Raw genomic sequence first — 57,671 nt, 5'->3', positions numbered from 1 at the left:
TCACGATAAACCCTAGCATTATTTTCAAAAAGTTCAGATATATTATTTTCTAATACCTGATACTGTATGTTTTTACTATTAAAACCTTCAACAATTTCTTGCTTCTCTTCAGTAGACACTAATTCAATATTAGAACACGTACAATTCATATTATTTAAAACTTGTTCTAATATATTTTGATAAAATTCCAACATTCTGCAAATTGTTCTTTTATTATATGACATTTTATTATAAAATAATTCAACCCAAAAACTATCCTTGTCTTTTATACAAATAAAGTTTAATGTACTCGGCTGATTAGAAAGATACTCACCCACATAAGATATAGAATGTATTGTTTCAAAAAGTAAATTAACATTAAACTTTTCATTAGAATCTAATGACTTGCTAATATCTCCTAAAGGATAGTATTGCTTATTATATACATCCAATGTAGTATTCTTCACATTTAAAAGTAAATCTTTAAACTTAAGATTTTTGTCTACAATATTGTAAAGCGGCAATAGTTTATTTACTTTTTGTGAACTTTCATCAACACTTTGATACATAGGTGTTCCTATTGTAATTTTACTTTGCCCACTTATTTTATACATTAAAACTTTTAATACAGTTTGCATAAATACATATATTGATAAGTTTTGGCTTTGGCACATCTCAAAAAGCAGGTTAGCTACATTGCTTTTAATATGAATTTTTTCAATGCCTAAATCTAATTTTTCCGAATGATTCTCAGCTGGAATTTTACATTGTTGTATTTCATTTAACGTAGTAATCCAATACTCTTCAACTTCTTTTAATTCGTCTATATCTATATTCTTGTTTGCGGTTTCAAGGCTCATGTTTACATTCTCCTATTCCCTAAATTCTATTGCTCTAATTTTAATCCACCTTCAATAACATGTAGTAACACTTGATTCCTTTGTAACTTAAAATATTTTTTAACCTTATCAAAGTGTAAATCTCCTATTGAACATAAACCTATACCTTGATGCTCAGCCACAGATGTTAGTGTTGCCGTAATAATTCCTGCTTCAATTAAAGCATATGAATAAGCGTTCCCACCGTACTTAGCCATAGAAGATTCAGAATTATATATCATAAAAATAGAAAATGCTGAAGACTCAAATATATTTTTATTATTATAGAAATGTACATCTTTAGTAATTAAAGCCATATCATCAACAAGATATATACTATGACTGACAGGATGGTAATAATACAATCCTCTTCTAACCCCGTCAACTCTATTTTTCTTAATATAGATAAATATATCAATTGGGTATAATCCTCCCGCACTACCATATGCATACTTAACTTCCTTTTTGTTTTTAATTTGCTGAAGAACTCCGAATAAGTTTGAAAAAACATCTTGAGATATCTTGGTAGTCTCATCAAAAACGCGCTGTGATCTCCTTTCAAACATGGATAGAACTGTGTCATCTGGCTTAATTAGTTCTATTTTCGTTTTTTTACAACCTTTAAACATACGATTTAACTGTACGTTTGTATAAACATCCAGTTTTTCTTTATCAAACATAAGATTCTCATCGTATTTTTGAAATAATTTAGTCTGAGATTCAAACAAATCTTTTGGATTTAAAATAGATTTAATTAAAACTTTTTTTTCAATTAAAAACATAATCAATTCTTGTATTTCTTTTTCATCTATATTAGAAAATCTATCAATTAGTTCGTCGATTTCAATTCCATTCTGAGTACAAAAATAAAATTCAGGAAAAACCTCAACTGCAACTGTAGGTGCATTATATTCATTTATGATAATACGACCTTCACTCTTTTCCCAATGCATTATAGGAGACCAAAAATAAATATTGTTTTCTTGCATATTAATTCTCCTTTTATTAAAAATTAAACTCTGCCACGATATGTCTTTTTGATTTATTAAAGTTTTCTACTATTCTCATTCTCTCTAATTTAGTTAAAAGTTCAATTTCTTCAAGCTTTAACTTCGGATTTCCTATAATTTGTTCTATAATATTAACTAATCTTTCTAGCATAAGTTTTACTGTTTCTTTTTTATACAAATCCGTACTATATTCCATAGTAAGCCTGTATTCTTTTCTTTTTTCATTAATTATTAGATTTAAATCAAACATAGAAATATTATTGTTTATATCATATAAATTACAACTAACATCTAGGTTATCCATCAATTCATTTTCTAGAGTTAAATAATTTATCATCACATCAAACAGAGGCATTCTTGATGGATCTCTATTTATATCGAGCTGTTCCACTAACTTCTCAAATGGATAATCTGAATTCCCATACATTTTTATATTTTTTTCTTTAACTTCATTTAAAAACTCATCAAATTGCTTATTTCCTTTAGGATAATTCCTTAATGGAAGACTATTTACAAACATCCCTACTACTGAAAATAAATCTGGTTGTTTCCTACCATCTACGGGCACGCCAATAACAATATCTTCTTGATGTGAGTATTTCGACAGTAATACATTATACGCTGCAAGAAAAAACATAAATGGTGTTACTTGTTGTGCTCTTGAAAACATTCTTATCTGCTGTGTCATCTCCTCAGTGAGAAATAAGTCAACTTTTTCACCTGTTATTTTTTTTACAGGACTCCGATTAAAATCAGTAGGTAAATTCAATACGGGAACTGAATTTAAAAACTCTTCTTTCCAAAAGTTTAATTGTGAAGACGTTTTCTTTTTCTGATCAGGTGAGTTTCTCCATTCTAAATAATCATAGTATTGCAGCATATCTTGCTTTAATTTATTTCCTTTATATAGCTGTATTCCTTCTGTAATTAGATTTTTTATTGCTGTTCCGTCAGCAATCATATGATGAATATCAAAAAGTATTAAATACTTATTCGTATTAATTTTAATCAATTTTATACGCATTAATGGCGCGCATTTTAAATCGAACTCTTGAACAAAGTCTGCAATTAAATTATCTACTTCAGCCTCTTTGATTTCACAATATTCCACATATAAATCTAACTTGTCATTAATTATTTGAAACAGATTTTGATTTTCCCATAAAAATGATGTTCTTAATGAAACATGTCTTGCTATTAATTTTTCGCACACTTGTTGAAACTTATCATAATTTATCTTTCCTTCTATAAAGATTCCATGCGGTAAATTATATAAAAGTTTGTTGTCATACAACTGACTATGCATGTAAATCTGCTTTTGAGCAAATGAAGCTTCATATTTTTTTGCTCCCTTGTTAACTGTTATTCCCTTTGGAGAAATCACATCGCCCATACTTAACTTTATTACCTTCGACATCCCAATAATTGTAGGAGCCTCAAATAGTTTATTTATAGGGATATAGAGATTAAACGATTCCTCTATCATACTATTTAATAAATTTGCCTTTAAAGAATCTCCACCTATTTCAAAAAAATTATCTGTAGGTCTTAAAATAGTTTTATCGAAAACCTTTTCCCACAATGATTGCATTTTTCTTTCAACATAATCAATAGAATCAACTTGTATATTATCTATCAATTCTAACCCATTTTGCTCTTTTTTAATTTCTTCCAATAATAAAGTGTACATACCTTCACGATAACATTGTGCCAAAAAGAGTCTTCTTACTTTCCCACTAGTCGTCTTAGGTATTTTTTTTATGGGAATAATATTTTTTACAGGTATCGCAAACGTTTCTTGTATAATTTGTTTTACTTGGTGAAGTAATGGAATAAAACTTCTTATCTTTCCTTTATACAAAATAAATAGAATTAATTCATCTGTATGTTTTTGTTCATTAAACACTCCACAAGCTACAACTTTTCCCAATTCCATAGAAGGTAGTGATTCAATCATTCTTTCAATATCATGTGGATATATGTTCTGTCCATTTATAATTATTATTTCCTTAGCTCTACCAGTAATGACGATTTCACCATTCATCATAAAACCCAAATCCCCTGTTTTTAACCAACCATCACTAGTTATTGTTTCATTTGTTGCTTCTATATTGTTATAATATCCCTGCGTTACATTATCCCCTCTAATTTGAATATTACCAATATACATATCTTCCATAACATTATTTTTATTATCACAAATTCTAACCTGACAAGAATCTACAGGAAATCCTACTGCAACAAATGGAGCCGCATCTTCACTTTCACTACCCACTTCTTTTACTTTTTTACCAAAATTCAAATTTTGACGTTGTAAATAGATTGGATTGATTTCTTTATCTATTTTTGGGCCAGAAATACCGACAGTAGCTTCCGCCATTCCATATACTGGATACATAGATGTAGTTTTTAAATCATATGGTATCATACGTTTCAAAAATTCATTAACTGTATTAATAGCGATAGGCTCAGCGCCATTTAAAATTAATCGTATACATGAAAGATTCCAATTCTCTGCATATTTTTCTTTAAAATATTTTAAGAAATAATGATACCCAAAGTTTGGTGAGCTTAATATTGTAGTTCTATATTCATTTGCCTTCTTTAACCATAAAATCGGGTTGCGAATAAACAGCCATGGATTCATATTCACTTGGTTAATCCCCTTAAATATAGGCATAAGATGGCAACAAATTAATCCCATATCATGGGTCAAAGGCATCCAACTTAACATTGAATAATTCACCAACTTCTATTCTTTTAACAATATCTCTAATGTTTGTAAGTAAGTTATGGTGAGTAAGAATAACTCCTTTAGGTGCCCCTGTAGAACCCGAAGAAAACTGTATAAAAGCAATATCTTGTTGCTTAGAAGAATAAATTACCCCCTCCTTTACTACATTTATTAATTCTTCTATAAAGATAACCTTTTCACCAATCATCTTTTCTTCATTTTTTATATCGGAATTTCGTAAAAATAAACTTAACTTTTGGTGTGTTTTTTTATCGGTTACAATATAAGGATTCGAAAGGTTCCCCCATACATTTACTACCTTCATTTTATGCAAATCATTGTTCCCTACGGTAATAGGTACAGGAATCATCCCTCCTAAAATACATGCCCAAAACAAGTACATAAATTGTTCATTATCATCTATTTGAAAAATCACTTCATCCTGGGGCTTTAAACCTTTTTTTTGTAAATTATATAAAACGCCTTTTGACTTTTTGTATAAATTTTCAAACGATATAAATTTTTCTGTATTACTATTCATTATTATGGTAATACCTTTATTCTTAATCTCTCTCTTAGATTCTAGCATCTCTATTAATGTTTTCATTCGATTACCCCTAGATTATTTTTAATTGATGATAATTTTTTTCATCAATTAATGTGTTATTTATAATTTTGGTAATGTCCCCAACATGCTTATTTATAAAAAAGTGGTCATCATTAAACAAATGAAAAGAACATTGTTCAGTAGAAAATTCTCTCCATTCCTCTAATTCTTTAATATCAATTAACTGGTCTTGAATACCATTAAGAATAGTCATAGGAACTCTGACTTTTTCATTTCCATATATAAATCTATGTTCATAATTTTCAACAATTTTGAAATCTGATTTCAAAATCGGCATAAAAATCTCCATTAATTCTTCACAAGCCAACACTTCTTTAGGTGTTCCTCCCAAAAGAAGAACCTCATTTTTAAATTCCTCATCGGGTAATTTGTGCATAGAAGTTATAGATTTTTTATTAGGTGAATTTCTTCCTGAACAAAAGAGATGTACAGGAAGATTATTATCTTTCTGCTGTATAACTCTTGTTAACTCATATGTAATTAAACTTCCCATACTATGCCCAAATAAGGCATATGGTTTTTCTAGTAGCTGATTTCTAATTTTCATATATACATCATCAATTAACTCTTCAAATTCTTCATATAACGGTTCAGTGATTCTATTTCCTCTACCAGATAACTCTATTATTTTCAAATCAATCCCAGGATGCAAATACTTCTGCCATCGCATATAATAAGTTGATGATCCTCCCGCAAATGGGAAACAAAATAAATTTATTCCTCCCATCTCAACCCTCCTTTACACTTTACTTTGACTCTTTAAGATAGTTATTGTACATTGATGCGCAGGTAGCAACAAAATGCTCACTTGTAACATTGTTCATCTCATCATTTCCAATTGCCACCATATTGATTAAGTAGGTAAATAATTGACCATAAAACATAGCAGAAATCAATTTAAAATCCTTCAATGGGATTTCACCTTTACCATGTAATTTATTTAAATAGGTAACTAAGTGATCTATCAAGCGCATATTAATTTCATTAAATAACCCTTTCATTTCTTCATTTTGTCTAGCTTCAATAAGAACAGCCCAAATTTGACTAACCTTTGGTATATTAATTTCCATATAAATATTCCCTAATAAATTTAGGTCATGTTCTACATCTCCAGTTAGTTTGGTTGTTAAATCAGCTAGTATTGCAACAGGTGTAGTTTTCAAAATAATACCCTCTTTAAATAACTTCTCCTTGTTACCAAAATGTCTAAAAATAGTTACTTCACTTACTTTTGCTTTTTCTGCAATTTCACGGGTTGTCGTCGAACTATACCCTTTCTCACCAAACAAGGAAATTGCTGCTTCTAATATTCTTTCTTTTGCTGATATTTTTGTCATTTTAGTTTTTTATCCCTCCTTATTAGTATTATAAAACAATTATGTTAGTTAGTGTTTACTTACTTTCATTTTAGCACATTTTTTTCCAAAAACAAGATAAAAATGTAAAATAACTTTAGATCAATTTAATAATTACAAAAGCATAAATTTCATTTTTTGTATAATTCTTTTTAAAAAGGACCCCCCAACAAAATCAAACTTCTCTTTGCTTACATCTATGAAATTGTGCAGATAATATGCAGATATAAATTATCATAAGTACACATATGATGAAATGAACGATAGGACAAGGAGGTATCATAATGTTTGCTTATACGTTAACTACCTTAACACTTTGCTGTACCTCAATTCTTATTGCATCCAATATTTCCAAACGTAAGGGTACCCTAATGGAGTATATGGTATTTATTATGTCTTTTAGTATGAGTATCGGTTTAAGTATTGGTTTTTATTTAGGCATTCTCTTTAAGGGGGAATTACTATATTCTACTTTACTTGCTATTTTAATTAGTGGTTTTATCGGTTTTTTAGTGGGTCTACGTTTTCACCTATATACTGCTTTAGAAGGAATGTTCTCTGGATTAATGGCAAGTATGATGGGAGCAATGATTACAGAAATGTTAAACGCTCAACAAGCTCATAGTATATTGTTCATTAGCCTTTTACTTACTATAACGATTACTATGTCCTGTGTGATTCAATTGTTATCGGAGAACTTTTCTACTTTTATCCAACAGCGTTTTTTGTTATTACTTTCAATTAGTGTAGTAATTATCGTTGCCGTATTCGCGACATTCCCAGATCATACTCCTGCACCTGGGCATAATCAACATATACATTAGTACTTGCAACAAAAATGAATAAGCAGCTATCCATAGGATAACTGCTTCCTATTATTCTGGCTTATTAGGAATGTTTTGGTTTGGAACATAGTCAGATTTATAATCTGTATAGTTCACTTCCGTTACCATCCCTGCTGAAGCATGATGTAGGTCGTGACAGTGGAACATCCACTCACCGGGATTGTCTGCTACAAAGGCTACTTCATATTCTTCTCCTGGTTTTAAGTTCAATGTATCTTTTACAATTGGAGAACCTTTTATCGGTTTTCCATCTTTACTCAACACCTGAAAGAAGTGCCCGTGTAAATGCATTGGGTGATCATCCATTTTAGAACGATTTACCAACTTCACTTTTACTAAATCACCCTTTTTTACTTGAATTGGGTCAATATCCGGAAATACCTTTCCGTTAATTGTATATACCATTTCATTTCCATTCATTTGCGTATTTAAGTCCATATTATATGTGGCAGTATACTCTTGATTTAACGTGAAACTACCTAATTTTTTAGTACCATATTTCATTATATCTACTTTCGGTAATTTTTCTTTTTCGTCTGCTTTATCTTTCATCTCTTTGCTGCCATCATATTCAATAACAGCTTTCATTCCTTTTGCACCTTTATTTTTCGAATGGTCTTCAACATACCATTTCCCAGTTTTATTAGCAGTAAATTCAATATCATAACGTTCGCCCGGTGCGATTGAAATTACTTTATCCTTTATAACTTTTGGATCGTTTATTGGTTGACCATCTGTCGCAATTACTTTTATATCATGACCGTGAACATGTATATCATGTGATAGATAACCAGCATTAACGAGTCGAAAACGAACTTTATCTCCCTTATTCACTCTCAATGGCACTACTAAATCACCGCTTTTTCCATTGATTGTGAATAAATCATACATACTCATATCATGACCTTCCATCTTCATATTTCCATGGTCCATTCCTTCCATATTACTAGAGTCTTTTTGATCACTGCCCACGTCCATACCAGAATGATCCATGCCGTTCTTATCATCATTCTTTTCCTCATTTTCATTACCTTTAGATTTATTACCTATTTGCCCTTTTGTCATTTCTTTTAACTGCTTATTCATTTCTTCTTTATCTGTAACCCATTCATCCAACATTAATGTGTAATCTTTATCATATTTTTCCTTTGTATCTTCTACAATGAGCGCTCCATACAAACCTCTATCTAATTGATTTACAGAATCTTGATGCGAGTGATACCAGTACGTTCCTGGTACGTTCGCTTCAAATTCGTAAGTGAAACTTTTTCCTGGTTCAACTGCATCTTGTGTCACGCCTGGAATTCCATCCATGTTATTTGGGACAGGATATCCATGCCAATGAATAGATACTGGTGCAGATAATTCATTTTTTAATGTCACTTTCACCTTTTCACCTTTTTTCACCCGAATTTCTGGACCAGGAGATGATCCATTAAATGTCCAGACTGGAACAATAACACCGTTACTTAACTTTTGCTTTTCTTCTTTCGCTATTAAAGTAACTTCTGGTCCTTTTTCAACCTTCAATGGTTTTGTAGCTGTTTCAGTCTGTATTGTTTTTTTATCTTTCATATTTTTATGATCATTTGTTGTATTTGTGGCCAAAGAACATGCAGCAATTAAAAATATTACAGAGACCGTAACAGCTTTTAATACAAATCGCTTCATGGAAAATCCCTCCTTTTTCAAAATCATTATAGAAGTTGATTTTCAAGAAAATAAGGAGATGTAATTAGATTTTACGTAAGCTAATTGGAAGATTACTAAAAGTGGAGACATTACAAGAGGCGAATATTTTAGAAATACAAAATGCTTTCCTTGTAGCGACTATATTAGCCGTTCTCGTATTTGTTTTGACGTTATTTCTTAAGAAACAATAACACTTCTATTATTAAATAAGAAAAATGTAGCTAAAATGCTCTTCACAAAAGAACTTAGATTTTTGTATAATAAGAACTAATGTTCTTCACAGACAATAGACTCAAATTACACAAATATATCAAATAGAAGAGGATTGATATACGATGAAAATTGATAGACCAAAAATTTCACCAGAGTTATCTTCAAAGAATTTTCAAGATATTTTTTATGAAGAAGATCCAACATTGGAAGTGTGTGAAATTATAGACTCCACTTTCGAAAATGAATCTGTAGATAGAGTACGATTATATGATGCGGTGATAAAAAACTGTAAGTTTACTAATACAGACTTTAGCAATATTGATATTACAGATGTTTGTTTTGAAAACTGTGATTTATCAAATGTTAATTTAAGCAATTCTTCTGTTCACAGAGTCGAATTTAAAAACAGTAAATTAATCGGAGTAAATTTCACAGAATCTAGCTTAGGAAATGTTAAATTTGAGAATTCAATTTTGAATTTAGCGGCATTTGGAAATTCCAAACTAGAAAAAATCATCTTCAATGAAACTTCATTAAATATTGCAGATTTTTTTGACTGTAAACTTAAAAAAGTTGAATTCCAATTATGTAGTCTTGATGAAGCTAATTTTGATCAGACATCACTGAAGGGGATAGATATTAGTTCTTCTAGCTTTGATACGCTTACAGTTTCAGTGAACGATTTAAGAGGATGTAAAGTATCAACATATCAAGCTGTTCAGTTTGCAACTTTATTAGGATTAATAATTAAAGATTAGTATTTCGAAGATAAAAGAACCCTATCCCGAATCATGGATTTTTTAATTGTCCGCGATTCGAGATAAAGTTCAAATAAATTAGTGATGACTTTTTATTATTTAACTACAGCTTGGTTTCCTTTTACATGTTCATTATTTATACTCATAAATTCTTCAATTTCTTCAACTTCTCTAATGATATCTTTTGACAAGTTTTCATACCCGTCTTTCGTTACAAGAATATCATCTTCTATTCGAATACCAATTGACTCTTCCTCAATATAAAGACCTGGTTCTATCGTAATAACCATACCTTCTTCTAACACTCTATCTTTATATGTTCCTACATCATGTGTATCTAAACCAAGGAAATGGCTGACACCATGATAATAGTATTTTGATAACTCTTCATCTTCTTGAATTAAACCAATTGCTTTACACTCTTCTGCCAGTACCTTTTTTGTATGCTCATTTAATGCAGCGAACTTTAATCCTGGCTTAATAATCTCTGTTGTTTCTTTTAATGCTTTTAATACAATATTATAAATTTGTTTTTGGCGACTAGAGAATGTTCCATTTGCCGGGAATGTATAACTAATATCAGCGTTATAGTAGTCTTTTTGAGCGCCTAAATCTAGCAATACTAAATCACCATTTTGAATTTGTGCATCATTATCTTCATAATGAAGAACTGTAGCATTTTTCCCACTCGCCAAAATTGTATTGAATGCATGGTGCTTAATGCCAGATGATTTCAGTGTAAAATCAAATTGTGCTTCTAATTCATACTCCATCATGTCTGCTTTTGCATGCTTAAGTACGTTGTAAATACCGTCTTTCGTTATAGCAATCGCTTCTTTAATAATTTCAATTTCTTCTTCTGTTTTAAATACTCGTAATTCACAAATGTTCGGATATACATTACCAATTGTTACGTGTGGGTATTTTTCTCTTACATGTTTAGCAAATGCTAATGTTTTTGTCTCCATACCATTCCACTCACGACTTTCTATATCTAAATATAGATGCTTCGCATTTTCTGTAAAAAGTATATTTGACATTGTCTTTTCAAAGCTATCTAAATATACAACTTTCTTTATACCTGAAATTCCCTCTGCTTCTTCGCTAGAAACTGTTTTCCCAACCCATTTTTCCATTACTGGATCTGATTTTTCAATGAAAAGTGTCTCTTCTACACTATTCCCAAACTTTTTCAGCATAAAAATAACATTTGGTTCACCGATTCCCGTTAAGTAGTAAAAATTACGATTCGGTACAAATTTATAATGTGCATCGGCTGACATATGAGGTGCTTGTCCAGCAAATAAAATCGTAATGGATTCCTCTGGTAATGTGTTTGCTAATCGTTCTCTATTTTGAGCAAAAAATGTTGATTTCATAATAATCCCCCTAGCGTTTTATGTATAATTGTGAAACTAATTATTCAATACACTTCATTCTATTATTGTTATAATTTTTCGTCAATTTTTAACTAAATTTTAGATAGTATTGACACAGACAACTAAACAAGTTACAATAACTATAAATTAGTAAGTTACTAATTTAAATTTAAATAAGAGGTGAACAAAATGCAAAACATTTTATTCCGTATTAATGAATTATCAAAAAAAGAAAGAACATCTGGATTAACAGTTGATGAAAAACAAGAACAACAAATGTTGCGTCAAAACTATACAGAAACATTTCGTGGAAGCCTAGATTCCATTTTATTAAATACAAAAATTGTTGATCCTAATGGTCTTAACGTTACACCAGTTGCATTACAAGATGCTCAAATACGTTTAAAATTAAGCAAATGAGTTCCGCGCTAAAGAATTTCAATAAAACATAAACAGAGCTGGATTTCCTATATAGAAATTCCAGCTCTGTTTATTGTCTTTTCTAATTTAGTAAACGAGCGATACATCGCAATTCTCCACGACACAATCATCGCAAATGCAAGTAAGAAAAACATTCCGCTTAACTCTGCCAAATCAATTGATTGGCTTAAATATGACTTTAATGCCACGCGTACAGCTAATAAGCCTACTAAAATAAATATGAATGCTTTTGACGGTTTCATAAATATATGTTCGCCTTTTATTTCGAACTTAGTTGTTTTAATAAGAAAAATAGAGAAAATAAGCCCTATACTAATTGCCTCGACTATTTCTAACGATGTTAATCGAAACTCTGGTAAAAAGTACATCATCGCGCCTGTACTCATAAAAATTGGTGGTAATATAATTTTCTTTTTCGTTACCGGCTTTTTCGCTGCTTTAAAACGTAGAAACATTACTCCAACAGCCATACAAAACGCTATGACACTTGATAAAAGTGCTATCATACTTTCCACTCCTATCTATTTAAATGACTTTTTTAACAAAATCATAAACCAATAAGTAACTACATGCCGCATTATAGAATTTCTTCATTATATTCCTCCTGCTGTAAACTTTCCATATTCGCTGCAATCATTTTACGCAAAGTTTATGAACGGAATATGAACAAAAAAGCCATTCTGCAATTAATAATTGCAAAATGGCTTTTTAACTTATTTTAAATCGTCAATTGTGAAAGCACCTGGAAGTAATTGCTCAACAGTCACTTCTTTTTCATCACCTTTTACATTCGTTAATAATACAGGCATTTTCGGATCACAGAATTCAGCAATTACTTGTCTACACGCACCACATGGTGAAATCGGTCCATCAGTTTCGCCTGTAATAACTAAGTAACTAAAGTCACGCTCCCCTTCTGATACTGCTTTAAAGATCGCTGTTCTTTCTGCGCAGTTACATAGACCGTAAGAAGCATTTTCTATATTACAACCAGTATAGATTTTACCTTCTTTCGTAACTAATGCTGCACCAACAGGAAATTTTGAATACGGAATATATGCTTTTGCTAACATCTTATTTGCTTCTTCAATATATTTTTTCTTATCCATATTATTTCCCCCTAAAAATAATGTAATGATGATTAGTCAGTAATAACTGTATGAACTAATTTAGGAGCCACTGCTGTTTCAGCGATAGAAATGTTCTCATAGATTTTTGCTTTTACATCTTCTACATTTTCACGGTTTGCATAGATTGTTACGAATGGCTCGCCTTCTTTTACTGCATCGCCAACTTTTTTACGTAACATTAATCCTACCGCTAAATCGATTTCATCTTCTTTTGTCGCGCGGCCAGCACCTAGTAACATAGCTGCGATACCGATTTCATCTGCAACAATGTTAGAAATAACACCTGAAGTTTTTGCAGGTACATCAATTACATACTTAGCTTGTGGCATTTTTTCTGGATTGTCTACAATCGAGCTGTCTCCGCCTTGATTGCTTAAGAACTCTTTAAATTTCTCAGTTGCTTTTCCGTTTTTCATCACTTCAATTAGCATTTCACGAGCTTCTTCTAACGTATTTGCTTTTTTCGCAAGTACGACCATTTGGCTACCTAATACAAGTACTAATTCTGTTAAATCTTCTGGACCTTCACCTTTTAACGTGTCAATCGCTTCTTTTACTTCTAGAGCGTTACCAATCGCAAAACCAAGCGGTTGTGACATGTCCGAAATAACAGCCATAGTTTGACGTCCTACATTATTTCCGATACGTACCATTGCATGTGCTAATTCTTTTGCATCTTCTTCTGTTTTCATAAATGCACCAGCACCTGTTTTTACATCAAGTACAATTGCGTCAGCACCAGCTGCAATTTTTTTACTCATAATTGAACTTGCGATTAAAGGAATTGAGTTAACAGTTCCTGTTACGTCGCGTAATGCATAAATCTTTTTATCTGCAGGTGTTAAGTTTCCTGTTTGTCCAATAACAGCTACTTTGTCACGGTTTACAATATCAATGAATTGTTCTTTCGTAATTTCAACGTGGAATCCTTCTACCGCTTCTAATTTATCAATTGTTCCGCCTGTATGTCCTAAACCACGACCAGACATTTTTGCTACTGGTACATCTAAAGCAGCAACTAATGGTCCTAATACTAAAGTTGTTGTATCACCAACACCGCCAGTTGAATGTTTGTCTACTTTAATTCCTTCAATTGCTGATAAGTCGATCGTTTCTCCAGACTCAACCATCGCCATCGTTAAATCTGCACGTTCGCGATCTGTCATATCTTTAAAGAAGATTGCCATTGCAAGCGCACTCACTTGATAATCAGGAATACTTCCGTCTGTATATCCATTAATAAAGAATTTGATTTCTTCAGTCGTTAGTTCTTTGCCGTCACGTTTTTTTGCGATAATATCTACCATTCTCATTACAATCACCATTCCTTTTTATATTATATGAATCTATTAAAATAATAAGCCAACGATTGTTGCTGATAAGAAACTTACTAACGTTGCACCGAATAGTAATTTCAAACCAAATCTTGCGACTACATTCCCTTGCTTTTCATTTAAGCTCTTAACTGCACCTGCAATAATTCCAATTGAAGAGAAGTTTGCAAATGAAACTAAGAATACAGATATAATTGCTGTCGTTCTATCTGAGAAATTAAAGTTTCCTTGTGCTAAATCTGTCATTGCGACAAATTCATTTGATACTAATTTTGTTGCCATAATATTTCCGGCATTAACTGCTTCATGCCAAGGTACACCCATAATAAATGCAAATGGTGCAAATGCATAACCAAGAATTTCTTGGAATGAAATACCGATTACACCTTTAAATACTGCATTAATGAATGCGATAAGAGCAACGAAACCGACTAACATAGCTGCTACTGTAATCGCAACTTTAAATCCATCAATAATGTATTCCCCTAATACTTCAAAGAAGGTCTTTTTCTCTTCTTCTTGTACTTCTAACATATCTTCTTCCTCAGTAACTTCATACGGGTTAATGATAGAAGCGATGATGAAGCCACCGAATAAGTTAAGCACTAAAGCGGTTACAACATATTGTGGTTTTAATAACACCATATATGATCCAACGATAGACATAGAAACTGTAGACATTGCCGATGCACATAATGTATACATTCTTTTCTCTGGCAATAACCCTAGTTGTTTCTTAACTGATATAAATACTTCAGATTGTCCTAAAATCGCAGAAGCAACAGCATTATATGATTCTAGTTTCCCCATTCCATTTACTTTACTTAATGCTAGACCGATAGATTTCACAATAATAGGTAATACTTTAATATGTTGCAAAATACCGATTAAAGCTGATATAAATACGATTGGCATTAATACACTTAAAAAGAACGAAAACTCTTTTTGATTTACTAATCCACCAAATACGAAATTCACACCGTCAGCGGCATATTTTAATAACTCTCCAAAACCATCTGCTATTCCGCTAATTAATATATTCCCTATACTTGTATTTAATAATAGAAACCCCAAAATGAATTGTAATATAACCATCGTTATGATTGGACGATATTTGACTTTCTTTCTATCATTACTAGCAAGCCAAGCGATACCTAAAATCAATACGAGGCCAAAAACACCGATTAAGTATTTCATAAGCCGTTTCCTCCCATTCGTATCCGCTTACATTTTTTTTAATTGTTAAAGCAATAGATATACTTTAAACGTATATCTATTGCTTTAACCTTTTATCGATTAGTAGTTATCTGTAGCACCTTTTGCATCATTTAATACGATTGCAACACTAGCACTTGCTCCAACGCGAGAAGCTCCAGCAGCTACCATTTTATCTGCATCTTCACGTGTACGAACACCGCCAGATGCTTTTACACCAACGTTTGGTCCTACTGTTTTACGCATTAATGCGATATCTTCAGCAGTTGCTCCGCCAGTTGAGAATCCAGTTGAAGTTTTTACGAAGTCAGCACCAGCTTTTACTGATAATTCACAAGCGCGTACTTTTTCTTCATCTGTTAATAGACAAGTTTCAATGATTACTTTTACAAGAGCTTTTCCTTTTGCTGCTTGTACTACTTCATAAATATCTTTTTCAACAAGTTCGTTGTCGCCATCTTTTAAAGCGCCTACGTTGATTACCATATCAACTTCAGTTGCACCTTTTGCGATAGCATCTTTTGTTTCAAATGCTTTTGTTTCAGTAGTGCTTGCTCCTAATGGGAAACCGATTACAGTACAAACGTCTACATCATGTCCAGCTAGTTCATCAGCCGCTAATTTTACCCATGTTGGGTTAATACAAACAGAAGCGAATTTATATTCCTTTGCTTCTTCGATTACTTTCATAACATCTTCTTTAGTAGTATTAGCTTTTAAAATTGTATGGTCAATTAACTTTGCAATGTTCATTATCTTCACTCCTCATATCTTTTAACAACTTCATTCTAACTCTTAGTTGAACAAATGTAAATACACTTTTGAAATTTTGTTCATTCTTTTTTAAAAGGAATTTTCTTGTAGTAAATAAAGCGCATTCTAACTAAGAAACAATTCCTATTTAAAATCAAAACTTTTATATTAACAATGGTAGTATGTATCTCCATATCCATAATTATTTTTAAAAAGGCAATTTGTGTTCAAAAAAACACCTATCATTCATACATAACAAAATAAAAGGCGTTCTCAAAATTAACATTTTGAGAACGCCTTTTATTTCTAATCTTTTTGATAATGTAACAATTCTTTTGCTGTATGCTGATCGATAATTAATACATTTGCATACCCGCCACGTAACGCACCATCAATTGCTTTTATTTTTCTATTACCACCTGCAACTAAAATAGAGCGTTTCTTTAATTTCAGTTCCTCTAACTCAATTCCAATGGTCCGCTTATTAATTTCTTCACTACTAATATTTCCGTCTCCATCAAAGAAACGTGAACAAATGTCACCGACCGATTGTTTTTTGAGTAAACTTGTTTCCTCCTTATCGAAATAACCTAATCGGAATAATAGCGCTTCATCTCGCACTGTTCCTACAGTAAAAATTGCAATATTCGCTTGCTTCCCCATTTCGATAATGTGATGAATATGTCGATCCTGCTCTACTAATTCTTTTGTCACTGCATTATCAAATATAACTGGAAGAGGTAGATTTCTTGGCGTCGTTTGAAAAGCATCTGCAAATAAAGCTATCGTCTCATTCGCATATGTATTTACACTCGAGTGACTAATGCCACCTTTTAGCTGGACAACCTCTATCCCTTTTACATGTTGCGGTACGATTTTTCTAGCGATTTCATACATTGTCATTCCCCAGCTTACACCAACGATATCACCATTTTTAACCGTCTTTTCCATATACTCAGCTGCATATTTACTAATATACTCTGTAATCGTTGCATATTCTGGCACTGGAGAAAACACAACATGTGCCTCTAACAAGTTGTACTTTTCTTTTAGTAAATTCCCAACGTTATCTAAATCCGCAAATGGATCGGCGATGCTAATTTGAACAAACCCTTTTTCTTTCGCGTACTTTAACAATCTAGAAATCGTCGGTCTTGAAATATTTAATTTGTTAGCAATTTCTTGCTGACTATAATCTGATTGATAATATAATCTTGCAACTTCAACGCTTAATTGTTGTTTATCTTTTTCCATAGTAACTCATTACAAATCCCTTCCTGTATTTCCCTTTCGTTACAAGCATTATACAGCTTTATGCAAAAAAATTCGACTACCGAATTTTATCTAACTGAACTTATATTCCACTTATTATATACAATGAAACCGTTCAATAAGAAACATAAACCATCGTCTAAAAACTATTCAAATACCCCTTATAAACAGAAGATACTGGTTATAAGAGGTATGTATTCAATTTAATTTTATAAAAATTGGATGAAAACAATGCAAGTTCCCACTTATTTAGAATAAGTGAAAAGATGATGTTTTATTTGTTCAATAAAATAATGATGGTGTATATTATCGTTAGATACTCGACTTGCCATAATAGCCCCCTCCATTGAAGATGCAAGAAAGGAAGCAAGTGATATAACCTCTATATCTTCTTTAAGTTCTTGTTTCTCTATTCCTTCTTTTATGAGAGAAGCCATTAACATTACTGTATCATCATAACCTTTCGCTGCTGCTTTTTGTAATTCTGGAAATACTCCAGTACTTTCAATTGCGCTATTAAGTAATGGACAGCCTCCAGCAATAGGAGGATTATTAGCTGCATCTTGATATACAAGGAAAATTGCAAGGATTTTATCGATTGCTGTCTTTTTATTTTCCATTGCTTTATGAAAATGACTCCACATAATCTCACCACTTTTGTCGTAGGCAGCAAGGACAATTTCTTCTTTACTTTTGAATCTACGATAAATAGATCCTTTAGGTAGTTCAGTAGCTGTCATTATATCCTGGATGGATGTGCGAGTTATCCCATTAGTATTAAATAAATATAAAGATGTTTCAATAATTTTTTCTTTAACCTTATCAACTTTAGTCATGCTTTGTAATCCTCCTAATAAAAACGAGCTTAATATTCCAGGTGATATTTACCATCTATTTTCTTGAATTTTTTTGTAAGTATAAAGAAGTTTGAAGCGAAAATATCTTATCAACCCCTATATTATGTGAACCTCAAACAATACAGTTTGAAAAGAGATTAATCAAATTGTATTATCTATATCATTCAAATGAATTTTCTGTCAAAATTAACATGACCAATTATTTAATTCAGTCATGTTATACAACTAATTTCACCTAACTTCGTAGTAGGTGTAAAAATATATAGTTAAATTTAACGTATAGACATATGATTATTATATATAATTTTGATTAATATGTTTAGCTAAAGTGTTTGAACTATCCCCACTTTCACTTCATTCTATAAAAGGGTAATCATTAATGATTACTGGAATTAAATTGTACCAAAGAAACTGAGATATAAATATATTTGCTTTTTTTCCATTTGGATTTTGTTAATACTTTATAAAAAGGGTTTAAAAAACTAGAAACTTATAGTATCATTAGGTTCCGGACCGAACCGTCCGGTTTATAATCTTATATAAATATATTTAGAAGGAGAACGTTATGCAGAGAGAAAAATCAAAAATTATAGGTAATTTAATTATGGGGGCAATACAGTGAACTTTATAAAAATGAATAAAAAAGAAATCATTATGCTCATAATCTTTACAATGTTTGTACCATTTCAAATTGGCTTGTACATATTATTTGGCATATCACTTTTAGCTAATGTCAATTTAGTTGAATCAGAATTTGTTCTTAGTGCCATCGGTTTTACTGTACTTGCTATTGTAGGAATCATTTTCTTTAGGAAAGAAATTATTGAAAGTTTTACTTATTTTAAAGAGAAGACAATTTTGAAAATAGTAAGTATTCCTATGGTAGTTTTATTTACGGTAATTGTGGAACAGTGTGTTATGCGTTTTCTAGCAACTGGTCAACCAGAGAACCAAGAGCAGCTCCTTGAAACGGGTGCGGAGGTACCTCTTGTATTTACATTGCTTGTATTTGGTATTCTGGGTCCAATACTTGAAGAAATTGTGTTTCGTCACATATTAATAAATCGTTTTTCTTACCATATTGGTACTGCTATTGCATCTATCATTTCGATTATGATTTTTACACTTCTTCATACGAACCAACTTTCGGATATTGCTATTTATTTACCTGGATCGTTGATACTTACTGCGGCTTATCTTATTTCTAAAAGATCCATTGCATATGTTATAGCGATACACATGTTAAACAATTGCCTTGGTTTCATTCTGTAAGAAACTAGACTTGTTTCTGGTGCCAAAAATACTTTTTCTATGGCATAAGAAAGCTAATCAAAAATTATAAGATATTAGGAGAGTGTCAGTCATGATTGTAACAACAACTTCTGGAATTCAAGGTAAAGAGATTATTGAGTATATTGATATTGTAAATGGTGAAGCTATTATGGGTGCAAATATTGTCCGCGATGTATTCGCTTCCGTTCGTGATGTTGTCGGTGGCCGTGTTGGTGCTTATGAAAGTAAGCTAAAAGACGCTCGTGATATTGCAATGGGCGAAATGAAAGAACTTGCAAAAGAAAAAGGTGCGAACGCTATCGTTGGTATTGACGTAGATTACGAAGTTGTTCGTGATGGAATGTTAATGGTTGCTGTCAGTGGTACAGCTGTACGTATATAAGTAAATAAAAAAAACGGTTCCCCTTGGAATTTATACTTTGAGGGGAAATCCTGGTTCTGTTGCAGATTTTAAAGAATAATAAGAGATGTTGATAAATCATTGTACGTCGAAAAACACAGTTTGAGTGTAAACTGTGTTTTTTTATATAGAGGCCCCATCCCATCACTATCAAGCTAAAATTTTTTAGTGCCTCCAGAACGAAATTTTGTATTAACTTGTAACAAAAAGTCCATTTTTATTTTGTTGATAATTCAGAATATTCCAGTTGATAGGTATGTGGCAGTATCCTGATACGGTACAAATTTTTTATAAACGGTTGTAAGATTCTACGTTTTTGACCATTCTGTACAACGATAACTTTGGTTTATTAATTTCGCCTGTAATCTGGTAGCCTATCCTCTGATACAATTTAATGGCAAGTTGATTCTCTTTCTTTACCGTCAGAGAGCATTTGGCAAAGCCTTGCAGGGAAGCTTGTTCCTCGGCAAACTTAAGTAGTCTGGTACCTATCCCTAGTCCTCGACTTTCGGGCAATAAGGCAATTGTTCCGATGTGAAACTCGTCATCTTCTCCCTCCTTCAAGGTAAACATGGAATAAAGCATTTTGATATTCAAAATGTTATAAATAACAAAACCCAGCTTTCGGAATGAAAGCAGCTGTTTAAAAGTGGACCAGGCAAGACGGTTTAAAACGGGTATGGGATAGCAAGTAATCATCCCTAAAGTTTTCCCGTCCATTTGAGCTTCATAAGCGTATTGATGACTAAAACGGTTGTTCTCCTGCCGCCAGAGCTTACAAAATGTCCCTTCGACTGTGTTCTTCTCCTCAGATCCTGCAAGTGGAAACGCCATGTATTCCAATGCCATTACATTTAACTGGGCGCCGACCATGGATTGATGAACAGCCTTTACAATAGAGATTTGATTCATTTCCCAGTCCTCCTTTTCGCTTTCTGTATTATTGATATTAATTATCATGGATTTGAATCAGTTCACTTACCTCTCAAATCATCCTTAGCTTTAAAACCATAATAAAATGTATTTAAAACAAGCTCTGCAGCAGATTTTTTAGCCACATTTCCTTCATGTACCTGTTCCCAAGTATGGAAAAGCAGAGCATAAAGCGTATTCAAAATCCATTCGCTGCTAACCGTTTGCTGAAAATAACCTCTTTGTTGTAACAGCTCAATAACGCGTCGTAAGGGTTCCCTCAGCTTCTCTTCTGCTTTACCTAATTCTTTGTTGTTAAATACAGATGCATCATGACCTAGAAAATAGATTTTGTCACCTAAAGGGATTAACGCTTCAATGAGTTCCGGGATATAGTTTTCGCTTCTTTCCTCATCCAGTGGAATCTGGTTTACAGTATCACTTACCAGTTGTATAGCCCGATGGCCTAAGAACAGCATCAATTTCTCCCTGCTTTCGACGTAGCGATGGAGTGTAGCAATTCCAATTCCCGCATATTCCGCAATTTCATTCATCGAAGCAGTAGGATTTTCAACAAGCAATATAGTAGCCGAATCAAGAATTGCATTAAATCTCGCTTCCTTCAACGCTGACAAGTCTTTCTTCATCGTCAATCTCTCCCTTTTTCTGTATAAATTCGTCATTTTTGATAGAAAAATATATCATTTGATATTATAATAAACAATCTCAAATAAAGTGTCCAGATGCTGAATGTAGCTTTTCAAAAAGAATTATATTACTGAAACTGATAGTACTTTGAATGTTTCATTTTTAGCATTTCATTATTTAGATAACGATGAAGAAATTAAATTATTTAATGTAATAAATACAAGAACCAAAGGAAATGGTTCGAATCGCTTTCTTAGTAGAGAAATTGATTACCTTATCTAGGTTTTTTAAACTATTTTTCATGACGCATTAATACTTATAGTAATTTTTCTACTTTTATTAAATCCGGTTGCACTTCATTTAATTACTGAATGTTTTATAATGAAGCTTCTTTCTGCATAAAGTTATCGGTTTACTTTAAAATTCACTTCCGGGTATTTGGTCATCAGCCTTTTAAGGGTTGAGCCGTCATCCTTCTGTTTTACATACTGGTCAAAAAATGCCAGGCTGAATTCGTTGATAATACGATGAACTTCCTTTGGATTTTCACCTGGACTCTGCAACAGAGGGGAGAACAAATGTAAATCAGTGAGGCTTGTATGATCCGTATGAGGTATGACCATTGACATACCACCACCAGCTAACCCACGTCCATATCGCTCCCTCACTTCATAGGGATCTGCTTCATCAGGCTCTTCTGCACTCATGAGTAGAAATGGTTTTCCAATTCCACTTTCAGGAAAGATTTCTCCATACAATGTACCATCCATATTGATAGCTGCTTTGACACGAGAATCTTTTGCAAGTATTTGTGCTGCGGTAGCTCCACCGTAAGAGTGACCAAACATTCCAATTCGCGAAGTATCCATTCTTCCTGTAAAGAAGCCGGTCTCATCGTTTTGATTAAGTTTCTCTATCTGATTAAGGACAAAGCTGACATCTTCCTCCCATAATTTTATGTGGCTATCCCCTTCATCAGTTAAATTGATGGGCTGTACGTAAGCAGTTCGACCATCTGGAAAGACGGTAGCTGCAGCATCAAAGGTATGATCGATACTTAGAACAATATATCCTTGACTAGCCAACTCCTCAACTTGAAACGTGTTTTGATTACGAAAACCATTAAAACCATGAGAGAAAAGTAATATGGGATAATGATTCTCTGAATCTGAGAGTTGTAAATCCATAAACGAATGAGATTTTACCAATTCCATGTGGCTGAATGCAAATGCAGGAATGGACAATGTTTTTTCCAATCCCTTGGAAAGCTCATTTCTGTTACGAATATAAGGTTCTGGATCCCCCTTACTTTTTTCAGCTGTAGGATACCAAATTTGCACCATCAGTTCGCGCCGATCGGTTGGATTTTTCGAATATGCTTCATTTCTCTGATGATCAATCCAATGATATACCTTCGTACCGATCCTATGTGGGCCGGTTGGTTCTTCAAATGAAAATACTGGCATAAGTAAAGGTAGCGCCACTGCTACAGACAAATAGATACATAGCAACGAGGTCTTAACTATGAATATACCCCAACTTCTACAGCCCTTTTTCCGCCCAGTTAATAAATAGCATAAAATTAAGATAACTGGGGATACATATGCCGGAATCATCTGCCACCTAAAACCTTCTGCCAATAACTGAACTGTAACCATTACAACGGCAATCAAAGTAGCTAATTTAGACCACTTTTTCGTTTCTCTGCCTATTAACAGTATCCAACTCAATAGACTAAAATTCACTACTATCAAAACAACTTCCCAGAAATTCATTGGCCTATCTCCTTTGAATGTATTTTACTTCTAATTAAAGAGGTAGTTTTCAGCCTAAGCAAAAGCAGATGAACCCCCTATATAGTTGCACCAATTATGCTTAGTAACCGTTTCATCCACTCTACTCCTTTCTTCAAATTAAAAACTTAAAATGCCCAGCTACCTTTACGGAAAATTGGTTCTACAGTTCCATCTGGTAGAATACCGTCGATGTCCATCTCACTGCTGCCAATCATAAAATCCTCATGTGTTACTGAAATATTTGCACCTAACGTTTCAAGCTGATCGTTTTCTAAATCTCTTCCATCCTCTAAGCAAGTTGGATAAGCTTTACCAATCGCTAAATGGTTCGATGCATTTTCATCAAACAATGTATTAAAATATAAAATTCCCGATGCTGAAATTGGTGATTCATTTGGTACAAGTGCTATCTCACCTAAATAGCACGAGCCTTCATCCACATTAATAAGCTCCTGTAATAAATCATGTCCTACCTGTGCTTCAGCTTTAACAATTTTTCCTTCTTCAAATGTCAGTTTAAAGCCGTCGATAATATTCCCTTGATAAACTAATGGTTTTGTATTGCTTACATAGCCATTTACACCTTGTTTCATCGGTAACGTATAAACCTCTTCGGTCGGCATATTAGCCATAAAGATAGTATCATCAGGAGTTTTACCACCTCCAGTAATCCATTTATGCTGTGGTGCTAATGCAATTGTTAAATCAGTACCTGGCGCTGTATAGTGAAGCTTTATATATTTTTTATTGTTCAGTAGGACCGCACGAGATTCTAAATTTTTTACATGTTCACGCCATTTTTCAATAGCACTGCCTTCACCAATACGAACAGCTTTAAAAATAGCCTCCCATAATGCTGGTACTTGATCCTCAGCTGCTAAATCCGGGAACACCTTCGATGCCCACTTTGGTGAAGGAACTGCTACCATAGACCAAGCTACTGAATCCTTCATTACGGCGTTGCGATTGTTGCTCAGAGCAGCTCCTGCTACCTTTTGATAGGTAGCTAGACGATTAGATGAAATACCTGTAAATTTATCAGGATCTGTAGCATCTATCATTAATAATGCTCCTTTACATTCGATCAGCTCATCATTCATTTTGACTATCCACTCTGGGAAGCGATTAAATTCTTCATCTGAGGCATAATCAAAGTAAGCACGTTCCATTTCTTCATCCGAGAAATTAACATGAACACGCCCTGCCCCAGCCTTATAAGCCTCTTTCACAACTATACGGGCGAAATCCAATGCATCCACTGATGTATTGACTAATAAGTATTGCCCTGGTTGAATATTCACACCGATTTTCACCGTAAGTTCTGCATATGCTTGTAATTTTTCTTCAAAAGTCATATTATTTACCTCACTTTTATCAAATTGGTTTTGAATTCCCATCACTAACTTGCTTTCATACCATACTTTCTGAACAGGTTTTCTCAGAATTTTTCTTGCCTATTTTTTATGTTTTTCATCAAGACATGATAACAACTAATGGCTTTTTTCTACTACTCATATATTTAATTTCTAAACTTTGATTCAATTAATATTGGTTTGTTTTTTAAAAAAATCTAATCAAAGGGCATCAAACACTACATAAAGTTATAGAGTTCTTTATTGTGAAAGCTCACTCATTTCTTCCCAATCTTTTCAATGTGGTTGCACCTAAAGGCTTACCATCAATGGGGCGTTTAACATTCTCAATCACTCCTTTATCTTTACAAAAGCATTTTTGATAGATAAATATATCATTTGACATAAGATTAAATCATTTTAAACGAATTATCAAGCCGTAAAATTTAATTTTTAAAAAATTCGGTAAAAAACCTATGTGAAAATGGATTCTATCAAAGGGAGCGATAACAAAAAGATTTTTTATACACACATGGATAAAACACATGAAAACTTATATATAAAATTACAAGTTCAACTCTCACAAAAAAACGGAATAAAAATAAACAGCGGAACTAGCCCACTGTTTACTTTGCCACACCTTCATGTAATTTTTCTGTATAATCCTTTACATCTTTCCAGCTATCTTTCGCTGTATGTAAATCTTCTTTTATAAACGTAAACTCTTCCGGACTAATTCCTTTTACGTTTTGTAGTAAATTATTATATTTTGCACCTACTGTATACCATTGGTTTGATATGTTTTGTAGTGCTGTAATTGCTGCATCAATTGTTTCCGTCATGTTTGTTGTTTTATTTTTTACATCAGTCAAAATTACGATTTCTGCTTGTGCTCCTGAAATTCTATCTTTTAAATTAGCTATCTCTCTTTCTGCATTTGCGATATCTTTTTTTGCAACCGCAATCATCGGCCCGCCAGCAAGACATGTTATTAGCGCTACGCAAAGTACGCCACCAGCAATGACCATATCATTACTCTTTTTAATCGAATCGTTATATGTATTTATTTGTTGCTCTAGAGCTGGAATACCAGCATTCGTACTTGCCAATATCGCTGTTAACTGATTTGTATCCTCTTTGAAACTATTTGTATCTTTCGCCATTCTATCGCGAAAACTTTTCAAATTTCCTAATAATCCATCTACCTCATTTTGATTCTTTACAATATCCGCATACAACTTTTCTAAATCCGCTTTTAATTTTCCGCTATCCTTTTGATCAATCGCTATTAACATGTCGTTATAATACGATTGAAAAGTATTATTGTAATTTATAATATTTTGATCCGTTTTCATAATTTGAGGCTTCATATTATTTAACCAATATGCTGCATTAATTTTTGCATCTCTTTGATGCTGAATCATATTCCCTTTAAATTCACTATTAATCGAACTTATTTTACTTAAATCCGTCTCTTGTTGATTTTGAATTAATTTTGCATATGAATCCATTGCAAATATACTCGATGTCGTTTGTGCCATTACATCTTGGAATCCAGCTGGTCCAAGAGAATAGTTTTTCACATTTTCTTGTAGTACCTTTACATTTTGTTCTGCTGCAAAAGGATGTAAAGGAGATACGTTACTCGTTGCCACCCCAGCAATCATTACCGCTAAAAGACATTTTTTATAAAATCTTTTCTGCATACTTTTCACCTATTTTCTTTATAAGAGTATAAAAAGCTCCTGCTCACAACTGAACAGGAGCTTCAAATCATTCATCAACACTTAACGCTCTAACGATTCGTATTCAATTATGCTTTTTTCGTATCTACTACTTTAATATCTTCAGCATAAATCTTTTCTGCATAGTCTTTAATATTTTTCCAGCTATCTTTCGCAATGTTTAAATCTTCTTTAATGAAAACAAGGTCGTTTGGACTAATTGAATCCACATTTTGAAGTAAAGAATTATATTTTGATCCCATTGTGTACCATTGGTTTGAAATATTTTGTAACGCTGTAATTGCAGTATCAATTGTATTTGTTAAATACTCTGTTTGTGTTTTAATGTTCGTTAATCCAGCTACTTCTAATTGCGCAGTTGTAACTTGTCCTGTTATCTTTTGAATTTCTGCTTGTGCATTATCAAGCTCTTTCTTCGCTAATACGATTCCAGCTGTACCACCGCCTACAGCTGCTGCACCACCTGCAATTAATGCTACTCCTAGCGGTGTTCCTGCGCCCGTAGCAATAACTACTGCACCACCGATAATTGCAATTGGTCCTAGAGCTGTCGCAACAGATGAACCGATAATAATTGCATTATATTTACTAATTGCTTCATTGTACGTTGTAATTTGATTTTGTAATAGCGGAATTCCTGCATCTTGACTAGCTAATATAGATGTAATTTGATTTGCATCACCCTTGAAGTTTTGCGTATCCGAAGTCATTTTATTTCGGAATTTCTTCAAGTCTTCTACTAACTGATCCACTTGTGCTTTATTTTCATTAATACTACTTGATAATCTAGTTAAGCCTTTCGTAAGAGTCGCTTTATCCTTTGCATCAACTGCAGCAACTAAAGTATCATAATAGTTTTGGAATTTCGTATTGTAGTTAATGATATTTTGATTCGTTGAAATAAGCTGTGGTTTTAATACATCTAACCATTGCTTCGCATTTCCTCTAGCTGTATCTTGGTGCTGAATTACTTTCCCTTTTAAAGCCGCATCAACAGACGATACATTTCCAAAGTTAACATTACCTTGTTTAATAATTGTTAAAGCGTACAGATCCATTACTAAAGCATTTGAACCTGTTCTTTCCATTGCATCTTTTAGGCCTTCTGGTCCTAATGAATATTCTTCATAGTCATTATAAGCTTTTGCTACCGCATGAACTGGAGCTTGTTTCACTGTACTTTCAGCTGCATACGTATGAGCCGGCATAATATTTCCTGCTGCAAATACTGCCATAAGTGCTGATAGAGCCATTACTTTATAAGGTTTTTTTGTCATTTTTCTTCTCTCCCTATATCGCTAATTATTTTTCTGTTTAATGTACTTCAACGTTTGTAACGTAATCTTCAAATTGATTTGTTTGCTTATTCATTTCATCACTTACTTTTTTAATTTGATTGAAATGTTTTTGAAGTAAACTACTGTCTGTATACGTGCCTTCTTCGACATTTGTTTGAATTTGAATCATATTATTATTTAAAACTTTCCAATCCGTTAATAACGTTTCTAAAGTTGTAATTTGACGATCAATTAATTCTGTAAAGCTATTTACTTGATCTTCAACGAATGTAATTTGAGTCGCCTCTGCTTCAGTTTGTGATAACTTTTGAATAAGTGGCAATAACTCCTTTTGCTTTTGTTGAATGCGAAGAGCTGCTTCCCTCGTTTGACTATCTGCAGCATTTACAATTTCATTACTTAAAGTACCGATAGAAACAAAATCGATTGTTTTCGTTTGTGCAGTTTGATTTGTGATTGTAAATACTTGTTTACCAATATTAATAGAACCTTTAATGATTTCTTGAGGTCTATTCAAAATAGTAGTTAATTCAGCTTGAATTTCACCTTGAATTCTTTTAATATCTTCTCTTAATTTCACAATATCTCCACTTGATCCTTGCAGTGTTTTTATTGCTTCATCGGCTTTAATTGATAAGTTGTTACTATCTTTGTCTAATACTGTTTTAAATCGATTTAACTCTAATAAATCTTGCTCCATACTCTCTTGGATGCTTTGTACTTGCAATTGTAATTTTCCATATGCACTCATAAAATCTGCTTTTGCTTGCTGATCTTCATTTACGTTTCCTGCTAATTCATAGAGCTTACTATAATAGCTATTAAATCTAGTGCTGTATCTCATCATCTCTTGATTTAAGTCAATTAGCTTCGGATTATATTCATCAATCCATTCTCGTACATTCGCCTTTGCAAACTTTTGATGATTCGTTAAGCTACTCATCGCATTTACCTTAATATCTGGCTGTTGTAAAATAATTAATCCATATGCTTGAATAAGCGGTGATTGTGATCCTAACATTCTAATTGAATTGGATAATGTATTTGGAGCAATTACATTTTGTGCATATACTGTTTTCACTTCCGTTTGCCCCTCCTTAGCGTAAGCGCTTACAGGAATGAAGCAACTCGTAGATACTGCTGTAACCAATAACCCTGTAATTAAAGTCTTTTTCACTTTAACTCCTCCTATGTATTAGCAACTATTACTATCGCATTTTATTATTCTATTTTCTTACCTATAATTTGAGATGGTTAAAATAGAGAACGTTCTCACCGCGATCCATGTACGAACCACCTCTCTCGTATTGCTACAGTACTTACTTATCGTCACAAAACATTTTATTATTTTTCATATGTGTTTAGTATGAATAATATTGTATAAATTTTCTATTTCATCGAAATCCCCACATTCACACAGTGAATATATTACATAAAAATATTATTCATTTTAAACTAAACAACATACGTAAATATGAAATTTCGTTTTGTTTTCATATATGTTTTGTACTGTAAGGTCATTTAAACACAGCTGTTTATATAACGTAAAGAAGTATTTTCATTCCCTTTATTTTCAAGCTTTCGTGTCCTTATTTCAAAATATAATCCGATTCACTTTATAGATTGAAATATCTACATATCACAACAGAAAACACTACTTGAAAATAACCGATAAAATTATATAAATATAATTTTCGAGCCCATATGCAATTATGCATAGCATATACACAAAAAGGATAGCTTCATTTTCACGAAGCTATCCTTAAAAAATCTTCTTATTTTTTCAAATGATATGGAACTGTCGTAATAACAACATTTCTTTTATAAAGTAAATACGCACGTATGAGTAAACTGGATTGATTATGAAGAATGTTATGCCAACCTTTTTTCGGAATGAACTGTGGTATAACGACCGTAACGCGGTAATTCGATTCACTTGCCTTATATTGCACTGTATCGATGAACTTCGTTAGCGGCTGGATAATACTTCTATAATGAGAATGTAATGTAACAAGCCTAACTTCAGGTTGCCACTTTTTCCATTTCTCTTCAAATTTCTTTTCCTCTTCCCTGTCAAAAGCAACATATACAGCAATAACTTGATCTGCCGAAAGAGCCTTAGCATAGTTCAATGAATTTTCTACTACGTGAGTCATACCAGCTACCGGAACGACGATTACATTTCCCTTAATCGGAACAAGTGGTTCACAAGTTTTTAAACTTAACTGATCACCTACCGCATCATAGTGCTTCTTAATTCTGTGGAATAAGAATATGATTGCAGGTAAGAAAATAAGTATCGACCAAACTTGTGCAAATTTAGTTAAAAAGAACATGCTCATTACGATAAAACTAATAACTGCACCAATTAAATTAACCGTTAATCTTAAAGCCCATCCTTCAGGTTTTTCCCGAAGCCATTTTAATACCATCCCTGTTTGAGAAAGTGTAAATGGAATAAATACACCTACTGCATATAGTGGAATTAAATGTTCTGTTTGTCCTTGGAAAGCTACAATTAAAATAATCGAAGCAACTCCAAGTATAATAATACCGTTTGAGTAACCTAAACGGTCTCCTCTAATCGTAAACATTCTCGGTATGAATTTATCTTTTGCAAGGTTAACCGCTAATAAAGGAAATGCAGAATAGCCTGTATTAGCAGCGAGAATTAATATTAAAGCTGTTGTACCTTGTATGAAATAGTACATGAAATTACGTCCAAATGTTTGTTCAGCAATTTGAGAAACAACTGTTACTTCTTTACTCGGAGTCACTCCGTAATAATAAGCTAAAAATACAATTCCTGAAAATAACACAGCAAGTAATGCACCCATTGCAAGCAATGTTTTTGCAGCATTGTTTGGCGCAGGATCTTTAAAGTTCGGAATTGCATTTGAAATTGCTTCAACACCTGTTAAAGCAGAACTACCTGATGCAAATGCTCTTAGTAATAAAAATAAACTAATTCCTGCAACTGGTGTTCCAATCGGCGCATGTAAAGTAGGTGAAACATGACCAGTTAAAATATTATATATGCCCACACCAATTAATATAAATAGTGCTAAAACGAATAAATAAACAGGATATGCTAGCACGGAAGCTGATTCCGTTACTCCTCTTAAATTTAATATCGTAATTAATATAACAAATATAACCGCAATAATTACGTTATGTGCATGTAAGCTAGGAAACGCAGAAGTAATTGCATCTGTACCCGCGGACACACTTACCGCAACAGTTAAAATATAGTCAACTAATAAAGATCCTCCAGCAATTAAGCCTGGATTCATCCCTAAATTTTCTTTTGATACAACATACGCTCCCCCGCCATGCGGATAAGCAAAAATAATTTGACGATAAGATAAAATAAGGGCTGTCAATAATACTAATACCCCAACAGCGATCGGAATGGAATACCAATAGGCGATCGCTCCAACACCTGCTAAAGCAATTAAAATTTGCTCTGGACCGTAAGCAACTGATGACAATGCGTCAGAAGATAAAATAGCTAAAGCTTTCGTTTTATTAAGCTTTTGTTCTCCAAGCTCCGTTGATTTTAACGGTCTTCCAATTAAAAATCTTTTAATAGATGAAACCAATGCTGTCCACTCTCCAATAATTTTGTACGAACTTTTCTGCTTGTTACAGCCAGTAAACTATTTCTTCAGAAAACAAAAAATGTCTACAAGCCATAGCGAAATAGACTTGTAGACATTATTTTTTTTGTCGCACAAGCTCCACCTTCCTTCTCAATATAACGCTTACGAGGTTAGCTGTCGGATTCGGGCCTATGAGTAGCCCTACCTTTTTCAAGGATTCACCCCATCGGATTATGTACTAATCCGTAAAAACGGGTCCCCCGTACCATGCGGTTTCAGCGATTTAGAAAATTGAAACTGTGGATTATAATACTCCTTTATTTTCAAAAAGTAAACAAAAATTTTTAATAAGAAAAAAATTAAAATGATTGCGCATAATCCGCTGAGAAATATACATAATGAATACTAAAAAATCCACAAAGGAGACCCATATGTCTAAAGAAAAGAAGCCTATTTTTTCCGATTCATATTTAGATGCAGTAGCAAATGAAATTAATCAGTTATATGGTAAACGTGAACAGGAAATAAATTTGACAGATAGAACGAAAAGAAATAAATGATTTGTCATACAAAAAAATAAAAAAGATAGCAATACACTTATATATTGCTATCTTTTTTATTTTTTCATACATCTAATTCTATTACAGATTTGTTAAAGGTCATCTCTTCATACACCTTTAAATTTTGATATATAGTTCCTAATAATGGTGCCGCTATAGAAAATTTCTCTGCTACATCCAGTAAATATCCTTGCAAGTGCTTCCCTTCAATAAATGAACCCTTTTCCATATCACGCTGCATCGATGACTTCATATCATACGAAATTTTATCAATCGTTTTCATATGTTCCTGGGCAATATTTTCCTTTACTGGAGCTCCTAATACTCTCATGATTTGTACAGATTCCTCAAACACATTACGGATAAAATCACGGCCGCCTTCACTTTCACGAATTGGTCCAATTGGTGCACGCATTAACGTTGTCACACCTGACATTACAGTAATAAATAAATATTTATGCCACATATCTTGCGTAATATTTTCACTTAAAACAAAACTAGACTTCGTACCTGCAAATGCTTTAGAAATATGCTTTACTCTCTCTGAATTTTGAGACTTAATTTCTCCAAACACAAGTCTGTTGGCAGCACTAGTTTGTACAATTTCTCCTTGATCGTTTAACGTCGTCTCGATAAAGCATAAACCGCCAATTACTTTTTCTTCGCCGAATTCTTTTTGTAGTAGTGATAAATGAGCGATACCATTTAACAATGGAATGATTACAGTATTTTCGCCAACAAACGGCTTCAAATCTTGAATAGCCTCGTTTAAGTGATACGCTTTTGTTGAAAATAAAATGACATCAAATGGAGAAGTTCTCTCTTCTTTCGTTATTAATTTCGGTTGGAAGGAAAAATCCCCGTTAACACTTCGGATTACAAGTCCTCTTTCCTCTAATTGTTTTTTCCGTTTACTACGAACAAGAAATGTAACATCTTCTCCCTTTTCGACTAATCTGCCACCAAAAAACCCTCCGACTCCACCAGCGCCTAATACTAAAATCCGCATACAGCATCCCCCTTTTCAAAATACAATTTTACAACTTTTAGTATACATAACATTATACATGTCCTCTGCTAAATAAGCTGAATTTTCACTCTCAATTGAGTATAAAACAGTGGTTATTTTCAAATAAATTTGGGCATGTTGTTTCTATAGCATATATGGAAAGGAAACAATGTAGATGGAGGCAATACAAACAATTGAGGAAAAAGGTGTAGCAACAGCTATATTCCAATTTATATTCCCGTTTTCGTTTAAAACTGGATATGAACAAAATATGTTCCCTTTCTTACAAAAAAACGATTTTCGTCCTTTTCGGCTCGATCATCTCGATGATGAAAATACATATTATGGGGAGTTTAAAGTTTCACATCAAAATATGGAAGCATACTATCTTTCATTTACAAATAAAATTCTCTTTCCTCACTCAGAGCATCAAAAGGGCTTGCAACGTTATTCAAAAGATCTTAACTTAACTGGACATTTAACAACAAACCTTATTTCAATTCCATTCAAGATACACTCTATTGATGTAACACTTTGTCCTTATGAACTTGGCTTCTTAACAATTCGAACAGAAGTAAACACTGCTCCAAACATGACTTTATCTGAAGCAATCGAATTCGCAGATCGCTTCCGTGTACTTGAAACTAAAACTGATACAAATGAGTCTATTTGTATTGAATGTAACGGAAAAAAGTATTCCCAAGTTGAAAAATTCATTTTTGGTTATTTATTTCATGGCGTAACTGATTTCTTTGAAAAGAAGAGATTAAGAAGTTCATACTTTCAAACCTTCCCTTTCTTTGAAGACCAGAGAATGTACGTCCAAACTTTATTGTCACTAAAAGAAGGTATGGAACTTAATGAAGTGGATGTTTATCGTACTTCCAGTCTTTCCGGATTAACAAGTGATGGTAAGCCATATGTGAGTGCAAGTAACCTTCCTTACATTCATAACTATTTAAAAAAACACGCTTACCAGAGATGGGCTCCAAATCGTTACTTCATTATGGAAGAACATATTTTTACATGTGTAACAAATGAAGGAGAACGCGAAATCGATAAACTTGCTAGTCAAATGTACGGAGAATTTTATTACGCTTTATTATTAAACCTATTCCATAAAATTGTTTTATTAAAAATGGCAAACGCCTATGCTGAGCTAAATATTGAACAAGATACTAATGAAATAGAGAAATTAATTTATTCGATTAATTCGTTCACTGCTAATTATTTTTCTTTAGAATTAGTATCTCAATCACAAAGTGAAGATATTTTCTTCCGCTTAAGAAAACTTTTTAATATTGAGGTTTTATACTCGAACGCGAAACAAAATCTTGATAGTTTGTTTAAATATCAAGAAAATGTCGCCTCAAAAAAAGATAGTCTCTTATTATTAATTTTAACGCTCTACTCTGTAGTAGGCCAAATGTTAGGGTTTACTATGATCGATCTTCTAAGAAACACCGATTCAAACAAAATATCGTCACCTCTTGAATTTTTCGCTCTATTAATTGCGATTAGCGGCATTGTCATTTCACTTATTTTAGGCGCTCAAGGGTTATACCAATGGGCTGTGCAGCACAAAAGAAGAAAAGCATGGGTAAAACAAACTGTACTGTCTGCTGTAAAAGAAAAAGAGGATAAAAATTAAAGAAGGTTATTTCCAAATATGTGGTATGCTGCAGTAAATGAAATTTTTATCAGCGATTTTTCAAATATATCGACTTACCGACAAATGACAGAACCGTATAACAAAAAAGGTACTCCAAAATAAAGCTTGGAGTACCTTTTTATTATACGAATTCAGCTTACTTCCCTGCTTCGATTTTCTCTAATGCAGCAGCTACTTGCTCTTCCGTTAATTCATGTTGTATTACGTAGCGGTTACGTGGACTTACACGACATTTATGAGAACATGCACGTAAATATTTCGCTTCGTTTTCTTCAGAACATAAAATTTTCTTATTACATTCTGGATTTGAACAGTTTACATAGCGCTCACATGGTTCACCTGTAAAGTGGTCTTTACCAACGATAACATGTTCTTTTTGATTTACTGGTACAGCGATACGCTCATCAAACACGTAACATTGTCCATCCCAAAGCTCACCTTGTACTTCTGGGTCTTTTCCGTACGTTACAATTCCGCCGTGAAGCTGACTTACATCTTCATAACCTTCACGAACTAACCAACCTGAGAATTTCTCACAACGAATTCCGCCTGTACAATAAGTTAAAATCTTTTTACCTTCAAGTGTTTCTTTGTTTTCTCTAATCCAATCTGGTAATTCACGGAATGATTCAATATCAGGTTTAATCGCACCTTTGAAGTGTCCTAAATCAAATTCATAATCATTTCGTGCATCAATGATAACTGTATCTTCTTGTTTCATTGCCTCATAAAAATCTTTTGGCTCTAAATACTTCCCAGTTATTTCGTGTGGGTTAATGTCATCTTCTAGACGAAGTGTAACTAATTCTGGACGAGGACGTACGTGCATTTTCTTGAATGCATGCCCTTCTTCTTCATCTATTTTAAATACGATACCATCAAAACGTGGATCATTGTTCATTGCTTCCATGTATTTTTCTGTTTGCTCTACAGTTCCAGAACAAGTTCCGTTAATACCTTCTTTTGCTACAAGAATTCTTCCTTTTAATTCAAGTGAATTACAAAATTCTAAATGCTCTGCCGCGAATTCTTCTGGATTTTCAATTGTTGTGTACATGTAATATAGTAATACTCTGTATGGTTTTGTAGTTGCCAATGTATTTCTACCACCTATCTAATTTTTAAAATCATGTATAAGTTAACGTTCATATCAAAACATATATAATAAGAAAATGAATCCCATTTTCTTTTCTTTATACTATTTTCTATCAGTTAACAAAAATAAAAAAACAAGATTACACATCAAAACACTATGGTTATGTTGTAATCCCAATATATTATATATCATACAAATGCAATTCCATCAATTAATATGCTGTATTATCGGCTTTATGTTCACATAAATTTCAAAAACAGCCCTTTAATTCACTATGTTTCCCCATGTCATCACACCATAAACTCCCAATTCATTTTACATTATCACACCATCCATTGCATAAAGGCATATAATTTGCATTAAGGAAACTTTCGTGTTCAAATGAAATTATCACATAACATATTTAAATGTATTGAAATAATGAGTAAGAATAAATACAATAATTTCATCAAGTTAACATTTTAAAGGGGAAAACTACTATGAATAAAGATATAACAAAAGATGAACATCTCCCTTCTGAAAGTACAACTGTACAATCAGCTCACTTAGCTTTAAGTGGAGAAACAAAAGGCTGGAAAAGACTGTTACCATTTTTAGGGCCCGCTTTTATCGCGTCCGTTGCTTATATTGATCCTGGCAACTTTGCTACAAATATCGCAGCTGGTTCACAATATGGATATTTACTATTATGGGTTATATTCGCTTCTAACTTAATGGCTGTATTAATCCAAACTTTATCGGCTAAATTAGGAATTGCTACAGGAAACAATTTACCCGAAATAGCTCGTGAAAACTTTCCAAAGCCTGTGTCTATCGGCTTATGGATACAAGGTGAACTCGTTATTATGGCTACAGATTTAGCTGAATTTATCGGGGCAGCACTCGGATTGTATTTATTATTTGGAATACCTATGTTACCAGCTGCTTTAATTACAGCAGTCGGATCATTTATTATTCTTGAGTTTCAACGCAGAGGATTTCGCTCACTAGAAGCTATTATTACAGGGATGATCTTTATTGTAGTAATAGCATTTGGGATCCAAGTTTTTTATGCAAAACCAGAATTAAGTCCCCTTCTTTCAGGACTATTTATTCCGAAATTCCAAGGTGTAGACAGTATATTACTTGCAGCAGGGATTTTAGGTGCGACAGTTATGCCGCATGCAATATACTTGCATTCTGCATTAACACAACGCCGCGTGGTTGGAACAACTGACGAACAAAAGAAAAAGATTTTTCGTTTCGAATTTATCGATATTATTATTGCAATGGTTATCGCTGGAGCAATTAATGCAAGTATGTTAATTGTAGCAGCTGCACTATTCTTTAAAAACGGTATGCACGTTGAAGATTTAGATGTTGCTTACACTCAATTTACCAACTTAGTAGGTCCTGTATCGGCTGCATTATTTGGGATTGGACTTTTATCAGCAGGTTTATCAAGCTCTTCTGTCGGTACAATGTCAGGTGATATTATTATGCAAGGATTCATTCGCATGCATATTCCGTTATATTTACGTCGATTTATTACAATGATTCCACCACTAGTTATTATCGCTTTAGGTGTAAATCCAACTTACGCTCTCGTTATGAGTCAAGTTGTCTTATCATTTGGTATTGCATTTGCACTAGTGCCACTTATTATGTTTACAAGTAATAAAAAGATTATGGGTGCACTCGTTAACCACCGTATAACAACATTTATCGCATGGATAATTGCAGCACTCGTTATCATTTTAAATATTTTCTTACTGTATCAAACGTTTGTAGGGTAATGAAAAAAGGGTATTCCAATTTTAATTTGGAATACCCTTTTTGGATGAAATGATTTTCTTCTACTTACCACTTATGTATGTCCCTCTTTCCGGCATCATGACACCATTTTCAGTTCGAAAGTAAAGTGGCAATCCTTCCGCAAAAAACATATTTACTTTGGACGGATCCTGCCTTTGATGATGAATATGTAAATGCGGCTCACTTGAACTTCCGGAGTTACCGACTTGAGCAAGAACCTCTCCTTCATTTACATGTTGGTCTTCCCTCACTTTAATTGAGCCTTTCTTTAAATGGGCAAGAATCAAAAATGTCCCTGATTCATCTAGTCGTAAATAAATATGATTCCCCGCCATCGACTGAAAATCATCCTCTCCTGGAACTACATCTTTTTCATCATTATTAATAGATACAACTGTTCCAGAAGCTGGTGCCATTACTTCTGCTCCATATATTCCATAATCCTCTAACATACTACTTTTCACTTCAGCAGGCGGCATAAGGATATCATATGCCCACCTTTCATTTGGTTTTATAACGTGATAGTTCGTTTCTAACCGATCACCGCCCCAACCTATCAATGCTCGTTCATTCAAAGGAACACGAACTACTGCTTTAGGACCCATCGATTGTATATCTGCTGGATAAGCAATTCTACCTATATTAGCAAACCAACCGACAGGCCAAGCTCCAATGATAGAAAACAGAATAATTAAAAGTAGCGTTCTATCTATCCGCTTTCTAAAAATGCCGTTCAAAAAAAACATTATTACTGATCCTATTAAGAGAAAAACTGAAATTACACTAAAAGCCTGTATACACCACCAAACAAAGACTGATGTAACACCATTAGCTACATAAATTAAACTCCAACTTATAATTAAAAAAGGAACTATAATTACTAATAAAAATTTCTTCCACATGTCGTATCCCTACTCTCATATCCTTTTTCTCAATGATACAAAGTAAAAATTACGACATATGAAAGAAATACTTACGACTTTCTTACTTTTTTATACTGCGGTAATTTTACAGTAAAAACTGTTTCTTTATCGTTACTACGTACAGTTATATCCCCTTGATGGAGCTGTGCTATACTTTTCGAAATTGCAAGTCCTATTCCTTTCCCACCCGTATGAGAGCTACGTGATTTTTCACTACGATAAAATTTCTCAAAAACGTAAGGAAGGTCCTCTTTCGGAATGCATTTTCCAAAATTTTTAATTTCTACTTCAACATTCATTGTTTTATTGGAAATTCCAATTGCAATTTCCTTTCCATCTTTTCCATACATAATACTATTACCTATTACATTTTCAAATAGTCTCACTATAAGTGCCACATCAACTTCTACATGTAGCACTTCATCACTTTTAATATAAAAGCTCATATTGGCATCATCTAATTGTGGTACAAAGTCAATCATGATTTGTTCAATTAATGCTTTCATATCTATTTCATCTTTATGTAATTCAATCTCTCTATAATTTATTTGACAGTATTCTAATAAATCATCTACTTGATTTTTTAATTCATAACTTTTTCGCTTTAATATACTTACATACTCTTCACATTCTTCTCCATTTGAATGAAGTTTATTTCCTAACAGGTCCGCATAACCTATTAAAGATGTTACTGGCGTTCGTAAGTCATGAGAAATATTACTAATCATTTCATTTTTCATTTCCTGTGGTTTTTTTTCATTCTCAATAGACTCTTTTAAACTTTTCGCCATTCTATTAACATTTGCCGCTAGTTCACCAATCTCATCGCTTTTCGAAATAGGTATATGTATTTCAAAATTACCATCACTTATTTTCTTCACGTTCTTATTAATTTGAGATAATCTTTTCATCATCGTTTTTGTCATGAATGCAAAGTATGTTGTAGTAAAAATCAAAAAAACTATAAAATATAAAAATGAATATTTTTCCTCTAACGCAGTAACATGACTATATATATTTCCAATTACAATTTGAAACGCTATTATACTTACAGTTGCTAACAAAATGCTACATATGAATGCAATAAAAAACTTAGCTCTAATGCCTTGTAATGATTTAATCTTCAATTTTATATCCGACTCCCCAAACATTTTGAATAAACTTCGGCTCTTTTGGATTCTCTTCAATTTTATTTCTTAATCTTGCAATATGAACCATTACTGTATTATTACTTTCATAGGCTCTTTCTTTCCAAACGCTCTCATATATTTCTTCAATAGTGAACACACGATTCTTTGCAGCGGCCATTAAGTACAAAATATCATATTCAGTTTTCGTAAGATTCATTGTTTCTCCATATAACATTACTGTTCTCGACACTTCATCTATTTCTAAACCTCTAATATTTATTTTCTTTTCCATTACTTGAACAGCATTTTGGTTGAAATATGTATACCTTCTTAATTGAGCTTTCACTCTTGCGATAAATTCAATTGTACTGAACGGCTTCACAATATAATCATCTGCCCCAGTACTAAATCCAATTACCTTATCTACATCCGATGATTTCGCGCTTAAAAACATAATTGGTAAACTATGTTTCTCTCTAACCCTTCTACAAAGTTCTATACCATCCATTTGAGGCATCATAATATCCAAAATAGCAAGTTGAATACTGTTATTATTTATTATTTCTAAAGCCTCTTCTCCGTTATGAGCACTAAAAACTTTAAAACCTTCTTGCATTAGATTCACTTTTATAAATTGAACAATATCTTGATCATCATCTACAATTAAAATTGAATTTTTCTCCATATACAAACCTCTTTTTGAAATATATTCCACAATCAATTTTATCATAAATTAAAACCTTACTCCCCTCTTGAATAATCTTTATTTTCAGACTAGATTATATAATAACAACACATTCTAGTTTCAAAAGAAATGGAGTGAAAGCATGTTTCCTATATTGAAAACAGACCGACTCATTTTAAGAGAACTTACCGAAGAAGATGCACCGCGTATACTACAATGCTTTTCTAATACTAATGTACTGCGCTATTATGGCCAAAAACCGTTACAAGATGTTGATCAAGTGAAACAAATCATTCATAACTTTAAGCTCAGTTACAATGCAAGAAACGGTATAAAATGGGGAATCGAATTAAAAGACAAGAAAGAACTCATCGGTACCATTGGTTTTCACGATTGGTCTTCTGAGCATAAACGAGCCAATATAAGTTATGCCTTTTTACCTGAACACTGGGGAAAAGGATATGCGACTGAAGCTGTTTCTGAGGTTATATCATACGGTTTCCATACGATTCATTTAAAGCGGATCGGGGCAATTGTATTTCTTGAAAATGAAGCTTCCAATAAAGTACTATTAAAATTAGGCTTTGAAAAAGAAGGCGTTCTAAAAAATTATATGTATCAAGATGATATCCCATATGATACGAATTTTTACGCTTTATTAAAATCGGTTTAATAGAATTCATGTGTAAAAAACCTTACTTTTAAAAAGTAAGGTTTTTTGTATTTATTCATTAGCAATATAAGCATTCTTATAAGTATAAACACCACCAAATTGATGTTTTTCAATCCCTTTTACATACTCCTTTTGTACATACGCTGAGCCAATATGATAAAGCGGCGCCACCGCAGCATCTTCTAATAATACCTGCTCGGCTTCTCGCAACGCTTCCCATCGTTTTTCCCTATCTAGTACAAAATCCGTTTTCGCTTTCTTTATTAATTCATCGTAACGAACATTAGAATAATTCATTTTATTATTCGGATTCCCTGTCGTAAATAACTCTAAATAACTAATTGGGTCTTTATAGTCAGGTCCCCAATTTGCCATAGTTATATCGTAATCACCTGTTTGTTCTAACTGTAATTTTTGCTTAAATGGCTGTTGTTTAATTTGTATCGTTAATCCATGCAAATACTTTTCTAAGTCACCTTTTATATATTCTGCCATACGTTTTGCGTTATCTTGTTCAAATGTTAGAAACTCAAGGTTTACTTCGCCTACTCCAAGTTCTTTTTTCGCTTCTTCCCAAATCTTTTTCGCCTTTTGTAAGTCATATAGAGAAAGATCTCCGTTTTCTTTTCTAAAATCTTTGCCAGTCTCTTCATTTACATGACCAACTGGTACAAGTCCACTTGCAGGTTTTGCTCCGTTATTAATAAAGTGAGCAACGAAATCATCTTTATTTAACGCTAATGAAATAGATTGACGCACCTTTTTATTTGCTAACGCGGTATTTTTTTCATTAAAACGAAGCATAGCAATTCCAGGATCACTCGACATATGTAATTCCTTATTCCCCTTATACTTGTCTACAACTTGCGAATTAATAGGTACCCGGTCCAAATCTCCGGCTTCATATAAATTTACAGCTGTCATTGTATCCTTCACGATATGAAAGTTTATTTCGTCTAGTTTCACTTTCTTTTGATCCCAATATGTAGCATTTTTCTTTAATTGAAACTCTTGTTCATGCTTCCATTTTTCTAATACAAATGGACCGTTATATATGAGATTACTAGGTTCCAATGCATAATTGTTTCCTTGTTCTTTCAAAAATGATTCATGCTGTGGTAAATATATAGGTAATGCTAACAACTGTAAAAAATACGGAATTGGCTGTTCTAGTTCAACTTCTAACTTATAATCATTTATAACCGTAACTCCAAGTTCATCTAGAGACATTGCTCCCTTATTAATCTCTTTCGCATTTTTTACATAAAAGAGCATGGACGCATATTGAGATGCTGTTTCAGGGTTAATTGCACGTTTCCACGCAAACATAAAATCATTTGCTGTTACATTATCCCCATTTGACCATTTTGCATCTTTACGCAAGTCAAATGTATATTTCTTACCATCTTCACTTCTTTTAAACGATTTTGCTATGGCTGGAGTAGGCTGATCTTGATCATTTAATACATATAACCCTTCAAATATATTCTGCATAACGTGCGCTGATGTACCATCTGTTGTTTTCACAGTGTCCAGAGAAGGAATTTCTTCTGATACTGTTACATTTAACACTTGTTTTTTAACCTCTATGTCACTTTTATCCGCTTTATTATTACAAGCTGTTAATAATAAAGATGTAACAAGTGCCATTACCATTAAATGGCTCTTTTTTCGCTTCATGAGTTGTTCTCCTTAAATATAAAATATTATAAAGCGTAATATATTATAGCAGAAATATGAACAGAAAGATGCGACATTCTTTTGAATATTTATTCGTTCGAGAAAAAAGCTACCCTTTTAAAAAAGGATAGCTTTTTCAACTGCCACATAATTATCTATCTTTGTAAACCTCGTTTATAACGACTCGCTTCAAATATAATACGCTCTTCATCTAACGTTTTACATTCGCCATTCCAAACGACACGCTTTCCGTTAATAATTACATCGCTTATATCTTTTCCACTAGCTGCATATACCAGGTGCGATAACACTTCATCTGCTGGTTGTAAATGCGGCTTATTAGATGGGTCAATCGTAATAAAATCAGCACACTTTCCAACCTCAAGTGATCCTGTTTGTTTCATCCCGATTACTTCAGCAGCTCCTTTAGTCGCAAGTGTAAGAGCTGTTTCAACTGGTAACGCTGTTGCATCTTGGTGAATACCTTTTTGTAGTAAAGTCGCTATGCGCATTTCTTCAAACATATCTAAATTGTTGTTAGATGCCACACTATCTGTTGCAATTCCTACTTTCATTCCTGCCTCTAGCATCGCTTTTACATTTGCTATACCAGAACCTAGTTTTAAATTACTATTTGGGTTATGTGCTACTCGAACATCATGTTCTGCTAAAAATGCACGCTCATTTTCATTTAATACTACACCGTGTGCAATAACTGTTGGGCGTTTAAACAACCCGCAACTTGCTGCATATTCTACTGGACGTTTCCCGTACTGCGCTTCAATATCACGTACTTCACGCTCTGTTTCCGAAAGATGAATATGAACCATCGTTTGATTTTCTACTGCAATACGAGCGCACTCTTCTAACAGTTCTGCACTACATGTATATGGACTATGTGGTGCAACCATCGTAGTTAACATGCCACTTTCGTTATAGTAACGCTTCACATATTTCTCAGCTTCTTCGATTGCTTTCTTTTCATCGTCTTTCGTTCCGAAGCTAAATAAAGTTCTTGAAACAGCAGCTCGCATCCCACTCTTTGATACCGTTTCCATAATTGCATCTTGATCTACTCCAATTGGATTAAACATGTCAGAGAATGATGTTGTACCACTTTTCACCATTTCAAGTAATCCTAATTCCGTACTAGCAACCGCAAGCTCTGGAGTAAACTGACTTTCAAGTGGCCAAATTCTCGTCTCAAGCCATGGTTGTAATAACATATCATCGCCAATACCTCTTAAGAGACTCATTACAACGTGTGTATGTGTATTTACAAGCCCTGGTAAAACCCACTTTCCTTTCATGTCAATTACTTCATCTACTGCAAAATCATTAGCGAATTCTCCGCTCTTTACATCTATAATTTGATCATTTTCTACAATGATATATCCATTTTCTATCACTTCGTTTTGTTCATTCATCGTTACAATTGTAGCGTTTACATAAGTTGTTTTCAAAAGTATTTCCCCTTTCAACTCTATGAAGTTCCCTTTAATAAGTTACCACCATTATAGTAACTTATTAAAGATTAAGAGTCAAAAGATAATTTTAATTCTTTTGTTATTTTTTCCTTCAAAATGCTATATTGCTTTTCATTTGTATCTGCAAATGCTTCTTCCCGATTTGACTTTTCATCCATATAATTCAATTTCCCATTGAATTGAGTCTCTGTAAAATCAAATCTCTGCCCATCTATAAAGTTATAAAAGTGCCATACCTCTCTTACTTTTGTCTTTTTAATTTCTCCTCCGTATATGTCTTGAACGACAAGAGCTGTAACACCACATTGTCCCTTTGCTGGATTTTCAATTGTCCACTTTGAACTTGTTTCAATCGACCACGATTTTATTAGTGCTTCATATATTCTTTTTTCCTTTACATCATCCATTCTAATCTTCCCCTACTATTAATAGTTTTACACATCATATTTCAAAAGAGGCAGTAAACGACCCTTAAAGACAGTTGATGGTGTCTCTCCTATTAACTGTGCTCCCATTTTTAAGTAATATCCTTTTGCATTCGGATCACTATCAATTGTAAAGCTTTTTATTCCAAGTTCATTGGCTTTTTCTATTACATACTCCCAAAGTATTTTCCCGTAACCTTTTCCTTTGTAACGAGGATGAATGTATAAGAAATCGAGAGCTTTATCGTTATGTAAAAATGAGAAAAACCCAATCTTCGTATTATCGTTTTCTAAAACATATACAAAATTATTTTTTATGTACTCTTCCGTAATTGTTAAATCTTCCTTACAGGCAAGTATGAATTCTTCACTATAATTCCACGTTGCTTTTGAATGTAGTGCGAATTCACTTAATTCATTTGCTTCACTTAATAACGCTTCTCTTATCTTCATGATTCTTTTTCCTCACTTTCAATATGTAAACTACTAAATTGATTCGGAAAGCACTTCAAAAAACCTTTTATTTTCATAAATTAGAAATTACTTTTATAAATCTTTATTATAATCAGTACGATTTTTGAACTGCACCCCAATTGTTAGACACAGTCTAACAATTGGAGGTGCAGTTTTTCTATGGCTAAATTTACAGCTGATGAAAAAATACAAATCGTTCTACGTTATTTGAACGGAAATGAAAGTTATCGAGAAATGGGTAGATCGCTCGGTATAAGTGACACAATCATTTTGAATTGGGTAAACCAATATAAACAGAATGGTCTGGAAGCTTTTCTAAAACGATGTACAAATTACACACAACAATTTAAACTAGACGTACTAAACTTTATGATTGAAAACGGTATGTCCTTATTTGAGACGGCAGCTATCTTTAATATTCCTGCCCCTTCAACGATTTCTGTTTGGAAAAAACAGCTCGAAACACAAGGAATTGATGCCCTTCAATCTAAGAAAAAGGGGCGTCCATCCATGAAAAAAGATTCAAATAAACAATTAAAACAACATTTAGCTGAAGGGTCAGTCGAAGCACTTGAAGCACGCATTAAACAGCTTGAGATGGAAAATGAGTACTTAAAAAAGTTAAATGCCTTAGTTCAAAACAAGGAAAAATCACAAAACAAGACAAAGCGCAAGTAGTCTATGAATTAAGGCATAAATATTCGGTGAAGGCACTCGTGGAGCTAGCTACTATTCCTCGAAGCACGTATTATGATTTAGTAAAGAAAATGAATCGTCCAGATGTAGATGCCGATTTGAAAGCTGAGATTAAAGCGATTTATGAGGAAAATGAAGGTCGTTATGGTTACCGTCGCATTCGTGATGAATTAACGAATCGTGGCCAGAAAGTGAACCACAAGAAGGTTCAGCGCATTATGAAAGAGCTTGGGTTAAAGTGTGTTGTGCGTATGAAGAAATATAAATCCTATAAAGGAAAAGTCGGTAGAATTGCACCTAATATTTTAGAGCGTAATTTTCATACAGATGCACCGAATCAAAAGTGGGTAACAGACATCACAGAGTTTAAATTGTTTGGAGAAAAACTGTATGTATCACCTGTATTAGATTTGTATAATGGTGAAATTATTACCTATACAATTGGTTCTAGACCGACGTATTCGCTTGTTTCAGACATGTTAGAGAAAGCATTGGAACGTTTACCTGAAACGCACCAGCTACTGATGCATTCGGATCAAGGATGGCATTATCAAATGAGACAATACGTCCGTACACTAGAATCAAGAGCTATCGTCCAGAGTATGTCTCGAAAAGGCAACTGTTACGACAACGCAGTAATAGAAAATTTCTTTGGGATTATGAAATCGGAGTTCCTCTACATAAAAGAATTTGAAAATGTAGAGCACTTTAAAATAGAATTAGAAAAATATATAGATTATTATAATACGAAACGGATTAAGGCAAAATTAAAAATGAGCCCGGTACAATACCGGACTCACTTTTATCAAGCTGCCTAATCAAATAACCGTGTCTAACTTTTAGGGGTCACTTCACATCCCTAAAAGTCGGCGTTCTCTTTTTCTAAAATTTAATCTTCAAGCTCACTCATTCGTTTTACTATTTCGTACGATACACACCTATACAGTTTCTACTACCGCTTCAAGCATTGTTCCATTTTTAGCATAGTTCGTATGCCAAGAAAAAGCTTTTTCTAAAATATGAGGAGTTTGTCCACCTCTTGTTTTTGCTTCTTCGTAATAAGCTCGTAGCTGGGCACGATACATTGGATGTACGCAATTCTCAATAATAAGTTCCACTCTTTCTCTTGGCGCAAGTCCCCTTAAGTCAGCATACCCCTGTTCAGTGACGATAACATCTACATCATGTTCAGTATGGTCTACATGAGAAATAAAAGGAACGATGCTTGAAATGTTACCACCTTTCGCAATCGATTTAGTAACAAAGATAGCTAAGCGAGCATTTCTTGCAAAATCACCAGACCCACCAATACCATTCATCATTTTTGTACCTAAAACGTGAGTAGAGTTAACATTTCCGTATATATCTAATTCTAATGCAGTATTAATTGAGATTAATCCAAGGCGACGAATAATTTCAGGATGATTGGAAATCTCTTGTGGACGCATCATTAATTTGTCACGATATTTTTCAAAGTTAGAAAATACTTGTTGCATTTTCTCTTCAGAAAGCGTGATAGAACAACAAGAAGCAAAATTGACTTTTCCAGCATCCATAAGATCAAAAACTGCATCTTGTAAAACCTCGGAATATACTTCTAAATCTTCAAATTCTGAATCTAACATTCCGTGCAATACTGCATTAGCCACTGAACCAATTCCTGATTGTAACGGCGCTAAACGATTTGTTAATCGGCCTACTTTGACTTCTTCTCGAAGGAATTCTATTAAATGCTGTGCCATAATAACAGTTTCTTCATCCGGAGGAACAATTGTCGATGGCGAATCCAATTGATTCGTAAACACAATTCCCTTTACTTTTTCAGAATCAATTTGAATACCGATTGTTCCAATTCGGTCATCTGTTTTCACAAGCGGAATTGGCAGCCTCTCTCCTTGTTTACCTGGTTCATATAGATCATGTAGCCCCTCTAATTGCGCGGATTGAGCCATATTCATTTCAATAATAATAGACTTAGCATTTAAGGAAAACGCTAAGGAATTTCCAATTGAAGTGGTTGGAATAATCATTCCGTCCTCTGTAATCGCAACCGCTTCCAAAATAGCGAAATCTATATCCAGAACGTCAGCGCGGAGTAACTCTGCTGTATGAGACAAATGTTGATCCACAAATAAAAAGTCTCCGTTATTAATTCCTTTTCGCATAGTCGCGTCAGCTTGGAAAGGTAATCTTTTCCCTAAAATTCCTGCCTCAGCAAATAATTTGTCTACATCCGAGCCTAAAGAAGCCCCAGTATAAACATTTACTTTAAAAGATTCATCATTCTTAACTCGGTTTACAAGCGCAAATGGGACTGCTTTTACATCACCTGCACGTGTAAACCCACTTAAGCCTAAAGTCATTCCACTTTGAATCCAGGAAGCTGCTTCCTCAGGTGTAACTACCCGATCTTTTAGACGTTGATCTCTGATTCTATCTAAGTTATTCTCCATATGTAATCCCTCTCTCATTGAATATTCATAATTATTTTACACATTAACACTATCAAAATAGGGATTTTAGTATACAATACCGAAAATTCAGACAGAACAGCAAATCTAGGTTCTAAAGCAGAAAAACTTAGAATCCTAGAAGCTTACGGAAATAACTAGCGTACGATTGACTAACTGGTACTCTCTCACCATTATCCATTGAAAGTACAAAAGTAGAATGGGTATCAGGATAAATCGCTTTAATATGATTAACATTTACAATAAACGAACGATGACATCTAATAAATGAATCTTTCGGAAGCAAGTATTCGAATTCTTGCAGAGAGTATTTATGTGTTCCTGATAACTCTTCTGAATTCACATACGTCTTTTTATCTTTAGCCTCTAAATACATAACCTTTGAAAAAGGAACCGGAATCCAGCCGTCTGTTGTTTTTAAAGTAACAACTGACTTTCCATCCGTTAAAGCTGGATAAATTGCCGTTACGCACCCTTCAAGCTTTCCATTGTTTGAAAATGGTACAGCCATTCCATGATAAGGAATACCAAAAACATCCCGATTAATAAACTCAGAGGTTTTTTGGTTCATCACCATCGCTTTATGAGCAATCGTTCCTTCCTTTATAGGATCCCCGACACTAATCTTTAAATCAATTCGTTTACTTGGCCGATAGTAAATATATTCTTTCGTATTCGAAACAGCAATTGATATTTCATCTGAAAATAATTCCCCAACTACATCTAGTAGTATACCTAATGTTTTATCTTCCATAGTATGAGCACCTCATTCACTATTATACTACTATTATGATTTAAAAAACCGTTCAGCAATTTGAACGGTTTTTTAAACAATTTAGTTTACCTTAGCCCCATAACATCTAGCTACCGCAACTGCCTGTGCTATATCTAATTTTACATTTTTCAAATTAAAGCTTGTAAAGTCAATTCTATCAACTATCGCTCCCTTTAAATTTGCACCGCTAAGTTTCGCCTTACCTAATTGTGCACCGGTTAAATCCGCTTCACGTAAATCTGCTTTTTCTAAATTACATTCATATAGGTCCGCTTCCATGAAACGTATACCCTTTAACATTTGTTTACTTAAGTTCGCAAACCTTAAATTCGTATATGACCAATCACCCGATATGATAGTTATTCCGTCTAAATTCGCTTCTTCAAAATCAGAGCCAGTCATTTTACATTCTTCAAACTTCGATACGAATAAATTCGCACCAACAAACTTACAATTCGCAAATGTAGTTCCTTGATGAATAGAAGCGTTAAAAAGAGCACCGGTAAAATCACATTCTATGAAGTTACAATTTTCAGTAGAAACTTCCGATGCATCTATCCCTCTAAAACGGCATTTTATGAATGTACTATTCTTCAATTCCTCTTCCTTAATCAAAACATCTTGAAAATCTATTTCTACATATTCTTTATTAACAAATTCACTCATAACTATTCCTCCAGCTCCTTAAAGAAACCTCACTTCAAAAAGTGAGGTTTCTTCTCATACAATATGCTTATCTAACCAAGAAATCAAATCTTGAAATACTTCATCTTTATTTACTTCATGGAACATTTCATGTCTGCCATTTTCATATAAATGCAGCGTTACATCTGTCACGCCGCATTTTTTATAATTTTCATATACTTCTTTTACACCTTTCCCCATATCCCCAACAGGATCACGATCTCCTGAAAAAATATGTATCGGAAGGTTTTTCGGTGTTTTTTTGAACTCTTCTAGTTTATTTACTTCTAATACACCAGAAAATAATTCTCGATAAAAACTCGTTGTACAAATGAATCCACATAATGGGTCCGCAATATATTTATCTACTTGACTGTTATCTGAAGATAACCAATCAAATTTTGTACGATTTGGTTTAAAGTGTGAATTGAAGTTTCCGAAAGATAAAAAATTTAACATTGGACTTTTCGTTTTTTCCCCGCGTAATTTCATCTCAATTGTCGCTACTTTATGACCGATACTTCCTAAAATCCCTGGATTTCCACCAGTTCCTGAAATAAGGAATCCATCATATAATTCACCTTTCAGTTGTACAGCACGTCTTGATAAAAAAGAACCCATACTATGTCCAAGTAAAAATAACGGGCATGTCTGCTCTTTTCTTATCGTTTCTGATACAAAAATAACATCAGAAACAGCCTCATTCCAACCTACATTTGGTTTAAAATGACCATAATCTTCTTCTCTTTTCACTGTTTTCCCATGACCTTTATGATCATGTGCATAAACACCATACCCTGCTTTTAATAACGCAGCAATAAAGTCTGTATAAACACCTGCATGTTCTGTCATACCATGTGCAATTTGAATAATTCCTCGCGGATCTCTTTCTGGTAGCCATTTACGTAAATAAATTTCCGATCCATCCAATGCCGTAACGAAACTTTCCTGTACGTTCATTTCGTCAGCCCCCAACTCTATTATGTATATCAAAAAATGAATATCCATTCATTATTCTTATTATGTATTATATGCAATTGCTTTCATTATGACAAATGCCGCACTTTTCCAATTAGCTCAATAACTATTATGTTGACGAATTTGAAATAAGATTATATAGTTACTTACATAAAGTAATTATTATATTTTTTGGGAGGTTTCTATTATGATGCCATCATTATTTTTAGCACACGGATCACCGATGCTTGCTATTCAAGATACAGACTATACAAGGTTTTTAAAAACACTTGGAGCAACATATAAACCGAAAGCGATTATTATTTTCACTGCTCATTGGGAAAGTGAAGCATTAACGATTTCTTCATCAGATAACGAATATGAAACAATTTATGATTTTGGAGGTTTTCCTCCTGAGTTATACGAAATCAAATATCGTGCGAAAGGTTCTTCTAACATTGCATCTATGTTAGAAACAAAATTTAAAAACAAAGGTATTCCAGTCCATCATAATATGACGAGAGGTTTAGATCATGGCTCATGGACTCTTCTGCACCGCATGTATCCAGAAGCAAATATTCCTGTCGTCCAAATTTCAGTCAATCCATTCCTTCCTGCAAAAGAGCAATTTAAGATTGGAGAAGCACTTAAAGGGCTTGGACAAGAAGATATTTTAATAATCGGTAGCGGTGTTACTGTTCATAACTTACGAGCTTTGAAATGGAATCAAACGACACCCGAACAATGGGCAATTGAATTTGATGATTGGATTATTAAACATATGCAGACTACTGATAAAGATGCATTATTTAATTGGGAGAACAATGCCCCTCATGCACAATTAGCAGTACCAAGAGCAGAGCATTTTGTTCCTTTATTTATCGCTATGGGAAGCGGTGAAAATAACGGTGAAGTCATTCACCGCAGTTATGAGATGGGTACATTAAGTTATCTTTGTCTTCAATTTTAAAGAAAAGGATGAAGCAATCGTTGCTTCATCCTCTTCTTTTTCATTCACTTAGTTAACTAACTTCCAAATGTCGTTTCTCTGATACCTCTTCGTTCTTATTATGAAAATAAACCCAAATGCACGCAATAAATAATAGTGATGATGTAGAGAAGAAAACATATTGGAAGCCCGCATGTGCTGCAATTTGTCCACCAAGTACTGGTCCAATCATATTTCCTAAAAACTGAAACGATTGATTATATCCAAATATTCGTCCCGTTACATGGGTTGGTGTATGTTGTTTTAGTAGAGTTTGTACGGAAGGTAATAATCCTGCTTGTGCGATACCTAATAAAAATCGAAGAATTAATAGTTGCCAAGCTGAGGTTACAAATGCTTGCGGGATAAAAATAATTCCTGCAGCAAACAACGCTACAACTAACGTTTTTTGAGGACCAATTTGATCTGATAATCTACCTAGCTTAGGAGCTGCCATAATAATAGCTAAACCTGTCGCAGACATGACTGCACCTGCAATCATTTCAATATGAGCTGTTCCTGGGCCTTCTAAATTCTTTACATACAATGTAATAATAGGTTGAATTGACATGTTCGCAAGTTGAATAATAAATGTTGTTACAAATAAACTAATAATTAAATGCTTTGCTGGAACCATCGTCCATACTTTTTTCTGTTGTACTTTTTTTGCTTGAGCGGAGTGATTCTCTTCATGTAGGAAGAAAAAAACGATGAGAAAAGAAAGGAATAAAAAAGCTCCTGTAACAAGAAAAACATGGCGCATTCCAATTAACTCCGACAAATAACCACCAAGTAATGGGCCAAGTAAAGAACCGCTCACGCCCCCAGTTGAAATTGTAGAAATTGCCCAACCTGAATGCTCTTTCGGAGTTTCTGCTGCAATAAATGTCATCGCCGTTGAAAGGAAACCAGATACCGCTCCCATCAAAAATCTTAGTGCGACTAGTTGATACACATCCGTTACAAACCCCATAAGCGTCATAATAATCGCCATACCAAGGCTCGCACGAATAAGCATCAATTTCCGTCCATGTATATCACCAAGCTTTCCCCATATTGGTGATACGATCGCACCCATTAAAAATGTTATACCAAATGCAAGTCCCGACCACTGTGCAATACTAGAAGTGCCAGTTACTCCTAATTCCTCAATATAAAAAGATAAAAAAGGAATTACTAAACTCATACCGGCTGCAGTGGTAAAACAACCTAGCCAACAAATCATCAAATTTCGTTTCCAGCTGGCCATTTTCACACCTTCTTTCTTTAGATACCCATTCTACACCCTTTCTTGTAAAAAGTTTAGTAATTTGCTTTATTTGTAAAATTCACTACAAAACCCGCTATTTTCTAGTGAAAATCACTACATCTCTACATTATTTTCATAAAAAAAACAACTCCCATATATGGAGTTGGTTAATTACTCTCTACCGGTATTAAACGTGCATTACAACATCGCTCATAAAACTCAACCGGACCTGCTTGTCCAATAATTGCGTATTCATATCCTTCTTTCTTCATACTATGTAAACAACGATATAACAATTGCTTCCCTACACCATTCACACGATTTTTTTTCGCTGTGCCCATTGGACCAAACAATCCCTTCTTTCCTCTCACTACATCATAACAAGCGAAACCTACTATCACTTCTTCTTGTTCTGCTATATAAATAGGTAAATTATCTTTATATGTACGAAATCCATACTCTATTGAATGTAACCAACGTTCACCAAATTCCTCTTTAACAAAACTTGCTAATTTTTCAAAATCAGAAGGGCTAGCCTTTCTAACAGTACAAATTAAATGATTATAAGTAGGAACAAAACATTTTAGATCGACCGCTAAATCTCTTGGCTCAGCTATAATACGTAATATATCTTTTTTTATTTGTACATTTCCAATAAACGTATCTACATGAAATAGTGCATATATAACATGTCCTTCATTCATTATTACTTGCTGGAAACGTTCCATACGTTTCTTCGCTATTTGTAAAATTTCTAGCACCTTATAAGATACCTTATATTGTCCTATTTTTTCATACTCTTGATACGGTGAATCGTATTGTTTTCGTATTGAAAGTTTTTCTGAAAAATCTATCCCCACTTTACGGAACAAATACATATACAACTCGCTACAAACTCCAGTACCTTCTTTACACATACCGATAAACAGATGAGCTGGTTGAATGATATTACTTTCTGCCTCTTCTGCTGCAATCTTCAATATGTTATGAACACGTTTTGTAAATTTATACTCCTCCATATGTATCTCCACCCCCTATTACTTTACTAGTAAACCGTAACCATAAATAAGTGAAACGATTATTCCAACTACCAATATACCTGGCAATAAATTTGCCACCTTAATTTTAATAACACCAAGTAAGTTCAATCCAATAGCGGCTATCATAATACCACCTGTAGCTGTCATTTCCACTATAAATTGATTCATTAATTCTTTCGGGACCAAACTATTAATTTGTGTTGCAAAAACCGCGATCCCTCCTTCGTATAAAATAACTGGAATCGCCGAAAATACTACACCAATTCCTAAAGTTGTCGTTAATATAATAGAAATAAATCCATCGATAATCGCCTTTGTAAATAAAATATCATGATTGCCGCGAATCCCGCTGTCGAGTGCACCAAGTATGCCCATCGCACCTATTGCAAAAATTAAAGTAGCAGTTACAAAGCCTTCTGATATGCTCCCTTTCCCTTTTGATCCAACTTTATTTTCTAGCCAATCTCCTAACAGTTTTAACTTTCTCTCTAATTGTAGCCATTCCCCGATGACGGTACCAATCACTAAACTTAGTATGACAACAAGAAAATTTTCACTTTTCAATGCCATTTGAAGCCCAAGCACAGTAACCGCTAAACCGATTGCATGCATAATTGTTCCCTTCATACTTTCTGGAATCCTACTAAATAATTTACCTAGTAAAGTACCAAATATAATACAAATCCCATTTACAACTGCTCCTAATATAACCATTTCTTATTCTTATGATGATAGGTAAGGCTTTGATGTAATCTCCACCTTTTCCCCCACCTCACACCGTACGTGCTAGTTTCCTAGCATACGGCGTTCCATCGTTTCCAACTGACTTTAAAATCAAATTATGTTACTATCGGTTCATTTCCAGCTTTAGTTCTTAGCACATTCAGTTTATCCATTTGTTTCTTGTTAAGTTTAAAAGACCGAAGGTAATGTGTAATCTTATTAAGATTCGTCATGTGAATCAGTTTGTGTATAAACCAATCTACAATTACCAAGTTGTTGTACTTGTCATCCCCACCTTGTTTAATGGGAACAATGTGATGACAATGAACACGTTCAATACCAATTTCCTCACCAGTTACATAACACTTACCATATTGAGCAACGTATTTTGATATCCTATTATCGTTGTACTCAATACTTTTATTCTTCGAATAAGTCCTCATAACTTGGTTGAGAACATCCTTAGGTATTGCCTTAAGATTACTATGTACTTTATTACGCCCCGTTTCCGTATAGTTACAGATAACCTGCGAAAAATTCCACGGGTTTTTATGATGTATTCCTGTAACTGGTAAGAGTGGAGTGTTCTGTACAGCGTAAATCTTAGTGTTGGGTTGTATTCCTTTGGTCTTCCTTTTAAAATTCACAGATGTTTCACAGAACTTCATGTGCTTCATATTGTTTCTAAGTCTGGTTCTTATGACTCTTCGCAGAGAGTAATTTACCTCCGTTAAATCCATGTAAATTGTAACCGCATATTTAAAGTAATTTTGTATACCAAGAAGGGTTGAATTAAATTGAGTAACTTTCTCTGAAGTCGGCTCCTTTTGAATTCCTTTGATTCGTTCTTTTAGTTGTCTTTTAGCTTTTGTAATAGCTTTGTCGGACATACTGGTTTTTGCAATATATCCAAATTTAGCTTTACCTTGTTTAACCACTTTGATTTTGAATCCAAGGAAAACTGACGAGTTTTTCTTGAGATTAACCACTTTGGACTTTTTGGGGTTAATTTCTAATCCCAAGCGGGATTTGAGAAAATCAACTGTCGCATGATAAAAGCGTTGTGCTTCATCATAAGTCCGACACATTATTTTGAAGTCATCCGCGTATCTCACTACATAACCACATTTTAGATTCGTGTACTTCCTAGCATATTGTCGAAACCCTAAATGCCGAGTAGAGATTCTGTGAGGTTTGTAGGTTTCCCATTGGCTACTTATCCACCAATCAAGTTCATTTAGAACAATGTTGGAAAGTAAAGGAGAAATAATTCCTCCTTGCGGAGTACCCTTATTGGGAATACCCTCTCCTTCTATCTCAGATTTAAGGATTTTTGAAATAACACATAGAAGTGATTTGTCTCTTATTCCCAGAGTCCACATTTGCCTTAATAGCTTTTTGTGGCATACATTATCAAAGAACCCCTTAATGTCAATATCAACACAGTAGTTTTGGTGACCTATGTTAATAAGACTTACAACTCTACTTAGTGCATGGTGTGTACTTCTGTTCGGTCTAAATCCATAACTATGGTTATGAAACTTAGCTTCACAAATAGGTTCCAATACTTGGAGGATAGATTGTTGTACTAATCTGTCCCAAATTGTTGGAATCCCCAGGGGTCGCTTCTTATCACTGCCCTCTTTTGGGATAAGGACTCTTTTAACTGCTTGTGGTTGATAGTTATTTAATCGTTTTCTAACTTCATGAATAATCTTTGTATCGTTTAGGTGCCAAATATCTTTAATGGTTAAATTGTCAACTCCAGCCGTGTTACTCCCCTTATTAGTTTTGATGTTGCGGTATGCTAATCTAATATTTTCTTCCGAACCGATAATATCAATTAATTTATAGAAATTGTTACCATTAAGGCTATTAGAATATAACTCATCATACTTTCTTTGCATGTCGTAATATTCACTGTGCCTTAGTTTAGTTTTCTTTAACATGGGCTGTAACCTCCCCTTATTTACTGGAGGTTTACATCTCTTTAGTCTTACTCGAAACCATGTCAACCATAAGTAACAGTCAGTTTTCAATCGACTAGTGGCTATCCCTCCACGTTCATTACACGTTTCATAGGTACTGTGCCACCACTTTCACTGTCATAAACCTAGGTTATACAATTTACAATTGTTTTCCCTAGAACCACTTCATCGGAAGCAAGCCCTCAGTGTTGACAGCTTACCACGTTCCGTCATTCCTATCTGTGCATATACCGTTAGGTTTCTCCTATGAGCCTGCTACCTTGATATTGCCTGTAACAATATATGGACTTTCATAAAGGCGAGTTTTACTCATCCACAGTAGCGACACTAATTGTGTCAGTAAGCCTTTCGACTTACTTCCGATATAGACCCGTACCATCAGAGATTCGTCCGCACATACCATACTCTATTGGTTCATAGTGCATACTAACCATAGGTAATTTATAGACTTCCGGTTTATAGGTTACACCACCCACCTCTGAGTGACTTTCGTATCCTATAGGATTACGGTAACTCTCAACCGACTTCACCGAGCTTCATACAGTTCAGTTCTTGCTAACTTCACTGCATGTCGGAGTATTAAAGGAAGCCCTTCAAGGCGTTACCCTATCATTTGACTTCTTGGAATGACAGTTCACTGTTGAACTGTAAGTTCGACAATGCCTAAGCTTTTCACTTAGGAACGTGTCGCACCACCCTTCGAATTCTTTATTTCTATATTTTGGTTTATACATTGATTTACAGGTTATCTATATGTTAACTTAATATTGAGAATATTAACAAATGTTTTCCACAACATAAACCGCAATTTTTTTTGTAGTAATACATAATGTGAAACTTTAATTAACGTGAGTTTTATTGCCCACAAATTGCGGTATAAATTCAAAAGGGACGGTATTTATGAAAACTTTACTAAAACGATTTCTGTTAATAGCCTTTTGCATTACACCAATTGTTTTATTAATTAACTACT

52 protein-coding genes and 1 riboswitch (2 of these 53 only partly in view) are annotated in these 57,671 nt (G+C 33.6%); of the genes, 12 read left to right on the top strand and 40 right to left on the bottom strand.

Annotated features, from left to right (window positions below):
* The 6 genes in view from NZ044_RS09465 to NZ044_RS09440 are tightly spaced (at most 26 nt apart) and all read right to left on the bottom strand, a layout consistent with a single transcriptional unit that may run on beyond the window.
* A protein-coding gene (locus NZ044_RS09465; RefSeq protein ID WP_322216412.1) for a non-ribosomal peptide synthetase crosses the window boundary here: on the bottom strand, positions 1–839 show its 5' end (the start). Its footprint begins 8,455 nt before the window's first position; the window shows 839 of its 9,294 coding nt (coding positions 1–839); its start codon is at positions 837–839; its stop codon lies beyond the left edge, outside the window.
* 26 nt (positions 840–865) lie between these two features.
* Positions 866–1,846, bottom strand: coding sequence for a SagB/ThcOx family dehydrogenase (locus tag NZ044_RS09460; RefSeq protein ID WP_086409913.1), 981 nt, complete (start codon positions 1,844–1,846; stop codon positions 866–868).
* 16 nt (positions 1,847–1,862) lie between these two features.
* The gene (locus NZ044_RS09455) at positions 1,863–4,601 is read right to left on the bottom strand and encodes a condensation domain-containing protein (RefSeq protein WP_340949690.1); all 2,739 of its coding nucleotides are present in this window, start codon (positions 4,599–4,601) and stop codon (positions 1,863–1,865) included.
* Positions 4,573–5,208: an AMP-binding protein gene (locus NZ044_RS09450; RefSeq protein ID WP_340949689.1), complete on the bottom strand. Its 636-nt coding sequence runs from the start codon at positions 5,206–5,208 to the stop codon at positions 4,573–4,575. Before NZ044_RS09450 ends, NZ044_RS09455 begins: the two co-directional genes overlap by 29 nt.
* A 10-nt stretch (positions 5,209–5,218) precedes the next feature.
* The gene (locus tag NZ044_RS09445) at positions 5,219–5,956 is read right to left on the bottom strand and encodes a thioesterase II family protein (RefSeq protein WP_016122309.1); all 738 of its coding nucleotides are present in this window, start codon (positions 5,954–5,956) and stop codon (positions 5,219–5,221) included.
* Between the two features lie 19 nt (positions 5,957–5,975).
* Positions 5,976–6,566, bottom strand: coding sequence for a TetR/AcrR family transcriptional regulator (locus NZ044_RS09440; protein WP_016122308.1), 591 nt, complete (start codon positions 6,564–6,566; stop codon positions 5,976–5,978).
* Between the two features lie 302 nt (positions 6,567–6,868).
* On the opposite strand from NZ044_RS09440, the gene NZ044_RS09435 reads away from it, so the two are divergent.
* On the top strand, positions 6,869–7,408 hold the full coding sequence (locus tag NZ044_RS09435) for a hypothetical protein (protein WP_098506787.1): 540 nt from the start codon (positions 6,869–6,871) through the stop codon (positions 7,406–7,408).
* A gap of 51 nt (positions 7,409–7,459) precedes the next feature.
* Here NZ044_RS09435 and NZ044_RS09430 read toward each other — a convergent pair whose 3' ends face one another.
* The gene (locus NZ044_RS09430) at positions 7,460–9,100 is read right to left on the bottom strand and encodes a multicopper oxidase family protein (protein WP_017763025.1); all 1,641 of its coding nucleotides are present in this window, start codon (positions 9,098–9,100) and stop codon (positions 7,460–7,462) included.
* Positions 9,101–9,456: 356 nt separating this feature from the next.
* On the opposite strand from NZ044_RS09430, the gene NZ044_RS09425 reads away from it, so the two are divergent.
* Positions 9,457–10,092 (top strand): pentapeptide repeat-containing protein, encoded by a 636-nt coding sequence (locus NZ044_RS09425; protein ID WP_000687269.1) that lies wholly within the window; start codon positions 9,457–9,459, stop codon positions 10,090–10,092.
* Between the two features lie 95 nt (positions 10,093–10,187).
* Here NZ044_RS09425 and NZ044_RS09420 read toward each other — a convergent pair whose 3' ends face one another.
* Positions 10,188–11,471, bottom strand: a complete 1,284-nt coding sequence (locus NZ044_RS09420) for an aminopeptidase P family protein (RefSeq protein WP_000842961.1) — start codon at positions 11,469–11,471, stop codon at positions 10,188–10,190.
* Between the two features lie 189 nt (positions 11,472–11,660).
* Between NZ044_RS09420 and NZ044_RS09415 the strand changes: the two genes are divergently transcribed.
* Positions 11,661–11,891 (top strand): DUF896 domain-containing protein, encoded by a 231-nt coding sequence (locus NZ044_RS09415; protein WP_001179616.1) that lies wholly within the window; start codon positions 11,661–11,663, stop codon positions 11,889–11,891.
* A 47-nt stretch (positions 11,892–11,938) separates the two neighbouring features.
* Here NZ044_RS09415 and NZ044_RS09410 read toward each other — a convergent pair whose 3' ends face one another.
* The 7 genes from NZ044_RS09410 to NZ044_RS09380 form a co-directional block, all read right to left on the bottom strand.
* The gene (locus NZ044_RS09410; RefSeq protein ID WP_000561066.1) at positions 11,939–12,418 is read right to left on the bottom strand and encodes a CcdC family protein; all 480 of its coding nucleotides are present in this window, start codon (positions 12,416–12,418) and stop codon (positions 11,939–11,941) included.
* 207 nt (positions 12,419–12,625) lie between these two features.
* Positions 12,626–13,021, bottom strand: coding sequence for a cytidine deaminase (locus NZ044_RS09405; protein ID WP_000358521.1), 396 nt, complete (start codon positions 13,019–13,021; stop codon positions 12,626–12,628).
* 32 nt (positions 13,022–13,053) lie between these two features.
* Entirely contained in the window at positions 13,054–14,355 is a 1,302-nt protein-coding gene (locus NZ044_RS09400; protein ID WP_001983022.1) for a pyrimidine-nucleoside phosphorylase, read from the bottom strand.
* Between the two features lie 36 nt (positions 14,356–14,391).
* The gene (locus NZ044_RS09395) at positions 14,392–15,573 is read right to left on the bottom strand and encodes a NupC/NupG family nucleoside CNT transporter (protein ID WP_000876177.1); all 1,182 of its coding nucleotides are present in this window, start codon (positions 15,571–15,573) and stop codon (positions 14,392–14,394) included.
* A gap of 99 nt (positions 15,574–15,672) precedes the next feature.
* The gene (gene deoC / locus NZ044_RS09390; RefSeq protein WP_001017441.1) at positions 15,673–16,344 is read right to left on the bottom strand and encodes a deoxyribose-phosphate aldolase; all 672 of its coding nucleotides are present in this window, start codon (positions 16,342–16,344) and stop codon (positions 15,673–15,675) included.
* Between the two features lie 306 nt (positions 16,345–16,650).
* A complete protein-coding gene (locus tag NZ044_RS09385) occupies positions 16,651–17,598 on the bottom strand; it encodes a sugar-binding transcriptional regulator (protein ID WP_000409779.1) in 948 nt (315 codons plus the stop codon).
* 263 nt (positions 17,599–17,861) lie between these two features.
* On the bottom strand, positions 17,862–18,452 hold the full coding sequence (locus tag NZ044_RS09380; RefSeq protein WP_000169651.1) for a TetR/AcrR family transcriptional regulator: 591 nt from the start codon (positions 18,450–18,452) through the stop codon (positions 17,862–17,864).
* A gap of 639 nt (positions 18,453–19,091) precedes the next feature.
* Between NZ044_RS09380 and NZ044_RS09375 the strand changes: the two genes are divergently transcribed.
* A complete protein-coding gene (locus NZ044_RS09375) occupies positions 19,092–19,745 on the top strand; it encodes a CPBP family intramembrane glutamic endopeptidase (RefSeq protein WP_118961916.1) in 654 nt (217 codons plus the stop codon).
* 91 nt (positions 19,746–19,836) lie between these two features.
* The gene (locus NZ044_RS09370) at positions 19,837–20,148 is read left to right on the top strand and encodes a heavy metal-binding domain-containing protein (RefSeq protein ID WP_000637518.1); all 312 of its coding nucleotides are present in this window, start codon (positions 19,837–19,839) and stop codon (positions 20,146–20,148) included.
* A 306-nt stretch (positions 20,149–20,454) separates the two neighbouring features.
* Here NZ044_RS09370 and NZ044_RS09365 read toward each other — a convergent pair whose 3' ends face one another.
* The 8 genes from NZ044_RS09365 to NZ044_RS09330 form a co-directional block, all read right to left on the bottom strand.
* Entirely contained in the window at positions 20,455–21,078 is a 624-nt protein-coding gene (locus tag NZ044_RS09365) for a GNAT family N-acetyltransferase (RefSeq protein WP_001071938.1), read from the bottom strand.
* A gap of 62 nt (positions 21,079–21,140) precedes the next feature.
* Positions 21,141–21,725: a TetR/AcrR family transcriptional regulator gene (locus NZ044_RS09360; RefSeq protein WP_000710982.1), complete on the bottom strand. Its 585-nt coding sequence runs from the start codon at positions 21,723–21,725 to the stop codon at positions 21,141–21,143.
* 405 nt (positions 21,726–22,130) lie between these two features.
* Complete coding sequence (locus tag NZ044_RS09355) at positions 22,131–23,501, bottom strand: alpha/beta hydrolase family protein (RefSeq protein ID WP_001012298.1); 1,371 nt, start codon at positions 23,499–23,501, stop codon at positions 22,131–22,133.
* Between the two features lie 146 nt (positions 23,502–23,647).
* Complete coding sequence (locus NZ044_RS09350) at positions 23,648–24,877, bottom strand: aminopeptidase (RefSeq protein WP_000141970.1); 1,230 nt, start codon at positions 24,875–24,877, stop codon at positions 23,648–23,650.
* Positions 24,878–25,500: 623 nt separating this feature from the next.
* The gene (gene nheC, locus NZ044_RS09345; RefSeq protein WP_001172000.1) at positions 25,501–26,580 is read right to left on the bottom strand and encodes a non-hemolytic enterotoxin NHE subunit C; all 1,080 of its coding nucleotides are present in this window, start codon (positions 26,578–26,580) and stop codon (positions 25,501–25,503) included.
* 107 nt (positions 26,581–26,687) lie between these two features.
* Positions 26,688–27,896, bottom strand: a complete 1,209-nt coding sequence (nheB, locus tag NZ044_RS09340; RefSeq protein WP_000162968.1) for a non-hemolytic enterotoxin NHE subunit B — start codon at positions 27,894–27,896, stop codon at positions 26,688–26,690.
* A gap of 37 nt (positions 27,897–27,933) precedes the next feature.
* Positions 27,934–29,094, bottom strand: a complete 1,161-nt coding sequence (gene nheA, locus NZ044_RS09335) for a non-hemolytic enterotoxin NHE subunit A (protein ID WP_000751828.1) — start codon at positions 29,092–29,094, stop codon at positions 27,934–27,936.
* A 598-nt stretch (positions 29,095–29,692) separates the two neighbouring features.
* Entirely contained in the window at positions 29,693–31,519 is a 1,827-nt protein-coding gene (locus NZ044_RS09330; protein ID WP_000254886.1) for an APC family permease, read from the bottom strand.
* Positions 31,520–31,663: 144 nt separating this feature from the next.
* Positions 31,664–31,810: riboswitch (cyclic di-AMP (ydaO/yuaA leader) on the bottom strand.
* Between the two features lie 140 nt (positions 31,811–31,950).
* Here NZ044_RS09330 and NZ044_RS09325 point away from each other — a divergent pair.
* Positions 31,951–32,079, top strand: coding sequence for a hypothetical protein (locus NZ044_RS09325; RefSeq protein ID WP_000031873.1), 129 nt, complete (start codon positions 31,951–31,953; stop codon positions 32,077–32,079).
* Between the two features lie 64 nt (positions 32,080–32,143).
* Here NZ044_RS09325 and panE read toward each other — a convergent pair whose 3' ends face one another.
* Entirely contained in the window at positions 32,144–33,088 is a 945-nt protein-coding gene (panE, locus tag NZ044_RS09320; protein ID WP_001221905.1) for a 2-dehydropantoate 2-reductase, read from the bottom strand.
* Positions 33,089–33,263: 175 nt separating this feature from the next.
* On the opposite strand from panE, the gene NZ044_RS09315 reads away from it, so the two are divergent.
* Positions 33,264–34,739, top strand: a complete 1,476-nt coding sequence (locus NZ044_RS09315) for a hypothetical protein (RefSeq protein ID WP_000387459.1) — start codon at positions 33,264–33,266, stop codon at positions 34,737–34,739.
* A 157-nt stretch (positions 34,740–34,896) separates the two neighbouring features.
* Here NZ044_RS09315 and trhO read toward each other — a convergent pair whose 3' ends face one another.
* The gene (gene trhO / locus NZ044_RS09310) at positions 34,897–35,856 is read right to left on the bottom strand and encodes an oxygen-dependent tRNA uridine(34) hydroxylase TrhO (RefSeq protein WP_000246235.1); all 960 of its coding nucleotides are present in this window, start codon (positions 35,854–35,856) and stop codon (positions 34,897–34,899) included.
* Between the two features lie 479 nt (positions 35,857–36,335).
* On the opposite strand from trhO, the gene NZ044_RS09305 reads away from it, so the two are divergent.
* A complete protein-coding gene (locus tag NZ044_RS09305) occupies positions 36,336–37,631 on the top strand; it encodes an Nramp family divalent metal transporter (RefSeq protein ID WP_001030674.1) in 1,296 nt (431 codons plus the stop codon).
* 60 nt (positions 37,632–37,691) lie between these two features.
* Here NZ044_RS09305 and NZ044_RS09300 read toward each other — a convergent pair whose 3' ends face one another.
* The 3 genes from NZ044_RS09300 to NZ044_RS09290 form a co-directional block, all read right to left on the bottom strand.
* Positions 37,692–38,552, bottom strand: a complete 861-nt coding sequence (locus tag NZ044_RS09300) for a M23 family metallopeptidase (RefSeq protein ID WP_044783469.1) — start codon at positions 38,550–38,552, stop codon at positions 37,692–37,694.
* A 71-nt stretch (positions 38,553–38,623) separates the two neighbouring features.
* Complete coding sequence (locus tag NZ044_RS09295; RefSeq protein WP_340949687.1) at positions 38,624–39,724, bottom strand: HAMP domain-containing sensor histidine kinase; 1,101 nt, start codon at positions 39,722–39,724, stop codon at positions 38,624–38,626.
* Positions 39,690–40,388, bottom strand: a complete 699-nt coding sequence (locus NZ044_RS09290; protein WP_000414529.1) for a response regulator transcription factor — start codon at positions 40,386–40,388, stop codon at positions 39,690–39,692. The genes NZ044_RS09295 and NZ044_RS09290 overlap by 35 nt, the downstream gene beginning before the upstream one ends.
* Before the next feature lie 142 nt (positions 40,389–40,530).
* On the opposite strand from NZ044_RS09290, the gene NZ044_RS09285 reads away from it, so the two are divergent.
* A complete protein-coding gene (locus NZ044_RS09285) occupies positions 40,531–41,061 on the top strand; it encodes a GNAT family N-acetyltransferase (RefSeq protein ID WP_000483974.1) in 531 nt (176 codons plus the stop codon).
* 51 nt (positions 41,062–41,112) lie between these two features.
* Here the strand turns inward: NZ044_RS09285 and NZ044_RS09280 are convergent, their stop codons facing one another.
* The 4 genes from NZ044_RS09280 to NZ044_RS09265 form a co-directional block, all read right to left on the bottom strand.
* Positions 41,113–42,741, bottom strand: coding sequence for a peptide ABC transporter substrate-binding protein (locus NZ044_RS09280; RefSeq protein WP_000823502.1), 1,629 nt, complete (start codon positions 42,739–42,741; stop codon positions 41,113–41,115).
* 155 nt (positions 42,742–42,896) lie between these two features.
* Positions 42,897–44,222 carry a bifunctional S-methyl-5'-thioadenosine deaminase/S-adenosylhomocysteine deaminase gene (locus NZ044_RS09275; protein WP_002083246.1) on the bottom strand — a complete coding sequence of 442 codons (1,326 nt, stop codon included), beginning with the start codon at positions 44,220–44,222 and terminating at the stop codon, positions 42,897–42,899.
* Positions 44,223–44,275: 53 nt separating this feature from the next.
* Positions 44,276–44,635 carry a YunG family protein gene (locus NZ044_RS09270; RefSeq protein WP_000342908.1) on the bottom strand — a complete coding sequence of 120 codons (360 nt, stop codon included), beginning with the start codon at positions 44,633–44,635 and terminating at the stop codon, positions 44,276–44,278.
* A 27-nt stretch (positions 44,636–44,662) separates the two neighbouring features.
* Positions 44,663–45,106, bottom strand: a complete 444-nt coding sequence (locus NZ044_RS09265) for a GNAT family N-acetyltransferase (protein ID WP_081143977.1) — start codon at positions 45,104–45,106, stop codon at positions 44,663–44,665.
* Between the two features lie 180 nt (positions 45,107–45,286).
* Between NZ044_RS09265 and NZ044_RS09260 the strand changes: the two genes are divergently transcribed.
* Positions 45,287–46,641 (top strand): IS3 family transposase gene (locus NZ044_RS09260; RefSeq protein ID WP_085959122.1). Its coding sequence is split into 2 segments (ribosomal slippage): positions 45,287–45,740 and positions 45,740–46,641, totalling 1,356 coding nucleotides; the frame shifts between segments, so codons are not numbered across the junction.
* Positions 46,642–46,761: 120 nt separating this feature from the next.
* On the opposite strand, the gene NZ044_RS09255 is transcribed toward NZ044_RS09260, so the two are convergent.
* From NZ044_RS09255 to NZ044_RS09240, 4 genes are all read right to left on the bottom strand, one after another.
* Positions 46,762–48,276: an acetyl-CoA hydrolase/transferase family protein gene (locus tag NZ044_RS09255; protein ID WP_044783471.1), complete on the bottom strand. Its 1,515-nt coding sequence runs from the start codon at positions 48,274–48,276 to the stop codon at positions 46,762–46,764.
* A gap of 127 nt (positions 48,277–48,403) precedes the next feature.
* Complete coding sequence (locus tag NZ044_RS09250) at positions 48,404–49,048, bottom strand: LytTR family DNA-binding domain-containing protein (protein WP_044783472.1); 645 nt, start codon at positions 49,046–49,048, stop codon at positions 48,404–48,406.
* 81 nt (positions 49,049–49,129) lie between these two features.
* Positions 49,130–49,735, bottom strand: coding sequence for a pentapeptide repeat-containing protein (locus tag NZ044_RS09245; protein WP_001288924.1), 606 nt, complete (start codon positions 49,733–49,735; stop codon positions 49,130–49,132).
* 54 nt (positions 49,736–49,789) lie between these two features.
* Complete coding sequence (locus tag NZ044_RS09240) at positions 49,790–50,713, bottom strand: alpha/beta hydrolase (protein ID WP_001102605.1); 924 nt, start codon at positions 50,711–50,713, stop codon at positions 49,790–49,792.
* Between the two features lie 205 nt (positions 50,714–50,918).
* On the opposite strand from NZ044_RS09240, the gene NZ044_RS09235 reads away from it, so the two are divergent.
* Complete coding sequence (locus NZ044_RS09235; protein ID WP_000982885.1) at positions 50,919–51,680, top strand: DODA-type extradiol aromatic ring-opening family dioxygenase; 762 nt, start codon at positions 50,919–50,921, stop codon at positions 51,678–51,680.
* A 52-nt stretch (positions 51,681–51,732) separates the two neighbouring features.
* On the opposite strand, the gene NZ044_RS09230 is transcribed toward NZ044_RS09235, so the two are convergent.
* The 4 genes from NZ044_RS09230 to ltrA all read right to left on the bottom strand — a co-directional run bounded on the left by NZ044_RS09230 (position 51,733) and on the right by ltrA (position 56,659).
* A complete protein-coding gene (locus NZ044_RS09230) occupies positions 51,733–52,947 on the bottom strand; it encodes a multidrug efflux MFS transporter (RefSeq protein WP_000179292.1) in 1,215 nt (404 codons plus the stop codon).
* 167 nt (positions 52,948–53,114) lie between these two features.
* Entirely contained in the window at positions 53,115–53,966 is an 852-nt protein-coding gene (locus NZ044_RS09225; RefSeq protein ID WP_000393443.1) for a GNAT family N-acetyltransferase, read from the bottom strand.
* A gap of 18 nt (positions 53,967–53,984) precedes the next feature.
* The gene (locus NZ044_RS09220; protein WP_000236050.1) at positions 53,985–54,701 is read right to left on the bottom strand and encodes a DUF554 domain-containing protein; all 717 of its coding nucleotides are present in this window, start codon (positions 54,699–54,701) and stop codon (positions 53,985–53,987) included.
* Positions 54,702–54,826: 125 nt separating this feature from the next.
* Positions 54,827–56,659: a group II intron reverse transcriptase/maturase gene (gene ltrA, locus NZ044_RS09215; RefSeq protein WP_252598036.1), complete on the bottom strand. Its 1,833-nt coding sequence runs from the start codon at positions 56,657–56,659 to the stop codon at positions 54,827–54,829.
* A 939-nt stretch (positions 56,660–57,598) separates the two neighbouring features.
* Here ltrA and NZ044_RS09210 point away from each other — a divergent pair.
* A protein-coding gene (locus NZ044_RS09210; RefSeq protein WP_000854497.1) for a CapA family protein crosses the window boundary here: on the top strand, positions 57,599–57,671 show its start. Its footprint extends 1,031 nt past the window's final position; the window shows 73 of its 1,104 coding nt (coding positions 1–73); its start codon is at positions 57,599–57,601; its stop codon lies off the right edge, out of view.

The organism is Bacillus sp. FSL K6-1338 (genome assembly GCF_038006965.1).
Lineage (GTDB): Bacteria > Bacillota > Bacilli > Bacillales > Bacillaceae_G > Bacillus_A > Bacillus_A thuringiensis_S.
The sequence above is the reverse complement of the archived record's forward strand: the minus strand, read 5'-3'. Positions and strand labels throughout refer to the sequence as shown.

What these genes read in the sequence shown, in the direction of transcription:
- NZ044_RS09280 (WP_000823502.1), bottom strand. Translation starts at nt 42,741, where the DNA reads ATGAAGCGAAAAAAGAGCCATTTAATGGTAATGGCACTTGTTACATCT.
- NZ044_RS09225 (WP_000393443.1), bottom strand. Translation starts at nt 53,966, where the DNA reads ATGGAGGAGTATAAATTTACAAAACGTGTTCATAACATATTGAAGATT.
- NZ044_RS09350 (WP_000141970.1), bottom strand. Translation starts at nt 24,877, where the DNA reads ATGACTTTTGAAGAAAAATTACAAGCATATGCAGAACTTACGGTGAAA.
- NZ044_RS09430 (WP_017763025.1), bottom strand. Translation starts at nt 9,100, where the DNA reads ATGAAGCGATTTGTATTAAAAGCTGTTACGGTCTCTGTAATATTTTTA.
- NZ044_RS09250 (WP_044783472.1), bottom strand. Translation starts at nt 49,048, where the DNA reads ATGGAAGATAAAACATTAGGTATACTACTAGATGTAGTTGGGGAATTA.
- NZ044_RS09405 (WP_000358521.1), bottom strand. Translation starts at nt 13,021, where the DNA reads ATGGATAAGAAAAAATATATTGAAGAAGCAAATAAGATGTTAGCAAAA.
- NZ044_RS09445 (WP_016122309.1), bottom strand. Translation starts at nt 5,956, where the DNA reads ATGGGAGGAATAAATTTATTTTGTTTCCCATTTGCGGGAGGATCATCA.
- deoC (WP_001017441.1), bottom strand. Translation starts at nt 16,344, where the DNA reads ATGAACATTGCAAAGTTAATTGACCATACAATTTTAAAAGCTAATACT.
- NZ044_RS09360 (WP_000710982.1), bottom strand. Translation starts at nt 21,725, where the DNA reads ATGAAGAAAGACTTGTCAGCGTTGAAGGAAGCGAGATTTAATGCAATT.
- NZ044_RS09440 (WP_016122308.1), bottom strand. Translation starts at nt 6,566, where the DNA reads ATGACAAAAATATCAGCAAAAGAAAGAATATTAGAAGCAGCAATTTCC.
- NZ044_RS09305 (WP_001030674.1), top strand. Translation starts at nt 36,336, where the DNA reads ATGAATAAAGATATAACAAAAGATGAACATCTCCCTTCTGAAAGTACA.
- NZ044_RS09450 (WP_340949689.1), bottom strand. Translation starts at nt 5,208, where the DNA reads ATGAAAACATTAATAGAGATGCTAGAATCTAAGAGAGAGATTAAGAAT.
- NZ044_RS09235 (WP_000982885.1), top strand. Translation starts at nt 50,919, where the DNA reads ATGATGCCATCATTATTTTTAGCACACGGATCACCGATGCTTGCTATT.
- NZ044_RS09385 (WP_000409779.1), bottom strand. Translation starts at nt 17,598, where the DNA reads ATGGAAAAAGATAAACAACAATTAAGCGTTGAAGTTGCAAGATTATAT.
- NZ044_RS09325 (WP_000031873.1), top strand. Translation starts at nt 31,951, where the DNA reads ATGTCTAAAGAAAAGAAGCCTATTTTTTCCGATTCATATTTAGATGCA.
- NZ044_RS09270 (WP_000342908.1), bottom strand. Translation starts at nt 44,635, where the DNA reads ATGGATGATGTAAAGGAAAAAAGAATATATGAAGCACTAATAAAATCG.
- NZ044_RS09365 (WP_001071938.1), bottom strand. Translation starts at nt 21,078, where the DNA reads ATGAATCAAATCTCTATTGTAAAGGCTGTTCATCAATCCATGGTCGGC.
- NZ044_RS09220 (WP_000236050.1), bottom strand. Translation starts at nt 54,701, where the DNA reads ATGGTTATATTAGGAGCAGTTGTAAATGGGATTTGTATTATATTTGGT.
- NZ044_RS09240 (WP_001102605.1), bottom strand. Translation starts at nt 50,713, where the DNA reads ATGAACGTACAGGAAAGTTTCGTTACGGCATTGGATGGATCGGAAATT.
- NZ044_RS09395 (WP_000876177.1), bottom strand. Translation starts at nt 15,573, where the DNA reads ATGAAATACTTAATCGGTGTTTTTGGCCTCGTATTGATTTTAGGTATC.
- NZ044_RS09370 (WP_000637518.1), top strand. Translation starts at nt 19,837, where the DNA reads ATGATTGTAACAACAACTTCTGGAATTCAAGGTAAAGAGATTATTGAG.
- NZ044_RS09300 (WP_044783469.1), bottom strand. Translation starts at nt 38,552, where the DNA reads ATGTGGAAGAAATTTTTATTAGTAATTATAGTTCCTTTTTTAATTATA.
- NZ044_RS09455 (WP_340949690.1), bottom strand. Translation starts at nt 4,601, where the DNA reads ATGTTAAGTTGGATGCCTTTGACCCATGATATGGGATTAATTTGTTGC.
- NZ044_RS09435 (WP_098506787.1), top strand. Translation starts at nt 6,869, where the DNA reads ATGTTTGCTTATACGTTAACTACCTTAACACTTTGCTGTACCTCAATT.
- NZ044_RS09400 (WP_001983022.1), bottom strand. Translation starts at nt 14,355, where the DNA reads ATGAGAATGGTAGATATTATCGCAAAAAAACGTGACGGCAAAGAACTA.
- NZ044_RS09380 (WP_000169651.1), bottom strand. Translation starts at nt 18,452, where the DNA reads ATGACTAAAGTTGATAAGGTTAAAGAAAAAATTATTGAAACATCTTTA.
- NZ044_RS09290 (WP_000414529.1), bottom strand. Translation starts at nt 40,388, where the DNA reads ATGGAGAAAAATTCAATTTTAATTGTAGATGATGATCAAGATATTGTT.
- NZ044_RS09285 (WP_000483974.1), top strand. Translation starts at nt 40,531, where the DNA reads ATGTTTCCTATATTGAAAACAGACCGACTCATTTTAAGAGAACTTACC.
- NZ044_RS09315 (WP_000387459.1), top strand. Translation starts at nt 33,264, where the DNA reads ATGGAGGCAATACAAACAATTGAGGAAAAAGGTGTAGCAACAGCTATA.
- NZ044_RS09355 (WP_001012298.1), bottom strand. Translation starts at nt 23,501, where the DNA reads ATGAATTTCTGGGAAGTTGTTTTGATAGTAGTGAATTTTAGTCTATTG.
- NZ044_RS09460 (WP_086409913.1), bottom strand. Translation starts at nt 1,846, where the DNA reads ATGCAAGAAAACAATATTTATTTTTGGTCTCCTATAATGCATTGGGAA.
- ltrA (WP_252598036.1), bottom strand. Translation starts at nt 56,659, where the DNA reads ATGTTAAAGAAAACTAAACTAAGGCACAGTGAATATTACGACATGCAA.
- NZ044_RS09425 (WP_000687269.1), top strand. Translation starts at nt 9,457, where the DNA reads ATGAAAATTGATAGACCAAAAATTTCACCAGAGTTATCTTCAAAGAAT.
- nheC (WP_001172000.1), bottom strand. Translation starts at nt 26,580, where the DNA reads ATGCAGAAAAGATTTTATAAAAAATGTCTTTTAGCGGTAATGATTGCT.
- NZ044_RS09245 (WP_001288924.1), bottom strand. Translation starts at nt 49,735, where the DNA reads ATGAGTGAATTTGTTAATAAAGAATATGTAGAAATAGATTTTCAAGAT.
- NZ044_RS09265 (WP_081143977.1), bottom strand. Translation starts at nt 45,106, where the DNA reads ATGAAGATAAGAGAAGCGTTATTAAGTGAAGCAAATGAATTAAGTGAA.
- panE (WP_001221905.1), bottom strand. Translation starts at nt 33,088, where the DNA reads ATGCGGATTTTAGTATTAGGCGCTGGTGGAGTCGGAGGGTTTTTTGGT.
- NZ044_RS09420 (WP_000842961.1), bottom strand. Translation starts at nt 11,471, where the DNA reads ATGAAATCAACATTTTTTGCTCAAAATAGAGAACGATTAGCAAACACA.
- nheB (WP_000162968.1), bottom strand. Translation starts at nt 27,896, where the DNA reads ATGACAAAAAAACCTTATAAAGTAATGGCTCTATCAGCACTTATGGCA.
- NZ044_RS09230 (WP_000179292.1), bottom strand. Translation starts at nt 52,947, where the DNA reads ATGGCCAGCTGGAAACGAAATTTGATGATTTGTTGGCTAGGTTGTTTT.
- NZ044_RS09295 (WP_340949687.1), bottom strand. Translation starts at nt 39,724, where the DNA reads ATGTTTGGGGAGTCGGATATAAAATTGAAGATTAAATCATTACAAGGC.
- NZ044_RS09410 (WP_000561066.1), bottom strand. Translation starts at nt 12,418, where the DNA reads ATGATAGCACTTTTATCAAGTGTCATAGCGTTTTGTATGGCTGTTGGA.
- NZ044_RS09415 (WP_001179616.1), top strand. Translation starts at nt 11,661, where the DNA reads ATGCAAAACATTTTATTCCGTATTAATGAATTATCAAAAAAAGAAAGA.
- NZ044_RS09255 (WP_044783471.1), bottom strand. Translation starts at nt 48,276, where the DNA reads ATGGAGAATAACTTAGATAGAATCAGAGATCAACGTCTAAAAGATCGG.